This is a genomic window from Parvularcula bermudensis HTCC2503, from assembly GCF_000152825.2.
Taxonomy (GTDB): domain Bacteria; phylum Pseudomonadota; class Alphaproteobacteria; order Caulobacterales; family Parvularculaceae; genus Parvularcula; species Parvularcula bermudensis.
Map to the genome: position 1 here is coordinate 229009 of NC_014414.1, position 56000 is coordinate 285008.

General features: G+C 61.8%; 53 protein-coding genes and 1 tRNA gene. 22 read left to right on the forward strand and 32 right to left on the reverse strand.

The annotated features are described in order from the left end of the window. Positions 1–125: 125 nt before the first annotated feature. Entirely contained in the window at positions 126–1700 is a 1575-nt protein-coding gene (putP, locus tag PB2503_RS01080) for a sodium/proline symporter PutP (RefSeq protein WP_013299363.1), read from the forward strand. Continuing rightward, a complete protein-coding gene (gene tadA / locus PB2503_RS01085) occupies positions 1687–2205 on the forward strand; it encodes a tRNA adenosine(34) deaminase TadA (protein WP_013299364.1) in 519 nt (172 codons plus the stop codon). The genes putP and tadA overlap by 14 nt, the downstream gene beginning before the upstream one ends. A 49-nt stretch (positions 2206–2254) precedes the next feature. Here the strand turns inward: tadA and PB2503_RS01090 are convergent, their stop codons facing one another. The 3 genes from PB2503_RS01090 to PB2503_RS01100 all read right to left on the reverse strand — a co-directional run bounded on the left by PB2503_RS01090 (position 2255) and on the right by PB2503_RS01100 (position 4939). Then, the gene (locus tag PB2503_RS01090) at positions 2255–2725 is read right to left on the reverse strand and encodes a hypothetical protein (protein WP_041534846.1); all 471 of its coding nucleotides are present in this window, start codon (positions 2723–2725) and stop codon (positions 2255–2257) included. A 176-nt stretch (positions 2726–2901) separates the two neighbouring features. Beyond that, positions 2902–3627: an acetoacetyl-CoA reductase gene (phbB, locus tag PB2503_RS01095; protein WP_013299366.1), complete on the reverse strand. Its 726-nt coding sequence runs from the start codon at positions 3625–3627 to the stop codon at positions 2902–2904. 127 nt (positions 3628–3754) lie between these two features. After that, on the reverse strand, positions 3755–4939 hold the full coding sequence (locus PB2503_RS01100) for an acetyl-CoA C-acetyltransferase (protein ID WP_041535091.1): 1185 nt from the start codon (positions 4937–4939) through the stop codon (positions 3755–3757). 141 nt (positions 4940–5080) lie between these two features. On the opposite strand from PB2503_RS01100, the gene phaR reads away from it, so the two are divergent. The 3 genes from phaR to mscL all read left to right on the forward strand — a co-directional run bounded on the left by phaR (position 5081) and on the right by mscL (position 7824). Next, a complete protein-coding gene (phaR, locus tag PB2503_RS01105; protein ID WP_013299368.1) occupies positions 5081–5728 on the forward strand; it encodes a polyhydroxyalkanoate synthesis repressor PhaR in 648 nt (215 codons plus the stop codon). Between the two features lie 582 nt (positions 5729–6310). Beyond that, positions 6311–7192, forward strand: a complete 882-nt coding sequence (locus tag PB2503_RS13660) for a calcium-binding protein (RefSeq protein WP_013299369.1) — start codon at positions 6311–6313, stop codon at positions 7190–7192. A 164-nt stretch (positions 7193–7356) separates the two neighbouring features. Continuing rightward, entirely contained in the window at positions 7357–7824 is a 468-nt protein-coding gene (gene mscL, locus PB2503_RS01115; protein WP_013299370.1) for a large conductance mechanosensitive channel protein MscL, read from the forward strand. 120 nt (positions 7825–7944) lie between these two features. Here mscL and thrS read toward each other — a convergent pair whose 3' ends face one another. From thrS to PB2503_RS01140, 5 genes are all read right to left on the reverse strand, one after another. Continuing rightward, a complete protein-coding gene (thrS, locus tag PB2503_RS01120; RefSeq protein WP_013299371.1) occupies positions 7945–9918 on the reverse strand; it encodes a threonine--tRNA ligase in 1974 nt (657 codons plus the stop codon). A 90-nt stretch (positions 9919–10008) separates the two neighbouring features. Further along, positions 10009–10734, reverse strand: coding sequence for a hypothetical protein (locus PB2503_RS01125; protein WP_013299372.1), 726 nt, complete (start codon positions 10732–10734; stop codon positions 10009–10011). Between the two features lie 90 nt (positions 10735–10824). Beyond that, positions 10825–12018 carry a flagellin N-terminal helical domain-containing protein gene (locus tag PB2503_RS01130; protein ID WP_013299373.1) on the reverse strand — a complete coding sequence of 398 codons (1194 nt, stop codon included), beginning with the start codon at positions 12016–12018 and terminating at the stop codon, positions 10825–10827. 108 nt (positions 12019–12126) lie between these two features. Next, complete coding sequence (gene yidD, locus PB2503_RS01135; protein WP_013299374.1) at positions 12127–12384, reverse strand: membrane protein insertion efficiency factor YidD; 258 nt, start codon at positions 12382–12384, stop codon at positions 12127–12129. Next, a complete protein-coding gene (locus tag PB2503_RS01140; protein WP_013299375.1) occupies positions 12384–12812 on the reverse strand; it encodes an iron-sulfur cluster assembly scaffold protein in 429 nt (142 codons plus the stop codon). Before PB2503_RS01140 ends, yidD begins: the two co-directional genes overlap by 1 nt. Before the next feature lie 74 nt (positions 12813–12886). Here PB2503_RS01140 and PB2503_RS01145 point away from each other — a divergent pair, with 74 nt between their 5' ends. Continuing rightward, positions 12887–13912: a sodium:calcium antiporter gene (locus PB2503_RS01145; RefSeq protein ID WP_013299376.1), complete on the forward strand. Its 1026-nt coding sequence runs from the start codon at positions 12887–12889 to the stop codon at positions 13910–13912. Between the two features lie 6 nt (positions 13913–13918). Here the strand turns inward: PB2503_RS01145 and PB2503_RS01150 are convergent, their stop codons facing one another. Both PB2503_RS01150 and cysS read right to left on the reverse strand, forming a co-directional pair. Continuing rightward, a complete protein-coding gene (locus PB2503_RS01150; RefSeq protein WP_148235146.1) occupies positions 13919–15520 on the reverse strand; it encodes a GMC oxidoreductase in 1602 nt (533 codons plus the stop codon). 283 nt (positions 15521–15803) lie between these two features. Beyond that, positions 15804–17177, reverse strand: coding sequence for a cysteine--tRNA ligase (gene cysS / locus PB2503_RS01155; RefSeq protein ID WP_013299378.1), 1374 nt, complete (start codon positions 17175–17177; stop codon positions 15804–15806). Positions 17178–17356: 179 nt separating this feature from the next. Here cysS and folE point away from each other — a divergent pair, with 179 nt between their 5' ends. From folE to PB2503_RS14470, 4 genes are all read left to right on the forward strand, one after another. After that, on the forward strand, positions 17357–17968 hold the full coding sequence (folE, locus tag PB2503_RS01160) for a GTP cyclohydrolase I FolE (protein WP_013299379.1): 612 nt from the start codon (positions 17357–17359) through the stop codon (positions 17966–17968). A gap of 415 nt (positions 17969–18383) precedes the next feature. Continuing rightward, the gene (locus tag PB2503_RS01165) at positions 18384–19556 is read left to right on the forward strand and encodes a glycosyltransferase family 2 protein (RefSeq protein WP_013299380.1); all 1173 of its coding nucleotides are present in this window, start codon (positions 18384–18386) and stop codon (positions 19554–19556) included. A gap of 97 nt (positions 19557–19653) precedes the next feature. Then, positions 19654–20067: a phosphoribosyl-AMP cyclohydrolase gene (gene hisI / locus PB2503_RS01170; protein WP_013299381.1), complete on the forward strand. Its 414-nt coding sequence runs from the start codon at positions 19654–19656 to the stop codon at positions 20065–20067. Beyond that, entirely contained in the window at positions 20064–21431 is a 1368-nt protein-coding gene (locus tag PB2503_RS14470) for a lipopolysaccharide biosynthesis protein (protein ID WP_013299382.1), read from the forward strand. Before hisI ends, PB2503_RS14470 begins: the two co-directional genes overlap by 4 nt. On the opposite strand, the gene PB2503_RS14210 is transcribed toward PB2503_RS14470, so the two are convergent. Next, positions 21316–22587 carry an O-antigen ligase family protein gene (locus PB2503_RS14210; protein ID WP_083810922.1) on the reverse strand — a complete coding sequence of 424 codons (1272 nt, stop codon included), beginning with the start codon at positions 22585–22587 and terminating at the stop codon, positions 21316–21318. The genes PB2503_RS14470 and PB2503_RS14210 overlap by 116 nt on opposite strands. 77 nt (positions 22588–22664) lie before the next feature. Between PB2503_RS14210 and PB2503_RS01190 the strand changes: the two genes are divergently transcribed. The 5 genes from PB2503_RS01190 (at position 22665) to PB2503_RS01210 (ending at position 27878) form a co-directional block, all read left to right on the forward strand. After that, the gene (locus PB2503_RS01190) at positions 22665–23756 is read left to right on the forward strand and encodes a glycosyltransferase family 2 protein (RefSeq protein ID WP_013299385.1); all 1092 of its coding nucleotides are present in this window, start codon (positions 22665–22667) and stop codon (positions 23754–23756) included. Beyond that, positions 23753–24895, forward strand: coding sequence for a glycosyltransferase succinoglycan biosynthesis protein ExoL (locus tag PB2503_RS01195; protein ID WP_013299386.1), 1143 nt, complete (start codon positions 23753–23755; stop codon positions 24893–24895). The genes PB2503_RS01190 and PB2503_RS01195 overlap by 4 nt, the downstream gene beginning before the upstream one ends. Further along, positions 24892–25776 (forward strand): glycosyltransferase family A protein, encoded by an 885-nt coding sequence (locus PB2503_RS01200; protein WP_013299387.1) that lies wholly within the window; start codon positions 24892–24894, stop codon positions 25774–25776. The genes PB2503_RS01195 and PB2503_RS01200 overlap by 4 nt, the downstream gene beginning before the upstream one ends. 125 nt (positions 25777–25901) lie before the next feature. After that, positions 25902–26837, forward strand: coding sequence for a hypothetical protein (locus PB2503_RS01205; protein WP_148235148.1), 936 nt, complete (start codon positions 25902–25904; stop codon positions 26835–26837). Between the two features lie 9 nt (positions 26838–26846). After that, the gene (locus PB2503_RS01210; protein ID WP_013299389.1) at positions 26847–27878 is read left to right on the forward strand and encodes a peptidoglycan -binding protein; all 1032 of its coding nucleotides are present in this window, start codon (positions 26847–26849) and stop codon (positions 27876–27878) included. A 34-nt stretch (positions 27879–27912) separates the two neighbouring features. Here the strand turns inward: PB2503_RS01210 and PB2503_RS01215 are convergent, their stop codons facing one another. After that, a complete protein-coding gene (locus tag PB2503_RS01215; protein ID WP_013299390.1) occupies positions 27913–28413 on the reverse strand; it encodes a GNAT family N-acetyltransferase in 501 nt (166 codons plus the stop codon). A gap of 78 nt (positions 28414–28491) precedes the next feature. After that, positions 28492–30084: an SGNH/GDSL hydrolase family protein gene (locus PB2503_RS13665; RefSeq protein ID WP_013299391.1), complete on the reverse strand. Its 1593-nt coding sequence runs from the start codon at positions 30082–30084 to the stop codon at positions 28492–28494. 482 nt (positions 30085–30566) lie between these two features. On the opposite strand from PB2503_RS13665, the gene rpsA reads away from it, so the two are divergent. Next, positions 30567–32273, forward strand: a complete 1707-nt coding sequence (gene rpsA / locus PB2503_RS01225) for a 30S ribosomal protein S1 (protein ID WP_013299392.1) — start codon at positions 30567–30569, stop codon at positions 32271–32273. Positions 32274–32379: 106 nt separating this feature from the next. Here rpsA and katG read toward each other — a convergent pair whose 3' ends face one another. Beyond that, a complete protein-coding gene (gene katG / locus PB2503_RS01230) occupies positions 32380–34578 on the reverse strand; it encodes a catalase/peroxidase HPI (RefSeq protein WP_041534848.1) in 2199 nt (732 codons plus the stop codon). A gap of 148 nt (positions 34579–34726) precedes the next feature. Beyond that, the gene (gene der / locus PB2503_RS01235) at positions 34727–36106 is read right to left on the reverse strand and encodes a ribosome biogenesis GTPase Der (protein WP_013299394.1); all 1380 of its coding nucleotides are present in this window, start codon (positions 36104–36106) and stop codon (positions 34727–34729) included. Positions 36107–36201: 95 nt separating this feature from the next. Between der and PB2503_RS01240 the strand changes: the two genes are divergently transcribed. Further along, positions 36202–38040 (forward strand): ABC-F family ATP-binding cassette domain-containing protein, encoded by a 1839-nt coding sequence (locus PB2503_RS01240; RefSeq protein WP_013299395.1) that lies wholly within the window; start codon positions 36202–36204, stop codon positions 38038–38040. Positions 38041–38144: 104 nt separating this feature from the next. Here PB2503_RS01240 and PB2503_RS01245 read toward each other — a convergent pair whose 3' ends face one another. From PB2503_RS01245 to recJ, 4 genes are all read right to left on the reverse strand, one after another. After that, entirely contained in the window at positions 38145–38699 is a 555-nt protein-coding gene (locus tag PB2503_RS01245; protein ID WP_013299396.1) for a porin family protein, read from the reverse strand. A 55-nt stretch (positions 38700–38754) separates the two neighbouring features. Beyond that, positions 38755–39327, reverse strand: coding sequence for a porin family protein (locus tag PB2503_RS01250; protein ID WP_013299397.1), 573 nt, complete (start codon positions 39325–39327; stop codon positions 38755–38757). Positions 39328–39564: 237 nt separating this feature from the next. Continuing rightward, positions 39565–39639: transfer RNA gene (locus PB2503_RS01255), tRNA-Glu, on the reverse strand. A 103-nt stretch (positions 39640–39742) separates the two neighbouring features. Further along, positions 39743–41575: a single-stranded-DNA-specific exonuclease RecJ gene (recJ, locus tag PB2503_RS01260; RefSeq protein ID WP_013299398.1), complete on the reverse strand. Its 1833-nt coding sequence runs from the start codon at positions 41573–41575 to the stop codon at positions 39743–39745. 157 nt (positions 41576–41732) lie between these two features. Here recJ and PB2503_RS01265 point away from each other — a divergent pair, with 157 nt between their 5' ends. Then, complete coding sequence (locus PB2503_RS01265) at positions 41733–42044, forward strand: hypothetical protein (protein ID WP_013299399.1); 312 nt, start codon at positions 41733–41735, stop codon at positions 42042–42044. Positions 42045–42064: 20 nt separating this feature from the next. Here the strand turns inward: PB2503_RS01265 and PB2503_RS01270 are convergent, their stop codons facing one another. Together PB2503_RS01270 and PB2503_RS01275 are read right to left on the reverse strand one after the other, a co-directional pair. Then, a complete protein-coding gene (locus PB2503_RS01270) occupies positions 42065–43297 on the reverse strand; it encodes a RecQ family ATP-dependent DNA helicase (protein WP_013299400.1) in 1233 nt (410 codons plus the stop codon). A 71-nt stretch (positions 43298–43368) separates the two neighbouring features. Further along, positions 43369–44037 carry a DsbA family oxidoreductase gene (locus PB2503_RS01275; RefSeq protein WP_041535101.1) on the reverse strand — a complete coding sequence of 223 codons (669 nt, stop codon included), beginning with the start codon at positions 44035–44037 and terminating at the stop codon, positions 43369–43371. A gap of 167 nt (positions 44038–44204) precedes the next feature. On the opposite strand from PB2503_RS01275, the gene PB2503_RS01280 reads away from it, so the two are divergent. Continuing rightward, positions 44205–44621 (forward strand): Fur family transcriptional regulator, encoded by a 417-nt coding sequence (locus tag PB2503_RS01280; protein ID WP_013299402.1) that lies wholly within the window; start codon positions 44205–44207, stop codon positions 44619–44621. A 37-nt stretch (positions 44622–44658) separates the two neighbouring features. Here the strand turns inward: PB2503_RS01280 and PB2503_RS01285 are convergent, their stop codons facing one another. Then, complete coding sequence (locus PB2503_RS01285) at positions 44659–45417, reverse strand: transglutaminase-like domain-containing protein (RefSeq protein ID WP_158305810.1); 759 nt, start codon at positions 45415–45417, stop codon at positions 44659–44661. A 162-nt stretch (positions 45418–45579) separates the two neighbouring features. Continuing rightward, on the reverse strand, positions 45580–46293 hold the full coding sequence (locus PB2503_RS01290) for a type 1 glutamine amidotransferase (RefSeq protein ID WP_013299404.1): 714 nt from the start codon (positions 46291–46293) through the stop codon (positions 45580–45582). A gap of 63 nt (positions 46294–46356) precedes the next feature. Here PB2503_RS01290 and PB2503_RS01295 point away from each other — a divergent pair, with 63 nt between their 5' ends. Beyond that, on the forward strand, positions 46357–47109 hold the full coding sequence (locus tag PB2503_RS01295) for an enoyl-CoA hydratase-related protein (protein WP_013299405.1): 753 nt from the start codon (positions 46357–46359) through the stop codon (positions 47107–47109). Between the two features lie 119 nt (positions 47110–47228). On the opposite strand, the gene PB2503_RS01300 is transcribed toward PB2503_RS01295, so the two are convergent. The 6 genes from PB2503_RS01300 to PB2503_RS01325 all read right to left on the reverse strand — a co-directional run bounded on the left by PB2503_RS01300 (position 47229) and on the right by PB2503_RS01325 (position 52188). Continuing rightward, a complete protein-coding gene (locus PB2503_RS01300; RefSeq protein WP_013299406.1) occupies positions 47229–47939 on the reverse strand; it encodes an SIMPL domain-containing protein in 711 nt (236 codons plus the stop codon). A gap of 76 nt (positions 47940–48015) precedes the next feature. After that, positions 48016–48831, reverse strand: a complete 816-nt coding sequence (gene cysE, locus PB2503_RS01305) for a serine O-acetyltransferase (RefSeq protein ID WP_013299407.1) — start codon at positions 48829–48831, stop codon at positions 48016–48018. Between the two features lie 9 nt (positions 48832–48840). Further along, complete coding sequence (locus tag PB2503_RS01310; RefSeq protein WP_013299408.1) at positions 48841–49449, reverse strand: NUDIX domain-containing protein; 609 nt, start codon at positions 49447–49449, stop codon at positions 48841–48843. Between the two features lie 17 nt (positions 49450–49466). After that, on the reverse strand, positions 49467–49925 hold the full coding sequence (queF, locus tag PB2503_RS01315; protein WP_013299409.1) for a preQ(1) synthase: 459 nt from the start codon (positions 49923–49925) through the stop codon (positions 49467–49469). 46 nt (positions 49926–49971) lie between these two features. Continuing rightward, a complete protein-coding gene (locus PB2503_RS01320; RefSeq protein WP_013299410.1) occupies positions 49972–50790 on the reverse strand; it encodes a TIGR00282 family metallophosphoesterase in 819 nt (272 codons plus the stop codon). Between the two features lie 96 nt (positions 50791–50886). After that, on the reverse strand, positions 50887–52188 hold the full coding sequence (locus tag PB2503_RS01325; RefSeq protein WP_013299411.1) for a class I SAM-dependent methyltransferase: 1302 nt from the start codon (positions 52186–52188) through the stop codon (positions 50887–50889). A 192-nt stretch (positions 52189–52380) separates the two neighbouring features. On the opposite strand from PB2503_RS01325, the gene galU reads away from it, so the two are divergent. Beyond that, entirely contained in the window at positions 52381–53253 is an 873-nt protein-coding gene (galU, locus tag PB2503_RS01330) for a UTP--glucose-1-phosphate uridylyltransferase GalU (RefSeq protein ID WP_041534850.1), read from the forward strand. A 133-nt stretch (positions 53254–53386) separates the two neighbouring features. Here galU and PB2503_RS01335 read toward each other — a convergent pair whose 3' ends face one another. Then, on the reverse strand, positions 53387–53683 hold the full coding sequence (locus tag PB2503_RS01335; protein WP_013299413.1) for a hypothetical protein: 297 nt from the start codon (positions 53681–53683) through the stop codon (positions 53387–53389). Positions 53684–53773: 90 nt separating this feature from the next. Between PB2503_RS01335 and PB2503_RS01340 the strand changes: the two genes are divergently transcribed. After that, complete coding sequence (locus PB2503_RS01340; RefSeq protein ID WP_013299414.1) at positions 53774–54346, forward strand: hypothetical protein; 573 nt, start codon at positions 53774–53776, stop codon at positions 54344–54346. Between the two features lie 76 nt (positions 54347–54422). Here PB2503_RS01340 and nuoI read toward each other — a convergent pair whose 3' ends face one another. Both nuoI and nuoH read right to left on the reverse strand, forming a co-directional pair. Then, positions 54423–54911 carry an NADH-quinone oxidoreductase subunit NuoI gene (gene nuoI / locus PB2503_RS01345; RefSeq protein WP_013299415.1) on the reverse strand — a complete coding sequence of 163 codons (489 nt, stop codon included), beginning with the start codon at positions 54909–54911 and terminating at the stop codon, positions 54423–54425. Continuing rightward, the gene (gene nuoH, locus PB2503_RS01350) at positions 54908–55972 is read right to left on the reverse strand and encodes an NADH-quinone oxidoreductase subunit NuoH (RefSeq protein WP_013299416.1); all 1065 of its coding nucleotides are present in this window, start codon (positions 55970–55972) and stop codon (positions 54908–54910) included. Before nuoH ends, nuoI begins: the two co-directional genes overlap by 4 nt. Positions 55973–56000: the final 28 nt, after the last annotated feature.

Here is a 56000-nt window from a genome sequence, read left to right on the forward strand (position 1 = left end):
ACTGCCAATGCGCGGGGGGATCGGCCGCGACGGCCCCCAACCTCGCTGTGGGGAATACCGGCCGTCGCCTTGAACCTAAGCGCGGTGATCGCTAGCCCTCAATGGGCTGTAGATTGGGAGATGGCATGGAAATCGGCACATTTGTCTCGCTCGGTGCGTATTTTCTTCTCATGCTGGGAATCGGCTTTTACGCCTATCGCACCTCCACCGGGGATACGAGCGAGTACATGCTAGGCGGGCGAAAACTCGGGCCCGCCGTCACGTCGCTTTCCGCCGGCGCGTCGGATATGTCCGGATGGATGCTTCTGGGCTTGCCCGGGGCCGCCTTCGTTTCGGGCCTCCCCGCGACGTGGATCGCCATCGGTCTGACCCTGGGCGCCTTCGCCAATTATCTTGTCGTCGCCCCCCGCCTCCGCCTCTACACAGAGCGGGCTGACGACGCCCTGACCATTCCCGATTATTTTGAAAAACGGTTCCACGACAACACGCATATTCTGCGGGTGTTTTCCTCGGTGGTGATCGTCCTGTTCTTTACCCTCTACACGTCCGCAACCCTGGTGGGCGGCGGCAAATTGTTCGAGAGCGCCTTTGGACAGGATTACATTACCGGCCTTTGGATCACCGCCGGTGTGGTCATGGCGTACACCTTTGTCGGGGGCTTCCTCGCGGTCTCCCTCACCGATTTCGTCCAGGGCTGCATCATGTTTATCGCCCTCTTAATCGTCCCCATCGCGGCCTTCACCCAGCTCGGCGACAATGTGGATCTGGCGGCAATCCTCGCCGATATCGGTCCCGCCCTGTCCGGTGAGATTGCCGGGGGCCTCGACAGCCCGACCCTCAACCTTTTTGCCGGCGCCAGTTTCCTGGGAACGATTTCTCTCCTCGCATGGGGGCTTGGATATTTCGGGCAACCGCACATCATTGTGCGGTTCATGGCGATCCGCTCCGTCGCGGATGTGCCCATGGCCCGACATATCGGGATGAGCTGGATGATCGTTGCCTTGATCGGATCGGTCAGCACCGGCCTGATCGGCCTTGCCTATATTGCGCAGAACGGCGTGCCGATGGAGTTCGTTGACGAGAATGGACAATTCGACCCGGAAACGGTGTTCATCGTCCTGAGCCAGATCCTTTTTCATCCGCTCATTGGCGGCTTCCTCTTGGCGGCTATTCTCGCCGCGATCATGTCGACGATTTCATCCCAATTGCTGGTGGCGTCGAGTTCCCTCACCGAAGATTTCTACAAGCTCTTCCTGCGTCGCGGGGCCAGCGACAAAGAGCTGGTGATGGTTGGGCGCATTTCCGTGATCTTGGTGGCGCTGGTGGCGATCCTCCTCGCCTATGACGACAATTCAAGCGTGCTCGATCTGGTCGCCAATGCCTGGGCGGGATTTGGGGCCGCCTTCGGCCCGGTCATCATTATCTCGCTCCATTGGCGCAAGATGACCATGCCCGCCGCCTTTCTCGGCATGGTGGTCGGCGCGGTCACGGTCATCATCTGGACCTATCTGCCGCTCTTGCCCGATGCGGACGGGGTCGCCCGCCAGATCCCTCTCAACAGTGAGCTTTATTCCATCGTGCCGGGCTTCCTGTTCTGTTGGCTGACGGTTTGGGGGGTGAGCCTGTTCACCCACCCCAAAGAGGCGGTCATCGCGACCCATGATGCGGTACACGCGGAAATCACCGGTGGATCGGCCTGATCTTTCCGCCAGCGACGCTGATCTCGAACGCTGGATGGATCATGCCCTCGGCCTTGCGTCGATGGCCGCCCGGAACGGTGAAGTGCCCGTCGGCGCCGTCCTCCTCTCCGCGACCGGGCAATTGATCGCCGAGGCGGTGAATACCCCAATCGCGCAATGCGACCCGACGGCCCACGCCGAACTGGCGGTCCTTCGCAAGGGCGCCCTGGCCACGGGAAATTACCGTCTGACCGGCACCACCCTTCTTGTAACCCTCGAACCCTGCGCCATGTGCGCCGGGGCCATCTGCCATGCGCGGATTGGCCATCTCGTTTACGGCGCCGACGATCCGAAGGGGGGCGCGGTACGGCACGGGGCAACCCTGTTCGACCAGGTCACGACGCATCACCGTCCCCGCGTCACCGCGGGTATTCGTGCCGATGAGAGTGCGGCCTTGCTGCGATCGTTTTTCGCAGAACGTCGCGCGATGACCCGGCCACGGCGTCATGGGGAAAGCGGCCCCTGAGCCTCCGGCAGGAAAGACGCGCCTTCGCGCGCCGGACAGGCGGCGGCAATTATTCGGGGAGGAAGGCGAGGCCCTTTTTCGGCACCCGTATGGGAACGAAAGGCGCGCCGCCAAGCAGCGTCCCGCTGCCCGCCGGGGTCAACCGAACCACCGGGACGTCCTGCGCGCTGAGGAAGATCACATCGCCGCCGACCCCGCGCTGGGCCACCAGATCATGGCGGGTTCCGCAGCGGCTCTGGACGGGACGGCAGACAAATTCGATCTGCCCCGCACGTCCATCGTGAACGAAATGGAAGCGGATCTGCGTTCCACTCGCGCGATAAAGGCGCCCCTCCCCTGACGAAAACCCCTTGGCCATGAGCCCAGAGTTCGTGGTCAGGCGATCGAAGGCATCATGGGTCGCCTCCTGCTGCGCCCCGCCCGACAGCGCGAAGGCCACCAGCAAAGCCCCAATGCCTTTGGCCGCAACGATGAAGAGTGCCCCAAGGGGGGGAGGGGGACACCTGCGAGATAAGTACATGTCGATCCTCAAGACGGCCCCTCAGTCGACCGCCCTATCCCCTCAATCTGGCAAATTAAGGGCGAGGCCAAGGATACCGCCGCGCGCAGGGCCGGGGCATCCCCCTTTTCGCCGACACACGAGCCGACAAGGCAGGATAGCGGAGGTCCCCTGCCCCCGATAACGCAAAGCCGCTGTTAGGCGGCGATATACTGACCGCCATTCGCCGTCAGCACCGCCCCCGTGATGAACCCCGCCAGATCGTCCGCGAGAAACGCCACGGCGTGAGCGATCTCCTCAGCCTGGCCCAAACGACCGACCGGTATTTGGGCGATCACCGCCTCGCGGGCTTCCGGCTTCATGGCCGCCACCATATCCGTCTCGATATAGCCCGGCGCAATCGCATTGACGGTGATTCCCTTCCGCGCCGTTTCCTGGGCCAGGGCGCGCGTGAAGCCAATCACCCCCGCCTTCGCCGCCGAATAATTGGTCTGGCCGAACTGCCCCTTTTGCCCATTGATCGACGAGATATTGATGATGCGACCGAACCCGCGATCACGCATCCCCGCCAGGATCGGTTGGGTCATATTGAAGACGCTGTCGAGATTGGTGGAGATCACTTCCCGCCACTGTTCGCGGGACATTTTGTGCAGTGCGGAATCACGGGTGATCCCGGCATTGTTGACAAGGACATCGACGGCGCCGTGCTTCTTTTGCACCTCGTCGATGGTTGCGGCACAGGCATCGGGATCCGACACGTCGCATTTGAATACATCGACGCCGAGCTTGTCGGCGCACGCCGCCGCAGCCTCGTCATTGCCCCCATAGAGGGCCACGACATTCAAGCCGTCCGTCTTCAACCGCGCGGTGATCGCGTAGCCGATGCCCCGGGTGCCGCCGGTGACGATTGCAGTCTTGGTCATTATTGTCTCCTCCGATGCTCCCTCAAAGCCCCACCACCGGGCGGGACTTTGTCGATCATGGGCTAGCGACCCACATGGTGCGTTCACACGCACTCCACACTATTCAGGCCGCATGGTCTTAAGGCCGTTACGCGACCTCGACGCAAAGGGCGACGCCCATACCGCCGCCAATACACAATGTGGCGAGTCCCTTGCCGCCGCCTCGCCGCTTCAACTCATGCAGCAGCGTGGTCAAGATCCGTGCGCCCGATGCGCCGATCGGGTGGCCAAGAGCAATCGCACCACCATTAACGTTAACTTTTTCGGCGTCCCAGCCAAGCTCTTTTCCCACCGACAGCGACTGCGCGGCGAATGCCTCATTGGCTTCGATGAGATCGAGATCGTCAATCGACCATCCGGCCTTGTCGAGCGCCCGCCGGGAGGCCGGCGCCGGGCCGATTCCCATGAATGCGGGGTCGACACCGCAATGGGCGAGCGACGCCACCCGCGCGAGCGGGGTTGCGCCTGATTCCTTAAGCGCGGCTTCTGACATCAGCACCAGGGCCGCCGCACCGTCATTCAGGCCCGATGCATTACCCGCGGTGACCGTTCCCCCGTCGCGCTTGAAGGCAGGCTTGAGGCCCCCGAGTTTTTCGGCCGTGGTGCCGGGCCGGATGAACTCATCTTGCTCCAGGGTCGTGTCGCCTTTCCGGCCGGGCACAGTGACGGCCACGATTTCATCATCGAAGCGGCCCGCCTGTTGCGCCGCCGCTGCCTTTTGCTGGCTGGACGCGGCAAAAGCGTCTTGGTCCTCCCGGCTGATCTGATAGCGCTCCGCCAGGTTCTCCGCTGTTTGTCCCATATGATAATCGTTGAACGCGTCCCAGAGCCCATCGACGATCATCGTGTCGACGAGGCTGATCGGCCCCATCTTTTGCCCTGTCCGAAGGGTCTGGGCATGGGGGGCTTGGCTCATACTTTCCTGGCCGCCGGCGACGACCACATCGCCATCTCCCGCCGAGATAATCTGCGCGGCGAGCATCGCCGCTCTTAAGCCCGAGCCGCAGACCTGATTGATGGTCATCGCAGGACATTCTTTAGGGATGCCCGCATGAATGCTGGCTTGCCGCGCCGGGTTCTGCCCCTGTGCCGCCGTCAGGACATTGCCCATGATGACTTCATTGACCCGATCCGGCGCCACACTTGCCCGGGAGAGCGCCTCGGTGATGACGATCTTCCCCAAATCCGCCGCCGCAAGGGGCGCGAGGGTCCCCCCGAACGTGCCAATGGGGGTCCTGGTTGCACTCACAATGTAAACCGCGTTGGAGGTCATGGTGATATCCTTTTCATTTCGCAGTTGCGAACAGCCCATGGGTGGCTTTTGCACCGCCACATAGCTAGATACACAAGTGAAAAATTATTGTCCGTTGCCATTATTGGCTCGGGGTAGGGAACGAAACAGGAATTGGTAGTCATGGCAGAAAAACAGTCGGCAGAGACCGCGCAAAACTCACCCCGTCGTCAGCGCCAGGCCCCCGACGAGCCGACGATTATTAAAAAGTACGCCAATCGTCGCCTCTATAATACAGCAACGAGTTCCTACGTCACGTTGGAAACGCTGGCCGCCATGGTTCGAGGTGGGGAGAATTTCATCGTCATCGACGCGAAAAGCGGCCAGGACCTTACCCGTTCAGTCCTGACACAGATTATCTTCGAGCAGGAAAACAAGGGCGAGAACCTGCTTCCCGTCTCGTTCCTACGCGAAATTATCGGTCTTTACGGGGACAATCTGCAAAGCTTCGTACCCTCCTATCTCGAAATGTCGATGGAAGCGTTCAAGAAGAATCAAGAAGCGATGCGACGGTCCGTTTCCGAAGCATTGACCGCGCCGCAATCGGGGCTCAAAATCTTCGAAGATGCCGCGCGCAACAATATGGCCTTCTTTGAGCAGGGTATGAAAATGTTCGGGCTCGGTCGCGCCCGCGGCATGACCGGCGACCCACAGCCCGAGCTCGATGCTCTCCGCGCGGAGGTCGAAACCCTTCGCAGCGAATTGGCCAAAGCCAAGGGCGAAGACAAGGCCAGAAGCGAAGACAAGGCCAAAGGCGACAAACCGAGTTAAACAATCCGTCCCCCCGAGCCGATGGCCCGGGCTCGTCGGATGACAGGGATGTCTGATACGGTGATGGCACCTCTTTGACGAAAGAGGGAGAGAGGCAGCCCCTTGTGCCCCCCCGGCGGGCCTCTTCGCCTTTTGTCTTCGTCATTCGTCAGGACAAAGGCGATGTCGTGCCCTCAATGGTGTCGTGCCTTCAATGTCGTCGTCTATGGTGCTTTCCGGCAGCGCCCTCCGGCCCCACGGACAGAGCCCCTGCGGCCCCCTTCGTTTTGTGTTGCCCATGCCTCAGGCCGCGGCGACCCTTCTACTAATCAAGAACAGAGAAGACTAGTCGCATGACGCAAAATGTGCGCCCTTGAATGTGGAAGAAAAAAGACGTCATCACCGAGGCAGTCTGTGTTTTTGACAAAACGATGACGGCTTCAATGCATCGACGAGACAATTGAGTCACCAATCGTCTATGGGCGATCATACTTCTTTCTCTCGTTCAAGTGCATTTTGTCTTTCGAAGGGCAGCAACTGCTCTAGAAATTCAGTGGCACCTGCGGCATGAGACCCCTGCCATTCAAGAGGGAGGCACTCATCATGGCTTTTATTCTCGGCACTTCTGGTAACGACAACGCGGTGTCCACCGCCCCGCTCGACATCTTTCTCGGCCTCGGCGGCGACGATGTCTATCAAGCGGGCAGCGGGATCGACATCGCCCTGGCAGGCGCGGGCAGCGATCAGCTGATCGGCGGCGCCGGCCTCAGCATCTTTGGCGGCGGCGCGGGCGCCGACCTCTTCACCCTGGCCGCCGGTGCGGGCGGGACCATGAATATCCTCGATTTCGAGCAAGGCATCGATCTGATCGATCTGTCCGAGTACGGCATCAAGGAATTGGCCGAAATCGATGTGTCCTATTCCGATAATGGCGCCAGCGTCTTTGTCGGCGACGCCGTGATCAATCTCCGGAACTTCTTCGGTGATCTGACGGAAGAGGACTTCAAATTCGACGTCGACACGATCGATTTCGAAGACATCACCCCTGCAGACCGTTACGCGCCCATCCCCACAGGGTATAACGGCTTCACCTGGTTCAACCTGGCTGTGATCGACGTCGCCGCTCAAGACGCGCAGTTCCCGCTCAACGGCTACGAAGCCAATAGCGGCACCAATGCGATGTTCAACGAATTCGGCGGCAGCGCGTCGATCTCGCGCAGCGCGAATTTCGACTTCGATTCCTTCTACGCGTCCGCCGCGTGGAACGAAGGCCTGCAGCTTGAAGTGTCGGGCTATGACGACGGCGTCTTCATCGGGTCGCAAACCTTCACGCTGTCCTACGATGTCAGCAATTTCTACGAATTGGACGACACGATCTTTGACTCGGTCGACCAAGTTGAGTTCTCGACCTTCGGCGGCGTCGACGATCCGAACGACGATGGGACCGGCACCCAATTCTCCATGGACGACCTCGTGATCGGCTAAGCCGGTCCACCACATCCATCAGTCAGAGGGGGACTCGCTGGGCGGGCCCCCTTTTTTATATAGCCACTTTGGAAACCACCGATGACGGGAATAGACATTCCCCAAAAATCTCGACAGACCCTATCTGCATTTCGCAAGACAGTGAACATACAAGGGAACGTCGCGTGGGTATTATCAACGAATTCAAACAATTCGCCGTGAAAGGCAATGTTGTCGATCTCGCCGTCGGGATCATTATCGGCGGCGCCTTCAGCACAATCGTCAAATCCTTGGTCAATGACGTCATTATGCCGCCTATTGGCTGGCTGACCGGCGGCGTCGATTTCTCCTCCCTTTACATCAATCTCCAGGACATCACGGGGGCGGAAGCGGCGTATGCAAGCCTCGATGCCGCCCGCGAAGCAGGCGCCCCGGTCATCGCCTATGGTCTCTTCATCAACAACATCATTTCCTTTGTGATCGTTGCCTGGGCGGTCTTTCTGTTGGTGAAAGGCATGAACAGCCTGCAGAAAAAGGCTGAGGACGAAAAGGCGGCTGCCCCCGTCGAGCCTCCCAAGGATGTTGTGCTCCTGACGGAGATTCGCGATCTCCTGAAGGCGCAAGGGGAGGCACCGATTCCCTCCCCCTCCTGATGACTTGCCCCAGGCCCTTCGCGCTTTTTCGCACGAAGGGGGGCTCGGCCTGCGCCGGGCACAGAAAAAGCTTCATCATACCAATGGGCGGTGCACCTCGCCGAGGCGAATGAGCCGTCTCTAGCTGTCCGCTCGATCCCTGAGATCGGGCGGCAGGGCCTCCGCCGCAAAAACCGCCACGGCCTCATCGAGGGAGAGGGTCTGGCTTTGTTTCGAACCAAGGCGCCGCACAGAGAGCGTGCGCTCCTCAGCTTCGCGGGCCCCGATCACGGCGATGATCGGCACCTTACCATCCGAATGCTCTCTGACCTTATAATTGATCTTTTCGTTTCGAAGGTCGGTTTCTACCCGTAGGTTTGCGGCCCTGAACGCGTCGGCCGCCTCCTCCGCGAACGCATTCACATCGGTGGTGATCGTCGCCACGACGATTTGGGTCGGCGCCAGCCAGAGCGGCATCCGCCCGGCATGGTTTTCGATCAAGATGCCAAGGAACCGTTCCATCGATCCGAGGATCGCCCGGTGTAACATGATCGGTCTTTTCTTGGCGCCATCCTCGTCAATATAGACCGCATCGAGACGTTCAGGCAGCAACGCATCGAGCTGGAGGGTGCCGCATTGCCATGAGCGCCCGATCGCATCGCGAAGATGATATTCGAGTTTAGGGGCATAGAACGCCCCCTCCCCCGGGAGAACCTCAAACTCGAGGCCAGCGGCAATCAGCGCCTCTTCGAGGGCGCTCTCCATCTTATCCCAGAATTCGTCAGTGCCGATCCGTTGCTCAGGCCGGGTGGCCATGGCGACCCGAACATCCTCAAAGCCGAGATCGCGATAAACGCTGGAGGCCAATTCGCAAAAGCGTATGGTCTCCTCCACGATCTGCTCTTCGGTACAAAAAATATGGGCGTCGTCCTGGGTAAACTGCCGGACGCGCATGATCCCATGCAGGGCGCCATGGGGTTCGTTACGGTGACAGCAGCCAAACTCCGCCATCCTGATGGGCAAATCACGGTAGGAAGTGATCCCTTGACGGAAGATCTGAACATGGGCTGGGCAGTTCATCGGTTTGACGGCCATTAGCTTGGCCTCCGGGTCGATGACCGGGCCCTCCCCCTCCACATCGGGGACTTCGTCCGGCACAACGAACATATTCTGGGAATATTTCCCCCAGTGTCCGGAGGACTGCCACAGCTTGGCATCGATCAATTGTGGGGTCTTCACCTCTTTATAGCCCGCAGCGTCCAGTCTCCGACGAATATAGGCTTCGAGGGCCAACCACATCGTATAGCCCTTGGGGTGCCAGAACACCGAGCCATGGGCCTCCTCCTGGAGATGGAACAGGTCCATCTGCTTGCCCAGACGGCGATGATCGCGTTTTTCGGCTTCTTCAAGACGGGTGAGATAGGCCTTCAGCGCCTTTTCATTCGCCCAGGCGGTCCCGTAGATACGGTGCAGGACCTCATTACGATGATCCCCCCGCCAATAGGCACCAGCTAGCTTCAACAGCTTGAACGCCTTACCAATATGCTTCGTTGACGGAAGGTGAGGGCCACGGCAGAGGTCATACCAATCCCCGTGGTGATAGATCTTAACCTCTTCGTCCGTGGGCAAATCTCTAACAATCTCCGCCTTGTAATGCTCGCCCTGAGCTTCAAAAAGGCGGGCCGCTTCTTCCCGCGACACGACCTCCTTACGGGTTTCGAGATCGGCATCGACCAATGCCGCCATCTTGCGCTCGATGGCGTCGAAATCCTCCGTCGAGAACGGAGTCTTACGGGCGAAGTCGTAGAAGAAGCCATCCTCGATAACCGGGCCGATCGTGACTTGGGTATCGGGAAACAGGGCCTGGACCGCCTGGGCCAACAAATGGGCCGCATCGTGACGGATGAGATCAAGCCCCTCTTCGCTGTCACGGGTCACGATCTCGACGGCGGCATCGCTCTTAATGGGATCCCAGAGATCGACGACAGTGCCATTGACCTTCACCGCCAGCGCTTTTTTCGCAAGGGATTTAGAGATATCGCCCGCAAGCTCTGCCCCGGTGAGGGGGGCGTCATAGGTGCGGACCGCCCCGTCGGGCAGAGTGATGGTCGGCATAGGGACCTCAGATAAGAAAACGCGGGGACCCTCTTCATGGCCCCGGTCGCCAATGACCGCAACGCGTCGCGCAAGACAGAGCGGGGGGACTTACCGATCCCGCGAGGGAAGGAGAAGGGGAAATGTCGTAATCGATAGGGCTCTTGTCCGTCCCACGGTCACCATCTCGGCAAGGGCCTCGGTCTCGGCGACGATCGCCGCGATCTGACGATGATGCATCGGAACGGCGCCATCATCCTCCTGCGCCCCGGCGGTCCGGACCCACCCCGTGCCGCACGCCCCCACGGGGGCGAGGGCATCGCTGCCCTCAGTCTGCCGCCCCGCATCCCCGGCGAGGGTGCAGAGGGTGGTGCGGTCATAGGTCGAGGTCGCGAAGGTCTCGATCTGATGACGCTGACAGGCCGCATCGCAATGGTCCCGCACCGCGTCGGATCGGGTGACGGGGGTCAGCGCGGCCGCAGCGTCCCCTCGAGCGTCGAGCGGTCCATCGGTCAGCCCCGCCCCCCCATCGATCGCGGCGTCATGGCCAAGAAATTGGGGGCTGAGTTCGGCAAGCTGATACCAGGCCCCACAGCGCTCCCCTTCGCAATCGGCGAAGCGGTGAAAGATCGCCCACCCGTCATCATTGCGCGCGCCAAGGACCCGCACCTGGCCGTCGGCGCTCCGGCTTTGATGAATGATCGTCCACCCCGTCGCTTCGAGATTCGCGGCGACGGCCGAGGGCATCACCGGCCCCACAGTGCGAACCGGGAGCATTTCGGGACCGCCGGTCATCGATGACACGATGGCAACAACGCTCGAAAGGACAGACAGCATGACCATTCTCCTCAAGGCGAGAATGGCATGGGGGCAAAGGGCGCGCAACGCCGCCAACCAACTCGCCGAGACTCGCAGAGAAGATAAACCTCAGTCGAACAGCGACAGAAGGCGCGAGGGGGCCGAATTGGCGATCTCCAACGCTTCGAGCGCGAGGGCCTGACGCGCCTGGAGTAATTGCAACTTCGCCGCCGCCTCGGCGAGGTCGGCATCGGTGAGGGCTGCGGCCCCCGCCTCATATTGGCCTGCAATATCCTCAAGCAATGTTTGTTGGGCGCCGATCCGGGACTGCGCACTCCCCAAGGAAGCAACCGCCCGATCGGCGAGGTCGATCAAGCCTTCGATATCGGCAAGGGCCGAAAGGGCCGCATCGCTGCTGCCGACATTGAGTTGAGCAAGATCTTCGAGCCCGCCCCCGGCGGCCCCTGCATTTGCGGTCGCCGAGAGGGTCAGCGACCCGCCGCTCGCATTCGTCACCGTCACCACATTCGAGGCCACCGCCACGGTGATCCCGGTCCCCACAAGGCCACTGAGGCGGTTCCCGAGGGTCGCGGCGACACTGTCGGCCGTATCCCCCGCAACGGCGCGATAGCGCGCGGTCTCGCCACCGAGGGTGAGCGTATAGATATCCCCCGCCTCGACGGCGCCGCTGGCGAAAGTCACCGAGCCCGAGGACGAATCGGCGACGCTGGTCGTGGCGCTATCGCTGAAAAGACCACTACCGGCATGGACCGCCCCCGCCTCTCCGGAAGTCTTTCCCGTCCCCGTCGTGCCGGCACTTTGCGTGAGATCGGCGCGGGCGAAGGTCAGTGTCTGGACCGCCGGCGAGCCATTATCGGTAGCGGTCAGGCCGGCAAACACTCTATAGGGGTCGCTGCCCGAGAGAAGATTGACTGAGTTGAACCGCGCGCTGGTCACCACCGAAGAGATCTGATCGACGATATTGTCGATGTCGGTCTGGATCGCGGTCCGATTGGCGCCGCTGGCCTCGGCGGAGGCGATCAGCGTTTCGATCTCTCCCAAAAGGGATTGGACCTGTTCAGCGGCGGAGGCCCCCACCGCCAGGGTTGACGCGGACAGACTGAGACTGTCGGCAATCGTCTGCGCCGTCGTCGCATCGCCCCGTAAGCGCATGGCTGTGGTATAGCGATAGGGATTGTCGGCAGGCTCGGCGACCTCTTTCCCCGTCGCGATCATCCGCTCTGTGGCGGCCAGATCCCGATCGATAATTCGCAGGGCGCTGAGCGCTTTCTGCGACGGGAGGGAGAACCCTATCGCCGTCATGTCTGTCCCCGTCTGCGCCCGCGATCCCCACCGCGTCGCCGTTCCACCATCGATCCGCCATTTCGGACCCCACGGGGATCCCCATACTAAATAGACCTCAAGGAACGATTAATTGCCTCCCGCTTGTCGGTGGGGCTGTGGCGGGACGGGGTCATAGCCGTGACTGCCGCCGGGCCGACACCGCAACAGCCGACCCGCGGTCAGGCCTGTCGCCCGCATCAAAGGATAGGTCCGATAGGCCTCGATCGCGTAATCAGAACAGGTCGGCAGGTGACGACATCGCACCCCGGCGCCGTAAAAGAGCGGCGAGAGGGTCATCTGATAGACCCGCAAGAGAGCAATCGCCCCTCGGGCACCCCACGACATCAGGCCACCTTAGTGAGGTGATCGACACAGTCCACCGCCGCGTCGAAGACGAGAAGCGTTGAGGCGTGACGGGCGGGATACGCCCGAATGGGGGCCAATTGCGCTAGGGCCGCCCAGCGTCCATCGGGCGAGGGCCCATCGGCGGTCAGCATCGCCCGCATCTGGGCCGCGACCTGCCGCACCTCCGCCGCTGTTGCGCCTCTGACCGTGCCGGCAAAAAGCGAGGCGGCGGCTTGGCCGAGGGCACACGCCTTCACGTCGAGGGCGATGTCGGTCACCCGCCCCCCTTCCATCGCCAGCCCGACCTCGACCTCAGAACCGCAGACCCGGCTCGTCCGTCGGGCCCGGGCGGCCATGTCGCTCATGTCGGCGACCGGCGGAATTCCCGCGGCGGCCTCAAGCAGAGAGTCGGAATAAAGGTCATCCATAATGAGAGAAATAAGCAACGGCCTTGCCGACGGAAAGGGGCAAGCCAGCTTACTTGTCTGCTGGAGGCCCGCTTTTGCTCGTCATTGACTCCCCCATCGCCCTGCTTGCCACCGGGGCGATCACCGCCCTTCTGATCGTCTTCACCGGGATCCGCCTGTCAAAGGTCGCCGATATTCTGGCCGATCGCACGGGGCTGGGGGAGGCGCTGGCCGGGGCCTTGATGCTGGGGGCGGTGACATCGCTTTCAGGCCTTGTGACCTCCGTCACGGCGGCGAGCCGTGGCCTCCCTGAGCTGGCGATCAGCAATGCGGTGGGGGGGATCGCCGCGCAAACCGTCTTTTTGGTCATCGCCGACCTGTCCTATCGGCGGGCCAATCTGGAACATGCGGCCGCCTCGCTAGAGAACATGATGCAGGGAGCGCTGCTCATCGCCTGCCTCAGTCTGGCGCTTGCGGCGATGAGCGTGCCTGACATCGCCATCTTCTCCATTCACCCCGCGAGTATTGCGATTGTGGCGCTTTATTTGGGGGGGCTTCCCCTGGTCCGCGGCGCGCGGGAGGTTCCCGGCTGGCGCCCCCGCAGCACGATAGAAACGTCTATGGACGAACCGGACCCAGACAATGAGGAACGCCCTTTACGTCCGCTGATGATCGAATTCCTTGCCCTCGCCGCCCTGACCGCGGGATCGGGCTATTTTCTCGCCGCCGCCGCCGATGGAGCGGTCGCGCGATATGGCGTGTCCGAAGCGCTGTTGGGGGCCTTTGCCACAGCGATCGTCACCTCCCTGCCCGAGCTTGTCACCACCCTGGCGGCTGTCCGCCGCGGCGCCCTCGCCCTTGCCATTGGCGGGATCATCGGCGGCAACAGCTTTGACACCTTGTTCATCGTCGCCTCGGATATCGCCTATCGCGAGGGGCCGATCTATGCCGATATCGCCAATAGCCAGCAATTCCTCATGACGCTGACCATATTGATGACGGCAATCTTGGTGATGGGACTACTATCCCGCCAGCGCCAAGGCCCCGGCGGGATCGGCTTTGAAACCATATTGTTGATCGTCGCCTATCTTGGCGGCGCCGCGATCCTCGCTCTGCTCTGACCTTGATCAAAAGACCCGGCCCAGGTCCTCTTTCAGCACCGTCTCGATACAATGCTCAGCCAGCGCCGCAATGGTCATCGAGGGATTGCACGCCCCGGTGGAGCCAGCAATCAAGGCACCGTCGACCACGTAAAGGCCGGTCTGGCCCATCACCCGGCCCGCCAGATCGCAGACTTTGCCCATAATCGCGCCGCCGAGGGGGTGCCAGGTCGTCGTTTCCGCCGTCGTCGTGTCGAAAAGCAGATCGTCCGGCCCCACCACTTCTTGCATCTTCGCGGTAATGCGCTGGGTGAGTTCTCGGTCCACGGCTTGATCCCAGTTCAGCACCGCGTCGTCTTTTCGCTCGTCATAGGTGAAATAGCCGCCGGGGGAGACAGGACCGAACCCGACGAGAGTCGACACCCCAACATCCACCTTCGCAGGAACGGGGCCCTGCATCAGGGTGAGCGGCCCACCGGGATTATCCCAATCCTGAAGGGCGATAGCGGTCGGTCCGCCCTGTTGCGGTCCAGGGCTGACATCAGAGGGGCGCCAGACAAAGATCCGATCGCCATTATTCCCCCACTGGCCGCCGACATCGTCGGGAAGGTCTGCAATCTGATCTTTCGCCTTGGCTTTCATCAAGAGCCGCGTCGTACCCGCCGACCCCGCCCCGAGGAATAGCGCGTCAGTGACCAGTCGCTTTCGCTGCATCACCTCACCGCCGGTGTCGATGATATCGACATCCACCAGCCACCGCCCCCACCGGTCGCGATGGATGTCGGTGACATTGTGGAGCACCTTGAGGCTCACCCTGCCCGTCGCTTCGGCAGCGGCGATATAGGTCTTGTCGAGGCTGAACTTTCCACCGTTATTGACGCCGAACACCAAATCTCCCGTGGTGTAGACCGGCTTCATCTCCCCACGGAGTTCCGCTTGGGCAAAGGACCAGTCGATCGGCATACGGGTGCGATAAGGCGTCTCCCCCGCCGCGGCGATGCGGTCGTGCCATTGCAGGGCAGCCTTGTAGGTGGGATGGTAAAGGAGATCATCGGGAATGGGCGCGAGGCGCAACATGGCTTCCACCCGGCGATAATAATCTCGATCGAATTTTCCATAATCGAGACCCGGCAAATCGGCGACGAATTGTGCCTCGCTCGGCTGCATCGTCACCCCCTGGTAGGTCAGGGACCCCCCGCCCACGCCCGCGCCGCAAATGATGTCGAGGCCATTACCGACCACCCGCTCCTGCAATCCGGTGAACGGTTTGAAGAAGAGCTTCTCCAGGACCTTGTCGGGCAGGACGCCCCCCTGGCCAATCGGTTGAAAGGCCGGCGCATTGGACAACCATGTCGTGCGCGGATCTTTCGAGGCTCCCTCGAAATCCGGAAACGTGTCACCATTGGGGCCGGACGGCCAGCGAATGCCGCGCTCCAGGAGCGTCACATCAATCCCCGCCTGGGCCAGTCTGAGCGCGGTGACGGCCCCGCCGAACCCGGTCCCGATGATGACCGCCCGGTGGCGTTCCCGCTGCCTGAACGGTCGCGCGATCGCCGGGGCCGACAGAACCGACGTTGAGAGCGCCGAGGCCAGACCGACTTTCAACAGATCTCGCCGGCCAGTGCTCACGCCGCTCTTGGTCTGCTTCGCAGCCTTTTGAATATTTTGTTTGTTATTGGAATAATTCTGCCCCACCTGTCCCTCCCGAGCTTTTTATTCGCCAACTTGGCTTTATATTGGGAGCCTATTTGGAAAGTCGGTGATTGGCTAGAGCCGTTCGTTCAATCGGCGTCGCGAACGTCTCCAGGTCTTTATTTCGTTATATTTTCTTTGCACGGATCGCCTCTCGTTTCGCATGGTGATGCGTCGATCCTGCGAGCGTGCCGCCGCTCTCACTCGTCGAAAGGCCGTCTTACCGGCGACGCCAGGTTACCCCTTCGGGTCCATCCTCAAGCACGATGCCCTGGGCCCCTAGTTCATCACGAATACGGTCCGCTTCCGCCCAGTTCTTCGCCGTCTTCGCCGCTTGTCGCGCGGCGATCTGGGCGTCGATATCGGACTCCGTCGGGCCGTCCGCCGTCGCGCCCCGGAACCATTCGTCTGCAGTCTGACGGAAAAAGCCGAGGAATGCGCCCGCGGCTTTCAATCCGTGGGCGGCCTCGATGTCGCCCCGTCCGGCCGCCTCTCGCAGCTCATGCATCATCGCCAGGGCCTTGGGGGTATTGAGGTCATCCTCCAGGGCGGCCATCACCCAGTCGGGCATAGCCGCCTTTGCGGGACCGTCGGGAACCACGCGGTAGAACCTGTCGAGTTGCGCCTTGCTGCCGGCGAGCAATTCGTTGGACCAATCGAGAGGTTGACGATACTGGGCGGACATCAAAGCCAGACGGATCGCTTCCCCTGGCCACGCGGCCAGCAGATCCTGCGGCGTTTCGATATTCCCCCGGCTTTTGGACATTTTCTCGCCCCCGAAGCGGAGCATGCCATTGTGCAGCCAGTACCGCGCCAGGGGCGTCTCTCCCGTGTCGGTGCCGCAGCAGCTCTGCGCGATTTCGTTTTCGTGATGGGGAAATCTGAGATCCTGTCCGCCCAGGTGAATATCGATTGACGGTCCCAGCACCGAGGCGATCATGGCCGAGCATTCGATATGCCAGCCGGGCCGCCCCTCCCCGTCGATCGGCCAGCTTGCCGGCACCGGCCAGCCCGGGACCTCGGCGGGCGACGGCTTCCACAGGACGAAATCCGCCGCATCGCGCTTATAGGGGGCGATCTCCACCCGCGCGCCCGCCAGAATCGCCTCTCGGTCCAGCCGGGAAAGCTGCCCATAGGCCGGAAAGCTCTGCGTATCGAACAGAATGTGGCCCTCGGCGCCATACGCATGCCCCCTCTCTAGCAATGACCCGATGAGGGCTTGCATGGAATCGATATGCGCTGTGGCCCTCGGCGCGACATCCGGGCGCAGGCAGAAGAGACCATCGAGGCCCTCAAGATACGCGGCTGTGGCCCGCGCGGTCACCACATCGATCGGCACCCCCTCATCCTTCGCGGCGGCGATGATTTTATCGTCGATATCCGTGAAATTGCGCGCGAAAATAACCTTTTCGGCTCCGTACCGATCCTTGAGGAGACGGACAACGAGATCGGCCGTAAGGGCGGCCCGCGCATTGCCGATATGCGGCGGCGCATAGACCGTCGGCCCACAGCAATAAACGGTGATCCGCTCAGGATCGGCGGGGGTGAAGGGCTCGACGTGCCCGCGAAAGGTGTCGTAAAAAGACAGGGACATGACGCCGGTCTGCCGCGCTCTTCCTTTCCCCGCAACCGGCCTATGCTTGAAGGCCCTCTTTCCTGCTCTATGTTAGATTCGTCGGTTAAGTCAGCCTCCAGGGGGCATGCTCCGGCACATTGATGTTTCCCCAAATGGCGCGAACCTGGAATCGCTCCGACAATGAATAGGACAGACCGATGAGTGTCATTGCCTATGAGCGTTCCCCGCATGCCCGCGACCATGATCGCCCCAGTCGGGAGGCGGCGGAAGAAGCGGTCCGCACCTTGATCAAATGGGCCGGCGACGATCCGGGCCGTGAAGGCTTGATCGATACCCCCGCACGCGTTGCCCGTGCTTTCGAGGACTGGTTTTCAGGCTACGGGGAGGATGCCGAAGCCGTCCTGTCGCGGACCTTCGAGGAAGTCGAGGGCTATGACGATATTGTCCTGATGCGGGACATTCGGCTTGAAAGCTATTGCGAGCATCATATGGCACCGATCATCGGCAAGGCGCATATAGCTTATCTGCCGGACGGAAAGGTCGTCGGGATCTCAAAACTGGCGCGGCTCGTCGATATTTTCGGCAAGCGCCTTCAGGTCCAAGAGAAAATGACGGCGCAAATCGCCGATACCTTGGAACGGGTCCTGAAACCCAAAGGGGTCGCGATCATGGTGGAGGCTGAGCACCAATGCATGTCGACCCGTGGCGTTCACAAGCATGGTGTCGATACCATGACCACGCGGTTCACCGGCGTGTTCAAGGACGATCCGGCGCTTGAGAGCCGTTTTTTCAAGCTGATCGGTCGCTGAGGATCGATCCCCGGCGACGGCCGAGGGGGGGTGGACGGCGACGTGCGCCTCCTCTCTTCTCACCTCACTCATGACGAGCCATATATGGCCGCTATTTTCTCCGCGGTGGGTCCGCTGCCTAGGGGCGAGGCTCAATCGGCGCCGTGAAACCTCTCTAGATCTTTGTTTTGTCGTATTTTTTGCGCGAGCCAGTGGCCGCCACGCTTGAAAATGCACTGGGACGAAAAGAAAAGATTGATATTCGTTTGAAAAATGGGCGGCACCCACACCAAGTTATCAAACAAGTATTTACCCCTATTATTTCTCTTTTATCCGTTTCTCTCGAAGTTGCGGGACCCTTTCAAGATTACGTCAACCTAGACCGAGTAGGCTCGGCCCTCTGAAGATCCCTGGATCGCGATAAAAAGAGCCACTCATGTCCTTGTCGCTTGTTCAACCGGCCGCCCCGGAGATTGCCTCCCCCTCACCGCTACGCGCGCCGGTGGCCCTCGCGGCGAAGGCCCCCGAATTGGCGGTGATCGTCCCGGTGTATAATGAAGCGGCAAATGTCGTCCGGCTCGTCGATGTCCTCGACGAGGCGCTTCAGGGGATCGCCTATGAGGTGGTGTTCGTCGACGATCACAGCCCCGACGGCACCGCCCATCTGGTTCGATTATTGGGTCGGGAGCGCCCCTATGTCCGCTGCGTCGAGCGGTTAGGACGCAAGGGGTTGGCCGGGGCCTGCGTCGAGGGGGTGATGGCCACAACCGCGCCGGTCGCCGTAGTCATCGATGGCGACCTTCAACACGATGAGCGCCTGATCCCTGATATGTTGCAGACCTTGCGGCGGGACAGCCTCGATCTGGTCGTTGGCTCCCGGTACGCCGAAGGCGGGAGCCTTGGGGTCTGGGAAGAGCATCGGGCAAAGGCATCGCGCCTGGCCACCCGCCTCGCCCGCGCCGCCACGGGGGTCGACCTGACCGACCCGATGAGTGGGTTTTTCATGGTGCGCACGGACAAGTTTCGGGACATCGCCCCGTCCCTGTCGACCAAAGGCTTTAAAGTCTTGCTCGACTTTTTCGCGTCCTGTGAGACCCCGCCGAAATTTGCCGAACTCGGCTATACTTTCCGAACCCGAGAAGCCGGAGAGAGCAAATTGTCCGGCGGCGTTGTTCTCGACTATATCGAACTGATGCTGGACAAAACCCTCGGCCGGTACGGTATCCCCGCCTCTTTTGTGATGTTCTGCGCTGTGGGAAGTATCGGCATTCTCGCCCATCTCGCCGTATTGTCGGCCCTTTATATGCTAGCAGGGGTCAGCTTCCTGACCGCGCAGCTGATTGCCACCGTCGCCGCGATGACGAGCAATTTCGTCCTCAATAACGAATTGACCTACCGTGATCGGCGGCTGCGAGGGTGGCGGCTGGTGCCTGGATGGGCAAGTTTTTGCCTCGCCTCCAGTATCGGCGCCACCGCGAATGTGGGGGTGGCGTCGTGGATCCATAATGGCGGCGGCACGGCTTGGTGGCTTTCTGCGGTGGCGGGGATCGCCGTCGGGGTCGTCTTCAATTACGTTGCAACGGCTATGGCGACGTGGCGACGCCCCTGACCAAGGCACAAGGCCAAGGGCCGGAAGCGACAAGTATGTCAGGGCAAAGCGGGCACCCCCCTGGGGCGCCCGTTTCGTTCGTTCAATGAGGGATGCTATGACGGCCACCGCGATCGATGAGACCGACCGATTCTCTCCCCGTTTCGACGATCGCGGATTGATTCCCGCCATCGCCGTCGAAGCCACCACGGGTCAGGTCCTGATGCTCGCCTATATGACAGCCGAGGCGATCGAGCGCACGCTGACAACGGGGGAGGTGCATTACTGGTCCCGTTCCCGGGGCGAACTTTGGCACAAGGGGGCCACCTCAGGACACACCCAGAAATTGGTCGAAATGCGCGTGGATTGCGATCAGGATACGGTGCTGGTTCGGGTCGAACAGAGCGGCCCTGCCTGTCACACCGGTCGGCCTGATTGCTTTTACCGTAAGGTGGAGGGGCCGCCCACCGCCCCCTCACTCAGCTTCGACGCGAACGCCCCCTCCCCTTGCCGTCAGACTGACCGGTCATGAAGCCCGCCTTTTTTGGCGATGGTCGGTCGCTTCTCTCCGTGGCGAGTGTGCTGGCGGCTCGGGTCGCGGGGGCCGCGGCGGGCTTCTTCGCCCTCGCCCTCGTGGCCCGATTGCTGAGCCCCGCCGAGACCGGCACGTTCCTTTTGATGCAGAGTGCCGTGAGCCTCGCGGCGCTGTTTGCCCTCGGCAATCTCGACGGGGCGGCGATCAGGATCCTTCCGGGGGCCGAGGAGACTCGCCCCGGCACGACCCATTTATTTTTGAAAACGCTCAGCCAAACCGCCATGATTGGGGTGCCCCTCGCCTTTATCGCAGTGAGTTTAGGGCTGTGGCTGACGACCCCCCTGACCCTGATCGGGGCCCTATGGGCGGGATGTGGTCTGCTGGGATTCGTCGCCCTCCGCTCCTCCGCGCGGGTGGCCCGCGCCCTCGGCGAAGTTCGGATTTCCTCAGCCATGCAGCTGGCCGGCCGGCCGATCCTGTTCTTCCTCTGTTTGAGTGTCACGGCTGCGATAGTCTTGATGGACCTGTCAGCGGCGGTGGCGGCCTTTGCCCTCGCCGCCATGATTGCCGGGCTTGGCCATATGACGATCACGGCCAAGCGCCTCCACCGTCGTCTCCGCTCGCCCCCCTTCGCCGGAGAGATCCGCCCCTGGCGAATGACGGGCCTTGCGCTCTTGATTACCGTCTTGCTCACCGAAGAGTACCCCAATACCGTCCTTTTCATTGCCAATTTCGCCCTCGACGAGGCAGCCCTCGGTGAATTGGGGGTCGCGTTGCGCCTGGCACTACTCGTCAAGATGGTGCCCGCCTCGGTGCTGATGGCGTTCGGTCCCCAGGTGGTGGCGGCGCTGAAGCGGAACGGCCCCACCGCGGCCAGCCCGATCGCCCTCACCGTGACGCGGATCTCCGCCACGGTGACGGCGGCGGCGGCCCTTGGCATGGCTCTTTGTGCCGTGCCCCTGCTCGGCTTGTTCGGCGAGACCTATTCCGCCGATCCCCTACCGTTGTTCACCCTGTTGACCGTACCGATCGCGAATGCGGTTTTCGGCCCGAATTTGCTGATCCTCGCCACGGCGGGAAAGAACCGGCGTCTGGTGACCCTCACCCTGCTCAATCTGGCGATCATGACCATTGCCGTCTTGACCGTCGCGCCCCACGGCCTGCTCGCCATCTCGATTGTCATCGCCGTCGCCTTCGTCCTGTGGGAAGTTACGCTTTATCTTGCGGCGCGCGAGACGACGGGGATCAATGCGTGGCTGCCGCGCGCCCTCGCTCCTCTTCCGAGAGCAGAACAACCGCCCAAAACAGAAGCGGCGCCAGAAGCAGCGCATCGAACATCTCAGCTTCCGTCAGGGTCCTGATCGCGATTACCGCGCCCAGGATGACCGGAAAGACATCCGCTCGCCCTTGGGTCCGCCACCATGTCTGCCCAATGGTCCAAACCCCTCTGAGAAAGACGCCGAGAAAGACCAGGACCCCGACCGCCCCAAGATGGACGGCAATCTCAAAATAGGCATTGTGAAAGCTGAATTGATGGTCGGGCTTATAAAACTGCTTGGCAAGGATCAGGGCCTGATCGTTATCGGCGGCCCAGAAATTTCCCGCCCCCACACCGAGGAGAGGGTGGTCAGCGATGACCTGCCGCGCCGCCTCCCAAAGGACGGTCCGTCCCGTGAGGGTCGCATCCTTGCCGAACAGGCCGAGAAGGTCGGCCAGCGGATCGATCCGCAGCCCGATAATGGCGAAGGTAGCCCCAAGGGCCAGAAGGAGGAAAACGCCGCTGACGATTACGGGGCGCGCGCCCCTGATCGCCGTCGCTGGACGCCAGACAACGGCAAGGCCAACCCCGAGAGGCACCGCCAGGGCCAGAAGAATGATTGAGGACGCCGAAAGGGATTGCACGATGAGAAACAGCGCAATGCCGGAAAGTCCCAAGGCGATCGGCTTGAAGACCGGACGATAGCCGGCCCCGACCATCACGGCGACGGCGGCGAGAACGACGAGAAGCATACGTTTGCCAAGGACATTCTTGGCCGGAAACAACCCGACCACCGCCTCGGCCCCGTGGGCGCCCCCCACCCACATGGTCTCCATCGACATCAGCGACCCAAGGGCCAGGGCCCCCTGACTGAAGAGAACCGCGATGGCGAGTTGGCGGATATCGAGCCGGATTGCCGCCGCCAGGGCCACAGTGACCATGACGGTCATCAGGATGCCATGGCGCAGAGCGGCACTGGCGCTGTCCGCCCAGATGGCGGAGGCCGCGGCGAGGGCGGGCAATATATAGACCCATCGATGGCGCCATGCCGCCGCCAAGAGGGGGCGGCCGATAAAGGCAAGATAGGCGAGCAGGAGGAGCGTGAAGGGCGCTCTGACCGGCTGCATCATCGGCATATTGAGCGGCAGAATGATGAACGCCGCCATCATCATGGCCTCATCCAGCAGGGTTCCCCGGCCCGGCTGGACCGCGAACCGAGATGGTCGATCAATATCGATAGGGTCTGAAACTGCGGACATCGACACGATGGCTGAGATCCCTCCGAGTAGTGGTGCCGTTGACGCTTTTCCTACACCTTACGTGTTAATGATGCGCGATGGCGAACCTGAAGACGGCGACAGAAAGGGCGGATCAGGCAGCGGTCCCCGACCCAGCGCCCCTCCCCCCCGAGGCGGGCGCGGCCACCGCCGCGGATGTGGTCCTCGCACGGGTGCTCGTCGTCGTGCCAACCCTGAACGAAGCGGCCAGGATCGAAGACTGCCTGCGATCGCTGATCCCCGATGCCGGGGCGGCTGAGGTCGTCGTCTATGACGGCGGCAGTACCGATGGCACCTGCGCCATTGTTGAGCGCCTGATCGCAGCCTTTCCCCATCTCAGCCTTCAGCACAATGACCGCGCGGTCCAGGCGGCGGCCGTCAATGCCGCCGCCCATGCCGCACCGGCTGACAGAGACATTCTGGTTCGCTGTGACGCCCATGCCCTCTACCCCCCCCATTATGTGCGTGACCTGGTCACGACCCTGATCGCCCGCGAGGTAGACAGTGTCGTCGTCCCGATGGACACCGTTCCGCGACCGGGCAGCGGACGCATTGAGCGGGCCATCGCCCTCAGCCTCGACAGCCCCTTGGGCGCCGGCGGGGCGCCGCATCGCGGAGGTCGTACATCCGGTTGGGTCGACCATGGTCATCATGCCGCCTTTCGGCGGGAGCGGTTCTTAGCGCTCGGCGGCTATGACCCCCGCTTTGCGGTCAATGAAGACGCCGAATTCGACACCCGCCTGGCCCGAGCGGGGGGGCGGATCTGGCTCGACGCGGATATCCGTGTGCGATATTTTCCCCGCCGGTCCTTGACCGCTCTCTGGCGGCAATATCATCGTTATGGGACCTATCGCGCGCGTCATGCACGGCTGCACCGAAGCCGCCTCAAGCTGCGCCAGCTCGGCCCGGCCCTGCATCCATTGGCACTCCTCGCCTCTTTATTGATGATGCCGATATCGCCCTGGCTCGCCGCGATCTACCCTGCGCTCTATCTGGGCCTTCTGGGCCTTGGGGCGCTAGGGTTAGGCATCAAGCACAAAGCGGCCGCCTGCCTGCTCTCGCCGCTAATCTTTGCCACGCTGCACATGGCCTGGGGAACAGGGTTCCTTGCGGGATGGCTCAGCCCCTGGGCAGACACCGAGACATCATGACTGTCGCCTTTTTCGGTCAGGAGGCCGGTGACCCCGCCGTACAAAGACGTATCGCAGCTCTGACGCGCTGTGGATGGTCCGTCGACGCCTATACCTTTCGCCGGGAGTCCGCAAAGGACCGGCCTTTTGAAAATGTCGATCTCGGACTCACCCATGATGGTCAATTCGTGCATCGCCTTGGGGCGATCATCCGCACTCCTCATCAATTGCGGCATGTCGATCGGCTCAAGGCCGCGGATATTTTCTGGGCCCGTAATCTTGACATGCTGGCCATCGCCGATCGCGTCCGACGGCGTGTTCGTCCGTCGGCGCCCCTGGTCTATGAGGCTCTCGATATTCACCGGCTCCTGACGACCTCCTCTCCCATCGGGCTTGCCTTGCGGGGGTGGGAGAGACAACTCTTGCGTCGAACGGCCCTCCTGATCGTGTCCTCCCCGGATTATGTCAGCGAGTATTTTGAGAAACGACAGGGCCGCGTGCCGCCCTGGGCCCTTATCGAAAACCGGCTTCCCCCGGCGGGCCTTCCCCCGCGCCCCCACCCCGACATATTGCGTCCCCAGGAGAAAAAAGAACGCCGCCCCCTCCGCCTGGTCTGGGCGGGAAAGCTTCGATGCGAGCGATCCTTTGCGCTCCTGCGCCACATCGCGACGACACCGCCGACGCCCCTGCATGTCGATATTTGGGGACGGACCAGCACCGACCGCCTGACCGATCTCGATCAGATCGCCGCTGCGACCCCGCACATGACCTTCCATGGTCCTTACGCCGGGGCCGAAGGGCTTTCGCGCGTATACGGCAATGCGGACCTTGTCTGGGTCAATGATTATCTTGAAAGTCGTCCGGGGGGCGCGGCCGCCACCAATTCGGCCTGGCAATTACCAAACCGGCTCTATGAGGGGGGCTATTTCGGGGCGGTGCCGGTGGCGGTGGCGAATACGGCCAGCGGCCGGTTTGTGAAGGCGCACGATATCGGCTTTGTGATCGAGGAACCGACGGAGGCAAGTTTACCGGCCCTGTTAGGGGCGCTCAGCCATGCCGATATCGACGCGAAGAGACGCCGCCTGCTCGCCGCGCCGCGATCCGTATTCGTCGACGATGACACCCCCTTGCGGGCCGCCATGGAAAAGATTGCCCCATGACCCTCCCCCTTCTCGTCGGGGTCTGCACTTTCCGCCGACCCTTTTTGATCGAAACCGTCAGAAGCCTTGCCGCCCAGAGCCGACGCCCGGACCGGGTCATCATTATCGACAATGACGATCAATCGACGGCCGAGAAGATCGTCGATGCTGCGCGGGATGAAACGGGCCTCGACCTCTTCTACCGCCATGTCCCTGGCCGCAATATTGCCCTTGCCCGTAACGCGATCCTCGATGCCGCTGGGGACGCCCGCCTCGCCATGCTCGACGATGACGAAATAGCCGACGCTGAGTGGCTGGCTCAGCTCGAAATCGCGATGAGCAAGGGGGCAGACGCCGTTTTCGGCCCGAGCATCGCCGTCTATCCCGAAAACGCGCCCGATTGGATGGGGCACCTTTCCCCCCATAGCCAATGGCCCCCACAAAAAGGCGGGAGGCTGACCAGCGGTCATACCGCCAATGTTCTGATGGATACGACGGCCCCGGTCCTCGCGAACCGGCGGTTCGACCCCGCCTATGGTCGCCGGGGGGGGAGCGACGCGGTCTTTTTCGAGGCCGCCCTGCGGGAGGGGGCGCGGTTTCATCTTGTGGCCGATGCCCGCGTTTACGAACCGGTGATCGCCCAGCGACTGTCCACCCGGTGGCTCTATCGCCGACGGATCAAGGCGGGCATCACCATCGGTCTGAGTACCCCGGGGCGCCGCTCTCGGCGCGCTGTGCTGGCCATGGGCAAGAGTGCTTATTGTTTTGGCCGGGCAGCCCTTGCCATCGGCGACCCCGTCGCGCGTCACCGCCACGGCCTCCGCGGCGCTTTGCATGTCGGGGTCTTGCGAGGGACGCTCGGCCTCTCAGGCGCAGATTATTACGGGAAAGCCCCCGTGTGAGCCCCCCATCCGCGTGAACCGTCCATGACCCCCGTCACAGAGGGTTCACATCTCCCACCTTCCCAAAGCGTGCAAGCTGGGGCAAGGTTTCCCAGATTTTCGTATGCGGGTCGGGTGGGGTGGTGATGGCCAGATCGCTTGAGAGAGAAGTGCGTTTTGGAGGGCCCGGCGGCGCCATCCTCAATATGGTGCTGTTCCTGGGCGTTGTCGTGGCCGTCGCCTATTGGCTTTCCCCCCTCTCTCCCCAACCGAATGAGCTGTTGGTCACGAGCTTTTCCGCCAATCCCTATCTTAACGGTCTGATCCTGCTCGTGCTTGCGGTGGGCATCGTCTATAATTTCCGGCAGGCGGTGATTATCGATCCCGCCATCCGGTGGGTCCGCTCCTTCAGAGCATCGGTCGACCCTTCCCGCACCCGCCTGCCGCGCCCCCCTGCCCTGATCGGCGCCATGGCGCGGATCCTTCTCGATGCGGACGAGCGCGGCGGGCGCCTCACCCAGGCTTCGTCGCGGGCGATCCTCGATTCGATCGGCACCCGGATCGACGAGGGCCGAGAGTTCGGTCGCTATGCCGGGAATCTTCTGGTGTTTCTCGGACTGCTCGGGACGTTCTGGGGGCTGTTACAGACGGTGACGGATGTATCCGCCGTCATTTCCTCCCTCGGGGCCTCCACCGGCGGGGATAGCGCGACGGCCGTGACGTCCTTGATCAACAATCTCAATGAGCCGCTCTCAGGCATGAACACGGCCTTCTCCTCCTCGCTGTTCGGGTTGGGCGGCAGTCTGATCCTTGGCTTTCTCGACATCCAGGCGGGTCAGGCACAAAACCGTTTCTATAGTGATCTCGAAGACTGGCTCTCCGGTATCACCGAGAGCACGACCGGCAGCGCGGGCGAGGGTCGGGCGCACTTTACCGCTAGTGCCGATCTCATCGAGCCGCTGACCCAGGCCCTCACCGCCCTGGCCGAAGCGCAGAATGACAGTGCCGCTGCGGTGCGCGAGGAAATCCGTGAGCTAGGGCGGACCTTGCTTCAAGGCGACGATCGCAGACCGAGGCGATAGGGGGCGGTCATGAGTCGACGCCGGTCCTATACGCAAGGGGCAAATATCTGGCCGGGCTTTGTCGACGGGCTATCGACATTGCTCCTTGTGCTGATGTTCGTCCTGTCGATCTTTGTCGTCGCTCAATTCTATCTTGGCGAACAACTGACCCGCAATCAGCAATTGATCTCAGAACAGGATGATGCCCTGACGCGATTGCGGGCCGAACTGGCGCGCCTATCCAATGATCTCAGCTTGGCCCGGGCCGAAGCGGCGAGCCTCTCGGAAGACAATGCGGCCCTTCAACTCGATCTTGAGGTCCTACAGGACACCATCGCTGAAAAAGATGCTCAGATCGCCTCCCTCGGCTCCTCAGTCGCCGCCTCCGCGGAGGAACTCGAAGTCGAACGGGCCTTGAGCGAGGAGCAAAAAGCGGAGATTGCGACACTAAACGCACAACTCGCCGCCCTGCGCCGCCAATTGGCCAGCCTGCAAGAGGCCCTTGAGGCCGCCGAGGCCAAGGATGTCGAGCAACAGGCGCAGATCGAAAACCTCTCCCAGCGTCTCAATGCGGCCCTCGCACGGCGCGTCAATGAACTGGCCAGGGTTCGCTCGGATTTCCTTGAGCAACTGGCCGCAGCGCTGGAGGGGCGCCCCGGATTTCGACGCGACGGCGACCGCTATATCGTTGAGGGCGACGTCTTGTTCGGATCATGCTCCACCGAGTTGACCCCCGCGGCCCGCGACGTTCTTAGAACCGTTGCCGCCGCCATTAACGATGTGCGCCGCGATCTCGATACGGATTATGAATGGGTTCTGCGGGTCGACGGACACGCGGACCAAGTCCCCCTTGGGGCCGCCTGTCGAGCGCTGTTCGACAGTAATTTGCAGCTCTCCACCAGACGCGCTTTGTCCGTAGTCGAATTTTTAAGCTCCCAAGGGGTTCCCGCCGATCGATTGGTCGCCGCCGGCTTCGGCGATGCCTACCCCCTGGTCGCGGGACGAGACCCTGCCTCTCTCGCGCAGAACCGGCGGATCGAGTTCAAACTGACCGAGCGCTAGGACGTCTTGGGCGGACACGCCTCCGCATCCGATGTCAGAGGGTCCGATACATGACGAGGGCGTCCACCGCGCCCTTAGTGGGGTGCATAAAAGCGCCGGGCAGCCGACCGACAATGGCAAACCCATGCTGCGACCAGAGATGCACCGCCTGCGTATTGCTCGACACCACGAAATTGAATTGCATCGCGGTAAACCCGGCGAGACGCGCCTGGCGGAGAGAGTGCGTGCAGAGAGCCGAGGCGATCCCCTTCCCCCTCGCCCCTTCAGCGACGATATATCCGCAATTGGCGACATGATCACCGCCGCCCTGGTGATTGGCCCGCAGATAATAGGTTCCAACCGTCTCCCTCTCCCCTGTGGCGAGGAACACTTGCCGCCCCTCCCCTTGCCAATAGGCGATCGCGGCCTCGGACGACATGTGACGCGGCAAGGGATAGGTCTCTCCCGCGCGAATCACAGGCATCAGTAAGCGCGCCAGGTCCGCGTCGTCCCCCCGTTTCGCTCGCCGAATGGTCAGTCCACTGTCATTCTTCATCAGCCACGAAAAAGGGGCGGTCGCAGCCGCCCCTGATCCCTTATTGTCCGCCGCCGGGGCGGAGAGAGCACACTGTCCCTAAACGAAGTTCCACGCCTCCGCCTCGGCAAGGAGCGGATTATCACTAAGGCCGTCGGGGAGGTCGAAACCGTCGACCACCACCACATTTTCGATATCTTCGATGGAGATTTTGAGGTCCTGAAGGGTCAAGGTCCCCTCATTATAGGCATCCGCTTTCTCGGAGCTGAGGCGCAAGACCAGCGTATCATTGCCTTCACCGCCAAAGGCCAGAAGGCGCTCGAAAATACTACGTCTCGCGAACAAATCCTGATCGGTATAGATGAAGATGTCATCGCCCTCATCACCGAACATGGTGTCAAAGCCCGACCCTTTGATCAGGATATCGTTACCGAGGCCACCGCGGACGACGTCCCAGCCGTCATTGTCGACCAGCACATCATTCCCATCATCCCCGTACAGAGAATCTGTACCCGAGCCGCCGGAAATGAGATCGTTGCCGCCCCCGCCGAGGATTTCATCGTTTCCAGTGCCGCCAAGCACCATATCGTCACCAAGGCCGAGATCAACGAAATCCCGTCCTTCCCGGGCGACGACGAAATCGTCACCGTCCGTGCCGACCAGGTCGTCACGTCCCAGCGTTCCAACGATATTCTCGGCAGTCAGGGTCTCCAGCATAGTCTGCACAAGAATTTTCTGTGCCGCCTCGCTGGGATGGATCGGATCGACAAAGGCGATTTGATCCAGCGGCACGCCCCGCACCGGCTTGTTGATCGCATCCCCAAACAAGGTCACCGGGATAATGCCTGTGTAGAAACCAAAGGTGGTATAGTCAGCGGTCAGCTCCTGCTGGAACAGGGCCACGTCGAAGACTTCGATATTGATGCCAAGGCTGGTTTCGAGGGCGTCTTCGGACTGGAACAATAGCTCATTATAAAAGTCGACCCCAGCGGAGTTCGCCGCCTTACCATTCGCACTGGCCAAGCTGCCGAGCAGCGTCTCACTGACCTTCGGGATGGTGTAAAGGAAGACCGTTCCAACGCCGAGATCGGCGAGGATCGACACCTGATCGACGATCGAATCGAACACCTCAACGGCGAAGTCCTGTCCCACCTGTTCCGCTTCGGCGCGGGTGATATTGCCCATCCCCGGAATGATGTTCCGGGTCAGCTCGTTCCCCAGATCGTTGATACCGGTCAACATGGACACCGCCACATTGGAGAGGTCCTGCCCCGGCTCCAGCGTATCGAGGAACCAGGCCACCTGACCGGGCAGGTCGACCCGGTCATCAGCATAGGGATTGGTGGGATCGATCTCGACGCTCGCAGCCTCTTGGGCCAGCTGCTGCCACGACCGATCAATCGAGGCCCGGGACGCGGTCACGCCGAAATTTTCCGCCGAGCCGCCGGCCACGCCATTGGTGAGCTCATCGAGGGATTTGGTGTCGATCCCCAACTCGTCGGTCAGGCCCAATTCGTAGGCGAAATAGTCGGCATAATTATAGCCGTCGCTGAACCGTCCCTCTGAATAAACAAGCTCTGACTGGATCTGCAACGGCACGTCCGTCGCTTCGCGGTAGTTCGACTGGATGCCGTTATCCGTCAGGCTGTCCCCGAAAAAGACAATCTTTCCAAAACTCGGAAGTGGCGACATGACTCGTGTTCCCTATTTTATTTGCCGTGTTTCTCATTGAAGAGAGACCAAGCAAAAAAGTGGCCTTTTTCCCCGTCGCGTTGACATAATTTTAAGAGTGCGGCGGGCGGTTCTTTTCGGGCATACCAAGGGGCCGTAAGCCAATTCTTGTCAATATGTTAACGCCGATTGCCTGCGTTATACATGCTTAAGGATGTATTATCGACACAGATGCGGCGTCTGAGGGCAGCGGAAAGGCGCATTCCGCCCCGTCCTGGCGGCTTGCCGCGGCGCCGTGGCTGTGTATAACGCGGCCATTCGCGGTGGTGCACCGGACGGTGCGGCAGACATGAAGGAGAGGCGCGTCGATCGAAACGGGTTTTTCTGACCATCTGTCGTTCCCGTTCTCTGCGCCATTTTCTGAAACCGCCCGATGCTTTCCCCGCGAATAGGCCAGGGCCAACCGTCGAGGTGTTCATGTCCTCGACCTTTGAGAAGCCATTTTGTCTGAAATTGACACATTCAACCCCTCCCGTGACGAGTTTGCCGAGATGTTCGAGGCATCGGTCGTCGATCGGGAAACCTTCGAACAAACGGTGGTCAAAGGGACCATCACAGCCATCGAAAAAGACGTTGCGATTGTCGATGTCGGTCTGAAGACCGAGGGGCGTGTGCCCTTGCGTGAATTCGGTGACCCATCGAAAGACCCGGTGGCCGTCGGCGATCAGGTCGATGTGTTTATCGACCGGATCGAAAATGCCCATGGCGAAGCGGTGATCAGCCGTGACCGCGCCCGCCGTGAAGAGGCGTGGGAACGCCTTGAACACAATTTCGAGGATGACGACCGGGTCGAAGGCGTCATTTTCAACCGCGTCAAAGGCGGATTCACCGTCGACCTTGGCGGGGCCGTGGCGTTCCTGCCCGGCAGTCAGGTCGACATCCGCCCGGTACGGGATGCCGGCCCGCTGATGAATATCCCCCAGCCCTTCAAGATTTTGAAGATGGACAAACGCCGGGGCAATATCGTGGTCTCGCGTCGCTCCGTCCTCGAAGAGGATCGGGCCGAACATCGCCAGGAGGTCGTGCGCGACCTCAATGAGGGCGACGAGCGGGATGGCGTGGTGAAGAACATCACCGATTACGGCGCATTCGTCGAATTGGCGCCGGGCGTCGATGGCTTGCTTCACGTGACCGACATGAGCTGGAGCCGGGTCAACCACCCCTCCGAAGTTCTCAATGTCAACGACACGGTCTCGGTGAAGATCATCAAGATCAATCCGGAAACCTCGCGTATCTCCCTCGGCATGAAGCAGCTTCAGCCTGATCCCTGGGACGGTGTCGCGGCGAAATATCCGATTGGCGGCAAATTCCACGGCAAGGTCACGAACATCACCGATTACGGGGCGTTCGTTGAGCTGGAAGACGGCATCGAAGGGCTCGTCCACGTGTCCGAGATGTCTTGGGTCAAGAAGAACGTCCCCCCCAGTTCCATCGTCTCTTCCGGTCAGGAAGTCGATGTCATGGTGCTTGAGGTCGACGAGCAGAAGCGCCGGGTGTCCCTCGGCCTGAAGCAGACCTTGTCCAATCCGTGGGAGAGCTTTGCCGAGAAGCATCCGATCGGCTCCATCGTCGAAGGCGAAGTCAAGAACATCACCGAATTCGGTCTGTTCATTGGGATCGACGACGATATGGACGGGATGGTCCACCTCTCCGATCTCGACTGGGATCGCCAGGGCGATGATGCCATCCGCGACTATCAAAAGGGCGATATGGTCAAGGCCAAGGTCCTGGATGTCGATCCGGACAAGGAGCGTATTTCCCTTGGGATCAAGCAGGTGGCCAACGATCCGATGGACGCCATTGCCGAGCTCAATCGCGGTGATGACGTGACCTGCACGGTGACGGCCGTCGAAAATGGCGGCATCGAGGTTCGGGTGGGCAGCGATGGGGGGCCGAAGGCCTTTATCCGCAAGTCAGACCTCAGCCGTGATCGGAACGAGCAGCGTCCTGAGCGGTTCGCCGTCGGCGACAAGATCGATGCGCGCGTGATCGCGCTCGATCCGCAATCCCGCCGTCTGTCCCTGTCGATCAAGGCGCGGGAGATTGCCGAGGAGAAAGAGGCGGTCGAACAATTCGGCTCCGCCGATTCAGGCGCCTCTCTCGGCGACATTCTCGGGGCCGCCCTCAAGGATACCGAAGACGCGGGTTAATGCAGCGCCCCTCATCTCGGTAATCAATTTGCCCCCGGAGGATCACCTCCGGGGGTTTTTTGTGGCCGCGGAAAGCCGAGAGGGGGTCAGCCCCCTCCCCGGGCGGTTAGCTGCGCTGGTCCGGCACATCGAAGCGGTCGAGCATCATCACCTTGGTCCATGCCTTCACAAAGTCGGCGATAAAGGTCTTCTCGCCATCGGCCTGGGCATAGATCTCGGCCACGGCGCGAAGTTGGGCGTTTGAGCCGAAGACCAGATCAACCCGGCTTCCCCGCCAGCGCTCCTGACCGCTCGCCCGGTCGGTCCCGATAAATTCCTTCTGCTCATCGGAGACCGCCTTCCACGCCGTCTCCATATCGAGAAGATTGACGAAGAAATCAGTGCTGAGGACGCCGGGCCGGTCCGTGAAGACCCCGTCGGCTTTCCCCCCCTGGTTCGCACCGAGCACCCGGAGGCCACCGATCAGCACGGTCATCTCGGGGATTGAGAGGCTCAGCAGGCGCGCCCTGTCCAGCAGCATTTCCTCGGCGGGAACCGTCGCCTCGGCATGGACATAGTTCCGGAAGCCATCGGCCGCCGGTTCCAATACGTCGAAGGACGCCGCATCGGTTTGGGCGTCCGTGGCATCCGTCCGCCCCGGGACAAAGGGCACATCGATCCTGTGACCCGCATCCAGCGCCGCCTTTTCAACGGCGGCCACGCCGCCAAGGACGATGAGGTCGGCGAGGGACACCTTTTTGCCACCCTGTTGCTGGCTATTGAAATCACTCTTGACCCCCTCAAGGGTCGTCAGCACGCGCGCTAACCGCTCGGGATCATTCACCGCCCAGTCTTTTTGTGGGGTCAACCGGATACGGGCGCCGTTCGCGCCCCCCCTTTTATCGGAGTCGCGATAGCTGGAAGCGGCCGACCACGCGACGAAAACCAGGTCGGACACGGAAATACCGGCACCCAGAATCGCCTGTTTCAACGCCGAAATATCCGCCGCCTCGATGAGGGGATGATCGACGGCCGGCACCGGATCCTGCCAGATTAGATCTTCCTCAGGCACTTCTGGGCCTAGATACCGCGATTTCGGCCCCATATCGCGGTGGGTCAGCTTGAACCACGCCTTGGCAAAGGCCAGGGCAAAAGCCTCCGGGTCCTGATGAAACTTCCGAGAAATGCGCTCATAGGCCGGATCGACCTTCATCGATAGATCCGTGGTCAGCATCATCGTGGGCACGCGCTTGCCCGCCTCATGCGCGTCAGGGGCCAGATCCTTTTCCTGAACCCCCTTGGGCGCATATTGCCAATGGCCCGCCGGGCTCTTGGTCAGCTCCCAATCATAGCCGAAGAGCATATCGAAATACCCTTGGTCCCAGGTGGTGGGATCGGGAGTCCAGGCGCCTTCGAGACCGCTGGTCATGGTGTGGCCGCCATGGCCGGTGCCCGTGGCATTGGTCCAGCCAAAGCCTTGGGCGGCGATGTCGGCCCCCTCGGGCTCGGCCCCGATCTGCGCATTGGCGGCGCCGTGGCATTTGCCGAAGGTATGGCCGCCCGCCACCAGCGCGACGGTTTCTTCGTCATTCATCGCCATGCGGGCAAAGGTCACCCGGATATCGTGGGCCGCCTTCGCCGGGTCGGGTTCGCCGCTCGGCCCTTCGGGATTGACATAGATCAGCCCCATATTGCTGGCCGCCAGGGGCTCCTCAAGATACCGGTCACCGGAGTAGCGATCGTCCTCACCGAGCCATTCCGCTTCGGTGCCCCAATAAACATCGTTCTCCGGTTCGAAAATATCCTCGCGACCGCCGGCGAAGCCGTAGGTTTTAAACCCCATGGACTCAAGCGCCACATTCCCCGTCAGCACCAAGAGGTCCGCCCAGGACAGGGCGTTGCCGTATTTCTGCTTGATCGGCCAAAGCAGCCGACGCGCCTTGTCCAGATTGGCATTATCCGGCCAGGAATTGAGTGGGGCAAAGCGCTGGGCCCCGGCCGAGGCCCCCCCGCGCCCGTCGGACATGCGATAGGTGCCGGCGGCGTGCCACGCCATGCGAATGAAAAACGGACCGTAATGACCGTAATCCGCCGGCCACCAGTCCTTCGAGTCCGTCATCAACGCATGAAGATCGGCCTTCACGGCTTTCAGATCCAGGCTTTCAAACGCCTTGGCGTAGTTGAAGCCAGGCTCCATCGGGCTCGGGCTCTTGCCGTTCTGGGTCAGAATGGACAGGTCGAGGGCCTTGGGCCACCAATCCTTATTTTTCCGGCCACGCATACTGACTTGCCCGTGAAGAACTGGGCAGCGAGCTTCTCCATCCATCGGTCTTCTCCCTAGACGTTTGTCATCAAGCTATTGCTTGCCGGAGAGAGAGTAGAGCGAATTTCGTCGATTTCACCCATCGGCCGCCCCGATACCCCCCGCCCCTCCCCCCTACGGGTCGCGCAAGGACGGGAGGAGAGCGGGATCGTCAGCGTTTCTTGTCGACGTAAGGGTTGTCGCCTTTTCGCAGGAAGAGCCGCACCGGCACAGCGTCAATACCGAACGCTTCCCTGATGCCGCCGACGAGATATCTCTTATAGCTTTCGGGAAGGTAATCCGCCCGCTGACAATGGGCCATAAAGGTTGGGGGGCGCGTGTTCACCTGGGCGATGAAACGGATCTTGATCCGTCTCCCCCCCACCGCCGGGGGCGGGTGTTTGGCGACGGCGGCGGCGAGCCAGGTATTGAGATCAGAGGTCCGCACCTGGGCATTCCAGTCGCGATAGACCTTCACGACATGGGGCATGAACCGATCGATGCCGCGCCCCGTCTTGGCACTCAACAGGACGACCGGCGCGCCGGGGGCCTGGGGCAACAGACGCCCCGCCATCTCCCGCAGCGCCCTTGCCGCCTCATCCTTGTCGTCGATGAGGTCCCATTTATTCGCGACGATGACGAGGGCGCGTCCTTCCTTCAGGGCGAGGTCGGCGATCTGTAGGTCCTGCTTTTCGAAGGGCTGGGTTGCATCGATCAGGAGGGCCACGACCTCGGCGAAGCGGATCGCCCTCAACGTATCGCCGACGGATAATTTTTCTAACTTGTCCTGTACCTTGGCCCGGCGCCTCAGGCCCGCCGTATCGAACAGTTTGACAGGCCAGTCCCGGTCATCGGCGACATAGCGCCATTCGGCCGAAATCGTATCGCGGGTAATGCCTGCCTCAGGCCCGGTCAGCACACGATCCTCGCCGAGCAGCTGGTTGACGAGGGTCGACTTCCCCGCATTGGGCCGGCCGACAATTGCCAATCGCAACGGCTTGCGCGGATCGTCCCAGGCCAGCGTTTCCGCTTCTTCCTTAATCTGATGATCGATCCCACTCTCGGCGAGTTTCGAGATCACCGCCTGATAGAGGTCCGCCATGCCTTCGCCATGCTCAGCCGAAATGGGCACGGGGTCGCCGAGACCGAGGCGATAGGCCTCATAGGCCCCTTCCTCGCCGCGTCCTTCGGTCTTGTTCGCCACGACGATGACCGGACGGCCCGCCGACCTGAGCATCTGCGCGAGTTCTTCGTCTTGCGCCGTCACCCCCGCCCGCGCATCGATCAAGAAGAGGCTGAGATCGGCAAGGCCGATGGCCTTTTCGGTGCCTGCCCGCATTCGCGCCTGGAGGCTTCCCTGCTGCGCCTCCTCAAGGCCCGCCGTGTCGATCAATGTCAGGTCGAGATCGCCGAAAGTCGCCTCGATCTCTCGACGGTCGCGGGTCACCCCCGGCTCATCATGCACGAGGGCCAGTTTGCGCCCGGCAAGACGATTAAAGAGCGTCGATTTCCCGACATTGGGTCGACCGATGATGGCAAGTCTGATGCGCATCCCTGTGCGCTTAGGCGTCCTGCCGGGGGCGTGCAAATCCCTTGAGGGCGGGGGGCCTTTTCGGCCGGCGGTCCAGCGCCTAAGGCCGTGAGCCTATGGCCGCTCCCCTCCTCACCCTTTCCGATGTCCACCTGTCCCTCGGCGGCAAGGATCTCTTCACCGGCGCCGACCTGCAAGTCGGGGAGCGCGATCGCATCGCCGTGGTGGGCCGCAACGGCACGGGGAAGTCGACCTTTTTGAAGATAGCCGCCGGGCTGATGGAGGCCGATCGCGGCGACCGGACGGTGCGTGGCGGGGTGAGCTTGCGCTATTTAGAGCAGGATCCCGACCTCTCCGGCTTCGCCAGCATCGATGATGCGGTCCGGGACGGTCTTGGCCCCGCCGACGAGGCTGGGGCCATTCCCGGCCTGCTCGCGGTGCTCGACTTAGACCCTACACGCTCGCCCAAGGGGCTCTCGGGCGGTGAAGCCCGGCGGGTGGCGATCGCCCGTGCCCTGGCCCCGGGACCCGATCTTTTACTTCTCGACGAGCCGACCAACCACCTCGACCTGCCCACCATCACCTGGCTTGAGGAGAGCCTGATCCGAAGCCGGGCAGCTTTGGTTGTGATCAGCCACGACCGCCGATTTCTCTCCACACTGACGACCCGGACCGTGTGGATCGATCGGGGCGTGACCCGCAACCTCGATGAAGGGTTCTCCAGCTTCGAGGCCTGGAGGGATCAGGTCTATGCCGAAGAGGAACGCGACGCGCACAAACTGTCCCGCCAGATCGTGCGCGAAGAACACTGGCTGCGTTACGGGGTCACGGCTCGTCGGAAACGCAATGTCCGACGCCTTGGCGATCTCCACGCCTTGAGGGAAAAGCGACGCACCCTGTCCCGTCCCCAAGGCAGTGTGACCATGACGGCCGCCCAAGCCGAGGACAGCGGAAAGAAAGTCGTCGAAACGACAGCGCTCTGTTTCCGCTATGATGGTCGATCGCTGGTCGAGGGCCTGGATCTCAAGCTTCACCGCGGGGATCGCCTCGGCATTGTGGGGCCGAACGGGGCGGGCAAAACCACCTTGCTCAAATTGTTGACGGGCGCCCTCGCCCCCGACGAGGGCAGTGTCACCCATGGCACAAAGCTCGATATTATCGGCCTCGATCAGCAGCGCGCCGGGTTGAAGGACGGGACCGTCGTGCTTGATGCCCTGACCGGCGGCCGAGGAGACAGCATTTCCGTCGGCGGCGAACAACGGCACGCTGTGGGCTATCTCAAGGATTTCCTGTTCACCCCCGATCAGGCCCGCCAGCCCGTCGGCGCCCTGTCCGGCGGGGAGCGTGGGCGATTGGCCCTCGCCATCGCCCTGGCCCAGCCCTCGAATTTATTGATCCTCGACGAGCCGACAAACGACCTCGACCTCGAAACCCTCGATGTCCTCGAAGACACGCTGGCGAGTTATACCGGCACCTTGCTGCTGGTCAGCCACGACCGGGATTTCCTCGACCGGATCGTCACGGCGATCCTCGCCCCCTCCCCTGCCGCCGATGGGCAATGGATCCTCTATGCCGGCGGCTATGACGATATGATCCGTGCACAGCGGCGTGTCGGGGCTGCGGAGGCGGTGGACACCTCTTCAACACCCTCCCGCGCCTCAAGCAACGCCGCAGCACAGGGCGCCGCCGATCGCCGAACGCAGCGGCAATCAAAATTGTCGTACAAGGACCAACTGGCCCTCGATCAATTGCCAGGGAAGATGGCGGCGCTGGAGGGGGAGATTGCCGCCCTTCAGAAGACCCTCGATGACCCGTCTCTTTTTACGAAAGACCGTTCGGCCTTCGACAAAGCCTCAACGGCCCTGGCCGCGGCGGAAGCGGCCCTGAGTGAGGCGGAGGATCAATGGTTGACCCTGGAGGAGCGGCGAGAGGCCCTTGCGGCGGAGGCCGAGTGATCCCTTTCGCCGTGAGCGGCCCTGCCGTGACAGGGGCCCGCCAAAGAAAAGGTGGCCCTGGCGAAGCCGAGCCACCTTCTCATCCCCCCAGGCGGGATAAAGCCTTAAAAGTCGTACCCAACCGCCACGGTCAAACTGTCGCCATCAAGATCGTCGATGTCATATTTTGTATAATCTGCGCGAAGATAGAAATTCGACTGAAGACGATATTCACCACCAAAACCAAGGGCGACCCCACCGCCGCTTTCGGTATCGTCAATTGAACCGGCTTCGAAACCGACCTCAGCCTGAATCAAGCCAAATCGTCCGAAGACCGTAAATTCAGGAGATAGAGGATATTCCCCGCGAAGATAACCGGCGAAGGCGTAGTTGAGATTGACGTCAACGCCCGCGACCTCATCGTCTCCTAAACCGAAGGAAAGCTCGCCCTCCACCGAGAGGTAAGGGCTGATGGCCGCGCCGAGCCGGCCCGTCAGCACTTCAAGATCGATACTGTCTTCCGAAATGAAGGGCAGGTCGTCTTCGATATCGATACTGAGGAAATTAAGGCCCAGCTCTCCATACCGGGTGAGTTGGGTTGAGCCCGCATATTGCGCACTCGCCACCATCGGCAGGGCGGCAACACCGCAAGCGAGCGCAGAGAGGACAAAGGATTTCATGGAGCACTCTCATGTTAGTGCCGGACCCATTCCGACACATATCCAGGCGATCTGATCAGAGCTTGGCCCCGAGGGTCAGCGTGTATTGATCAGTATCTGAATCTTCGATGTCATAGCGAACATAGTCGGCCCGCAGATAGAACGGATCGAGGACCGCGACACTGGCCCCGATACCATAAGCGAAGCCTTCTTCGTTCTCGGTCTCTTCAAACCCAACAGCTTCGGCCTTGAGGGCGACGGTCGCGCCGCCGAGGCGGGCATGGACGCTCAGCCGCTCGCTGATGGGGTAGGAAATCCGCAGGAAGCCGGCGAGGGAGTATTCCTGGCTGACCACGACCTCCCTGCCCGCAATGACGTCTTCCTCATCATCGAGGCCGAGGACGGATTCCCCTTCGAGCGCCAGAAACTGACCGAAATTCAACCCGAGACGCGCCACAACGCCGCCGAATTCGGCATCATTGGTCCGACCATTTATCTCAGCCCAGCTATAACCGGCCTCAAGATAGGCGTCATAATTGTCGGTAACGGATTGCGCAGCCGCCGATGATCCAGCAATGGCCGATGAACCAAAGGTCACAAGAGCCAGTCCTGCAAGGATAGATGGTGAACGCATGACTTTTGAACGCATGACTTTTTTTCCTCCCTGCCGCCTCCGTGTTTCCAAAAAAGGACGCAAGGCAGCAACTTGTCGGCAACGACTCAATTCCCGTGCCAGTATTAACGATTTAGAAAGGAAAACCCTGACGAGGAAAGGCTTTTCTCTATTTTTTCCGTCGAAGTTTTTGAGAAATCCCAGATCTTGCCCACCGAACACCTGGCTTGTGCCAAAGTGGAACAGACAACGGACATACCAGGGAGAAAAAAGTGGCAGTCCCTAGGGGAATCGAACCCCTCTTTCCAGGTTGAAAACCTGGCGTCCTAACCGATAGACGAAGGGACCGCGGACGGCGCCGGGCCGGAACCGGACGTATAAGCATCGCGCTGGGGCGTTGCAATAGTTTTCCGCCCCCCAAACCGCGTTCGGCGCGTCGCCCTCTAAAGGCTCAAGCGTCCTTCACCACCGCGCCATCCTCCAGGTGAATCTGCGCGGCATTGCCGCCCCGATACTCATCCGGCTTGATGCGGCCCGCCAGGTGCAGTCGCTGCCCGGCCCGGCCCGCCTCGAGGAGATCGCCGAGAGGCTGCCCGACACAACCAAAGGCAATACCGCGCGCCCGGCCTCCAGTGTCGTCGGCCAGGGTGACGGCCATGTGCTTGTCCTTGAGAACACGCAGCTCCCGCACAGATATATCGGCCAGGGCAAAACGCGGCTCGGGATTGCCATTGCCAAAGGGAGCCGCCTGAAGCAGGCCGTCATGGAGGCTGCGCGTGATCCCCGTGGGGGCGACTATCCCGTCGAGGCTGAGGACACGATCGGCCTGCGCCGCGGCAATGGCCTCGCCCAGACGCGCGTCCAGAAACGCCCGCAGCTCGCCAAGCCCGTCCCGCCGCACCGTCAACCCCGCCGCCATGGGGTGGCCGCCGCCACCGAGTAAGAGGCCCGCCTCCACCGCAGCACCGATGGCCGCCCCCAGATCGACCCCCGGCAAGGACCGTCCCGATCCCTTTCCCTCCTCCCCCGCAAGGGAGATCACGAGGGCGGGACGGCCAAAGCGTTCCTTGAGCCGTCCGGCCACGATACCAATGACCCCCGGATGCCACCCCTCACCGGCGACAACCAAGGGCAAGGGGGCGTCGCGGTCGCCCTGGTCCTCCGCGGCTTTGCACGCCTCCTCCAGGACCGCGGCTTCGACCCCCTGACGAATACCGTTGAGATCGGACAGCTCCGCCGCGAGGGCCGCCGCCTTGACCGGATCGTCGGTGGTAAGGAGGTCGAAGGCCGTCATGGCATGGCCGATGCGCCCGGCCGCATTGATACGGGGGCCGATCGCATAACCGAAATGGGCGGCCGCCGCCGGCCCTTTGGCCCCGGCCTCGGCGGCCAAGGCCCTGATCCCCTGATTGCCCGACCCGGCTCCTTCGATATGCCCAAGAAGGGCAAGCCCCTGGCGGGTCAGGGTCCGCCCAAGGCCCTTCAGCGGCATGACATCGCACACCAAGCTCAGCGCCACGAGATCGAGCAGTCGAAGGAGGTCGGGGGGGGGCCGATCGGCGAAGAATCCGCGCTCGCGTAAGGTCCGATTGAGCGCCACGAGCGTCAAAAAGGTGACGCCCCCGGCCGACAGCATCGTCAATCCCGACAGACAATCGGGCCGGTTGGGATTGACCACCGCCACCGCCGTCGGGGCAGGCAAGGACATCAAGTGATGATCCACGACGATGACCTCGAGCCCCTCTTCTGCCGCGGCTGCCAAGACGCCATGGGCCGTAGCGCCGCAATCGAGGGTGACGATGAGCGAGGCCCCCTTCTCTTTCATCGCGAGGAAGGCGGGCAGGTTGGGCCCATATCCCTCCGATTGACGATTGGGCAGGTGAATGAGCGGGGCGGCCCCCACCGCGCGGAGATAGCGCGCCATGATGGCCGAGGACGTCGTCCCATCGACATCGAAGTCCCCGAAAAGGCCAATGGTTTCACCGGCGATGATCGCATCGGCAAGGCGCGCCGCAGCGGTATCCATCCCCTTGAGGCAGGAGGGGTCGGGCAGATCATCGCGGAGCCGGGGGGACAGCCAAGCGGCGGCCAGATCCGGCGTTACCTGGCGGGCCGCCACCACTTCGCTCAGCAAGGGATCTATGTCCAGCCGCTGGGCAATCGTCTCGGCGGCGCGCGCGTCGAAGGCACGGCGGCGCCAACGCCGCCCCGTCACCGATCGGGTGACCCCGAGAAAGGCGGTCTCGACGAGGTGATCGTCGGAGCTCAAGGGAGTTGTCGACATGCCTCCTTTATGTGCGCCCTGCGACGCTCCACCGGAAGGGGCCGCCGCCCCCCGCTTTTCCCCAAATGCCCGCTTTTCCCCACACCCCCGTGTTTCCCCACGCCCCCGCTTTTCCCCACGCCATGGACAATCCGCCCCGCAGTCGCGACAACGCGGCATGATCTCCCTCCGAACCCTTATCAAGCTCGTCATTGCCTGTCTGATCGTCGGCGCGATGCTGTCCTTTATCGGCGCCGATCCGTTGGACTTCTGGCGCGGCCTGTGGAGCGCCCTGCGCGATGCTGTACAAAGAGTGTTCGACGAAGGGCTGTCAGGGGCCTTACGGATACTGAACCTGATCGCCCTTGGCGCCGTCATCGTGCTCCCCCTCTGGGGCCTGAGAGAAGTCTTGCGGCGGCGGCGTCCCCCGGCCGCGCCTGGGCCGCATGACCGGTCCCCCGACCAGCCCCGGGATCCATCTCCAAGATAAGGGCGAGGGATCGCGCGCCGTTATCGGCCCTCGCGACATCCTGTACAGCGTCCGCAGGGGGCCGGGGACCGTTCGCCGAAATGGGCAAGCAGGGCCATGCGATGGCACCCCACCGTCTCGGCGAAGTCGACCATGGTGCCAAGTCGACGGGTTTCCGCCTGTTTGACGAGGGAGTCCGCTTCGCTGTTCTCAATCAACCGGCGACGGGCAATGACGTCACCCCGGCCGTAGAGAAGATGCGCCTTTGCGGGGGCGCCATCGCGACCGGCCCGCCCGATTTCCTGGTAATAGGCTTCGAGGCTCGAGGGGAGATCGCGGTGAATCACAAAGCGGATATCGGGCTTGTCGATTCCCATCCCGAAAGCGACCGTCGCCGCAATCACGAGGCCCCGCCGCTCAGTGAAGGCATTGAGGATCTCCAGCCGCTCGGTCTCGGGCAGTCCGGCATGATAGGCAAAGGCGCGACGCCCGCTCGCCTCGATTTGCCGGGCCACGGCCTCCGTCCCGCGGCGGGTTCGACAATAGACGATGCCGCTCTCCCCCCGATGCCAGGCCAGAAGGCTGTGGAGCTTCCCATCCCGGGGCGTTTTGTCGTGGACACCGAGAAAAAGGTTCGGCCGGTCGAGGCTAAGGCGAACCCGTGCAACCTCCCCGCCGAACAGCGCCGCCTTGATATCCGCCTCGGTGTCCCGGTCCGCCGTCGCCGTGAAGGCCGCAATGGGGATCTTGGGAAACACCGTTCGTAACTGGCCCAATTGGCGGTAATCGGCGCGAAATTGATGGCCCCATTGGCTGATGCAATGGGCTTCGTCGACGGCAATCAAGGTGACAGGCAACGACCGCAGCGCCGAAAGCATGCGGCCGGTCATCAAGCGCTCAGGGCTCATATAAAGGAGGTCGAGCTGTCCTTCCCGCGCAGCGGTCCAGTCGGCGATGTTCTGGGCGCGATCCCGCCCCGAATGGATCATACCCGCCCTGATGCCCCGCGCATGCAGCGACTGGACCTGGTTTTCCATCAGCGCGATGAGCGGCGAGACGACAATCGCCACCCCTGATAATAAATAAGCTGGGAGTTGATAACAAAGGGATTTCCCCGCCCCCGTTGGCATCAAGGCGAGCACGTCCTCGCCCCGCATCAAATGCCCGATGACCCGGCGCTGACCGGGGCGAAAGGCGGCGACTCCGAAGGCGGCCAGCCCCTCCTCGAGGGAATCGGCGTGTGGGGGCGCGTACTGAACGGCAGGCTGCGCCATCGAACATCCACATGTTAGCTTAGGATCGGTGTTATCAGCTGATTCGTCCGTGGGGGCCCGATCAAGGCCTTCTATCCCTCCCCACCGGTGGTCTCCTCGGCGAGCTGGCGCAGCGCCGCCAGCAGCTCCGCCTTGGGCAGAGCGCCCGGGAAGCCGGCCTTCTCATTGACGATAAAGGTCGGCACCCCCGTGACGCCGCCAGCCCGCAATTCGCTCATCTCCTGCGCGATGTCCGCCCGATCTTCATCGGAGGCCAGACGCGCCTCGATATCGGCGCCGCCAAGTCCCGCTGTCTCCGCCGCCGCGGCGAGGACGTCATGTCGTGAGATATCGGCCCCCTCCGTCCAATAGGCCTCGAACAGCGCCGCCACCATCTCCCGCCCCCCCCCTTCAAGGCCCGCCCAGCGGACGACCCTGTGGGCATCGAGCGTGTTGGGCAGACGGTCAGGCCGATCGAGGGCAAAGGACAGGCCCACATCCGCCATGGCCTCGTGCAGGGCAGACACAACCCTTGCGCGAATCTCGGAATCAGGAAACTTCTCTTGCCATACGCTTTCGCGGTCTCGTCCCGCAACCGGCGTGGTGGGATCAAGCTGGTAGGGGCGAAAACGCACACCGAGATCGAATTCGAAGGACAAGGCCATGGCAGCCCAGTCAAGACCGCGAAAACCAATGAAACACCAAGGGCAGACAAGGTCCAACACGACGTCGATCGTCAATTGGGGACGGGGAGTGGACACAAGGGGCCTCAGAGGTTGTCGCCCCGACGTCACAGCGAAAATGGCCAACTCATACAAGCCGATTAGTTTGACGAGAGGCCTGTTCATCACACGCGATATTTGTAAACTTTAAGACAGAAAAAATTGTACCGGCCGAAAAACGGCTGGGCACGGGAGGCAGGCAGAGAATGCAGGGCGCGATGGCCGAAGACGCGATGACCCGGAACGAGCGATTGGTGTTGGAGGTTCTGGGCCGCGAGGAAGAACCAATGAAGGCCTATGAGCTTCTGGCGGCGCTCAAGGACAAGGGGGTGAAGGCGCCGATGACCGTCTATCGTGCCCTTGATCGACTGGAATTACGCGGATTGGTGCATAAGCTCGACGCCATGAATGCGTTTGTCGCCTGTAATCACGATCAACCGCATCGGGTCCAAATGTTCACCATGTGCTCTGAATGCTCCAAGGTGACGGAAATCAAGGAACAGCGAGTGACCTCTGTTAATTGGCAGGGTATCGCGAAGATCGGCACCGAGAACGGCTTTGAGGCCTCGTCCGCCCGGGTCGAACTGCGCGGCATTTGCGCGGAGTGCCGTAGCCTGAGCTGAGCGTGCCGCGATGACGGGGGCTGCCCCGATCTTCCCGTCAGACACGGCTGCGTGACCGGTCTCCCGGATAAAGGACGATGGCGTCGTCAAGTGCCGAGGCAAATTCCCAAGGGAGATCACCTAATCCGCTTCTGGTCTCCCCCGCCACTTCCATCAGAACATAGCGCCGACCGTTGATCTTGACGGTGTGATCCCCCCGTTGGACCGGCACCCTGACCGCCAGAAGCACATGGCGTTTTGAGGGAAGCCTGACGAAGTGCGGGTCAAGCCGGGGGTCGAGACTGAGAAGCATCGCCGCCGCAAGGGTCGCCTTGCTGTCGCAATCGCCATAGCCCCGGCGGATGACCTCATCGGGCGGCAGGAATCCCTCGCGGGGAATGCGGTAGCGGATCTGACGCTGGAGATGGGCCTGAACCTCGGCGGCCAGGGCCCGCCCATGATCGGCGCCGATATGGTCCCGGCTATACGCATAAAGCTTCGCACTATGCTGATCCGCCAGACCGTAATAATCAGGTCGCCAGGCACCATCGGGGTCCTGGTCTAATTCCTCTTCGAGCCCGAAGGTCGACCACACCGTTTCGGCCACCTCCTCGAACTGCGCCTTGCTGCTCACCCCTTTCACGCGAAACGCCATAGGCCCCTCGAAAACGACACGAACGGACGGCCCATATTCTTGCCTGACCGCGGCGCGCACCGCCCTTGCCGTGGCGGGATCGCGGAAGCTGGGTCCCCCTTGGGAGTGGCTTGTGGCGCAGGCACTCAACGCCATCACGCCCCCGACCACTAAATAAAACAAGGCTCCTCGCCGTAATCGCACTGCCATGCGCCCAGCCCCTCTTATCAACATTATAGTCAATTAAGCGGCAAATACGGAAAGCCAGAGGACAAAATAAGGTCATTTTGCGGCAGTGCACCTAAGAGGGGAACGCGCACCCTATGCCCCTCCTACGGGGAGGGGTCACGCGATCTCCCCTTTCAAAAACGCAGCGAGAAAGGCCCCTATCCGGTCACGATCGGATGGGTTGTCGAGACTGCGCCGCCCGAAAGCCGCAACATCCCCGGGAATGTCCTCGGCCCGGCAGGCCAACAGGGCACGGGCAAAATCGTGGGAGAACTCCGGGTGGAACTGTAAGGATAAGGAGCGCCCCTGCGCATAGCGAATAATCCCATTAGGACAGAAGGGAGAGCCGCCAAGACGGACGGCCCCCGAGGGAAGGCGGACGACCTGGTCCTTATGAGACACGGCACAGGCCAGGCGGTGCCCCTCGACCCCCGGCATGTCGTCCATCACCTCATATGTATGGACCCCCACCCCCCAGCCGCGGTCGGAAAGCTCGACCCGCCCGCCAAAGGCATGGGCCATGATCTGATGACCGAAACAGATCCCGATCATCGGGCGACCGCTCTTGGCCCATTGTCTGATATCGTCGGTTAGCGGACCGATCCACTCATGATCCTCATAGACCCCCGCCGGGGAGCCGGTGACGATCAACGCCGCGTCCTCTTCCGAAGGCGCAAGGGGGATCCGCTCCCCCTCAAGCGTTTTGATCGTGCTCGGGGTGGTGACGAGACCGGCACGGCCCAGCATCTCCACCATCATCGTCGGATATCCCGGGAATCGGTCTTGGAGAGGGGCCGGCGGAACCCCGGTCTCCGCAATCAGCAATTTCACAGTCTTGCCTTCCCTTACCGCGACGCCCAAGCCACACCTAAAAGCTCGAAGAAGGATCTGTCGATGACCGAAGAGATCATCATGACGCAAGAAGAGGGCGTTCTGCGCCTGCGGATTGCGCGGGAGACCAAAAAGAACGCTCTCACCCAGGAGATGTATCTCACCCTCGCCGAAGCGATGGAAGGCGTCCCCGACATGCCGGAGATCGGGGCGGTTCTGTTCGAGGGCAGTGATGAGATCTTCACCGCGGGCAATGATCTCTCCGCCTTTGTCACCGCGCCGCCGGCCGATGGCAGCAAACCGCCGGTCTGGCGGTTGCTCGAGGCAACGGCCCGCTGCCCCGTCCCAGTAATCGCCGCCGTCGCCGGCCCCGCAATCGGGATCGGCACGACGCTTTTGCTGCACTGCGATCTGATCGTTGCCGCGCCGGAGGCCTATTTCCACACCCCCTTCGTCGACCTCGCCGCCGTGCCCGAAGGGGGCGCAAGCTACCTCATGCCAAAGCGCCTCGGTCGGCAATTGGCGAGTGAGTTCTTGCTCTTATCCCGACCTGTTCCGGCGCAGCGCGCCTATGAGATGGGCTTCGTCAACGCCGTTGTGACCGAGGGGCCGGTGCGAGACTATGGCTTCGACCTCGCCAAGGATCTCGCCGCAAAACCGCGGGAGGCCATGCGCCAATCAAAGGCGCTGATGTGCCATGAGACCGACGACATGCTCGCCCATATGGAGACCGAGTTCCGGGAATTCGCCAAGCGCCTCAGCTCGGACGAGATGAAATCCGTCATCATGGCGATGATGCAGCGCAAAAAGGGGTAAGGCCACACAAGGCCCCACCCCTCCCATCCCCTTTGGGGGCTCACATACCATCCCCTTGGGAAGGGCCCTCCTCCTTGGGGAAGGGCCCCCCTTGGGGCAGGACCGTTGGAGACCTACCTTCAGCGAAGACGATAGGTGATGGTCGCGCTGGCGCTCAATTGGCTTTCGCCCGCTTCGATAGGGGTCGATGTACTTTGCATCGCCCGCATTTCCATCATCATGGCAGGCTGCGGCCGGGGAGACCCCGACAGCGAGACCGACATCACCTCGCCAAGACGTACCCCGGCAGCCTCGGCCATCCGTTTGGCGGTCGCGCGGGCATCCTCGATGGCGAGGGTTTCCGCCTCGTCCTCAAGCGCGGTGCTGTCCTCAAAACCAAAGGCAAGGTCTTCGAGACGATTTGCACCGGCGCGGATCGCCGCATCGATGGCCTCACCGGTCTTTTCGACTTCGGTAAGACGCACCATCAACCCATTGCTAGCCTCGTACCCCACGATGGCGGGGTAATCGCGCCCCTGACTGCGCCGCTCGGACTCGTTTTCGTAGAGTGGCAGCAGAGAGAACCCTGACGTCTGCATATCTCGCCGATCGACGCCCACCGATCTCAACGCATCCCGCACCGCGGTCATGGCCTCGGCATTGGTGTCCATCGCCGCCGCCGCCGTTTCCGCTCGACTTTCAACGGCGAAGCGAAGGGAGGCCTGATCAGGGGCGGCAGTCACCTCGCCTATGCCGCGAGCCATGATCGTCCGTGGCTGATCGGTGTCCGGCGCCTCGCCGCAAGCAGCGAGGGTCAGGGGGGCGAAAGCGAGAAGCCAAAATGCGCGCATCGAATATCCTCCTAGAGATAGTCGGCCCTCTAGGCGGCAATTGGGGCGAACCAAAGACCTCAATGCGGTCGATCGATCAAATATGCTGATCCATCTCGCCGCCCGCTGCCTTGGCACAGGCCCCAACGGGGACGGCGGGAACCCCGGCCACCGTGCAAAAGGGTTTCACCGAATGCAGCACGACGGAACCGGCGGCGATCTTCGCGCCCTCTCCCACCTCGATATTGCCGAGTATTTTTGCCCCGGCGGAGATCAGCACACCGCGGCCAATCTTCGGATGCCGGTCACCGGTCTCCTTGCCGGTCCCGCCAAGGGTGACATTGTGCAGGACACTGACCTCGTCGGCGATGACGGCGGTCTCACCGATCACGATGCCGCTGGCATGGTCGAAGAACAGGCTCTCCCCCAATCTTGCAGCCGGGTGGATGTCGATATTGTAGAGCTCACTGATCCGCGACTGGAGATAATGGGCCAACGCTTCCCGCCCCTGTCCCCACAGCCAGTTGGCAATCCGGTAGCTCTGCAGGGCGTGAAACCCTTTCAGATACAAAAACGGATGGGAATATTGCCGGCAAGCAGGGTCGCGGTCGAAATAGGCCAAAAGATCCGACAGCGCCGCGGCGACAATTTGCGGCTTATCCTGATAGGCATCCATGGCCACTTCGCGCCAGAGCATCGCCTTCATCTCTCCGTCCGAGAGTTTCTCAGCCAACCGATAGCTCAACGCCGCCTCAATCGTGTCGTGGTGAAGAAGAGAGGCATTGAGGAAAGAGGCGATCGCCGGTTCCTGGGCCGCCGCCGTGGCGGCCTCCAGCCGCATGCGTGACCAGACCGTATTCCGGTCGATCGTGTAAAGGGTCGCGGGCACGGGGGGATGAGGATGGGGCGCCATATTGCTCTCCTAGGACGACAGCTCGTCCAACGCCGCCAAGATGAGGTCTTGGGGGGGCGTCGGCAAGCGATTGAGACGGGCTTTCGTCACGGCGGTGAGGATCATGAGATGGGTCAGACTGTCTCTGATCTCGCCCGCAAGGCACATTTGGATCACCTCGGCGAGAGGAACCCGCTTTGTTTCAAGGACTTCGTCAGGGTCGGGCGCGGTCTTTCCCTGCCCCAACTCCCAGGCCAAGAAGAAGAAAGCGCGCTCGTCGCTCACTGAATTGGACAAATCCACTTGACCGAGTTCCGTCCAGTGCCGGGCAACCAGGCCCGCTTCCTCTTCGAGTTCCCGCAGCGCGGCGGCGTGGGGCGCCTCCCCCGCCGGGGCCCCGCCTTCGGGGAGTTCCCAGGAATATGTGTTGAACGGAAACCGATGCTGCCCGACGAGAATGGTGGTCCCATCGGCGAACAGCGGCAGGACCCCCGTGGCGAGGTTTTTGAACCGGACCACCCCATAAACGCTGTCGGCGCCGTCCGGCCGGACAACGTCGTGGTGTTCGATCCGAATCCAAGGTGTCTCATAGGCCGTATGCCGAGCGGTGATCCGCCAGGGACCGTTGACCTCCTCCATCCTATGCTCCTCCTTGCTCATCCCCGTCCGCGATAGGGCGGCACGCCGGTTTCGGGGACATAGAGTGCCGACGGCGGGGGGCCGGTCTGATAGACCACATCGATCGGGATCCCGCCCCTTGGATACCAATAGCCCGAAATCCGCAGCCAGCGGGGTGCTATCGCCGCCACAATGCGCTTCGCAATATCGACGGTGCAATCTTCGTGAAAAGCGCCATGATTGCGGTAGCTGGTCATCAGGAGCTTCAGAGACTTCGATTCGACCAGATGCGCCTCCGGCGCATAGTCGATCACGAGATGGGCAAAGTCCGGCTGGCCCGTCACGGGACAGAGGGACGTGAATTCCGGCACAACGAACCGTGTGAGATAGAGCGCGTCCGGGTGAGGATTGGGCACCGGATCAAGGCGGGCCGCATCGGGATGGGACGGCGCAGCGCTCGGCTGGCCGAGGAATTGGGGAGAAGGAACGTCAGTCATGGCGGGGCTGTGACGGGTTCGAGCCGGGCTGACAAGCACCGCGCTCTTATCGGCGGGGGGGCAGTGTTTCCGCAAGGCGACCGCCAAGACGCAACGGATAGACCGCCTGCGCGAGCCCCGTTTTGGGGTCGCTATCAATCACCGTCCCGCAAATCGTCGCCGGCCCCGAGGCGGGCACCATTCTGCCGGAACGCATCTTGCTGACCATGCTCTCCACGGGCCCGGCTTTCTCCATCCCGATCACACTGTCATAATCGCCGCACATGCCGGCATCGCTGTGAAAGGCCGTCCCGCCGGGGAGCACCTGGAAATCGGCGGTGGGCACATGGGTATGGCTACCGACGACCGCGGTGACCCTGCCATCCAAATAATGGCCGAGGGCGTATTTCTCGCTTGAGGCCTCGGCATGCACATCGATCACGATCGCATCGGCATCCTGGCCGAGCACTAATCCATCGAGTTCGCGCTCGATGGCGCTGACCGGATCGTCGATCGGATTCATAAAGCGCTGGCCCAGCACCTGCACCACCAGCACCTGTAACTCGCCGCCTCCGGCAAGGAGCGCCGCCCCCCGGCCCGGACAGGAAGAGGGATAATTGGCGGGGCGGATCATCGCCGGCTCGGTCTCAAATACCCCAAGGTCGTCCCGTTGATCGAAGGCATGATTGCCCGTCGTCAGGCAATCGGCGCCGGCATCCATGAAATCATTGACCAGGGCGGTCGTGATCCCAAATCCACCGGCGGCATTTTCGACATTGATGATGAGGAAATCGATCCCAAGGGAGGATTTGAGATGACCGATATTGTCGAGAACGGCATTGCGGCCGGCCCGCCCCATGACGTCCCCCAAAAATCCTAACCGCATGTCCGCCTCATTCGCACTCACTCAAAAGGCAAACACCTCCGCCCTCTAATCGTGCCACAGCGACTTGCGACACTGTGATCTCAGTTAGAGACCGGCTTAGGCTGAGTGAGAGACGAGACGCAAGGCGGGGCCGCGCATCGCCGCAAGCGCAGCCCGCAGCGTGTCGACGCTGCCCGGCCCATCGGTGACGGCGAGGGCACGGCCGAGCTCTGTGGCGTAATTACTGCGATCGACGACCAAAAAGTCAGGCTCGAGGAAGACCAGCCGCATGCCCCCCATGATCTGATCGTACCATTGCTCAAGGGTCTCACGGCGACGCCAGGACGGGGCAATCAGCACGTCCGCCGGGGCGGATTTCGCCTGTTCGAGGGTGATGATCTCGGGAAATCCTTCCTGCGGATCGGATCCGATATGCGCCGAAATCACATCATAGCCGATATCCGCCGCAGAGAGGACTGCAAAGCTTGGGGCGCAGGTCCCCAGCACATAGGCATGCTCGTCGGCACGGATCAGGGAGTCCTTGAAGCTGGCGATCTCCCGGTGACGCTGGGCGAGCCGACTTGAATAGGCGTGAAAGGCCTGTCCGGTCCCAAGGGACAAGGCCGCCTCCTCGTCCCAAAGCCGCGCCAAGCTGTCGAGCCAGGGGCCATAATCATGCCCGCGATAATGGTCATGGGCCAACGTCACCCGCAGGGACCCCGCCGCCCGCTCGGACATCGATCCACGTATGATGCGAAACCCGGTTTCACTCGCCAAGCGTTGCAATGTGGCGAGACCATAGATCGCGTTGGCGCCGATATGGAAGGCACTGCTCAGCGTACGGGTCAAAGCGAGAGCCGAATAACTGGTCTCGACGACGAACACGCCGTCTTCGACGAGATAGGTCTTCACCGTTTCGAAGAGGGCCCGTGGATCGTTGATGGTTTCAAGATAGCCCACGGAGGAAATGATATCGAATCCACGATCCCCAGCCGCGGCGCGAAGATTTTCTTGGGTTTCGGCTTCTAAGAAATGCCCCTTGATCCCGATGCCCCAATCGGCCTGTCCGGTACGCTCCAGCGCCGCCTCGGTCCCGACGGGTAAAAACCAGCGGGGATAGGCCGCCAGAACGTGCCCCGCGCCGCAGCCGATATCGAGAGCCATCCCCTCACGGCTCGACATCATCTCCAGCGCGCCGGACACCACGTCCTTCAGCCGACATTGCTCCGTCCAGGAAAGCTCTGTGCTCCGACCATATCCCCCATCCTGACCATAGGTTGCCCGCTGCAAGAGGCCACAGCCATTGTCACCGCCCATCGTGCCGCAAAATACCCACGCATTCTCATGGTCGAGGGTAAAGGCAGGGGTGAGCTCGTGACCGCCACACAGACGGCAGGAAGATTGAAACTCCGAACGCATAAGACGACGCCGATCTCCGTATGGTCGTCCCTCTTCTATGACGCATCTCAGTTAAGTCCGGATGAAACGCGCGTTTAGGCTCTGTTCGCTGAGGTTAAGAGGTCATGTGTGTCCGACGGCCTGCGGCTTGCTAGAAGGCCCCAAGGTTGGATACGACCCAACAAGCTCAGCGTTCATGGAGGTGGAGAGAGCATGGCTGGAAAAATTCGCAAAGCAGTGGTTCCCGTGGCGGGCCATGGTACGCGCATGCTGCCGGCGACGAAGGCCGTCGCAAAAGAATTGCTGACCGTCGTTGACCGTCCTCTGATCCATTATATCGCGGACGAAGCAAAAGAGGCGGGGATCGAGCATCTCGTCTTCGTCACAGGGCGCGGGAAAGGCGCCATCGAGGATTATTTCGATCACGCGGTGGAGCTAGAGCAGGCGCTCGAAGCGAAGAAAAAAACAGCGATCCTGGAGGACACCATGTCCTCTCTGCTGGCACCGGGCGCCTCCTCATTCACCCGTCAGCAAGCACCAAAGGGTCTCGGTCACGCCATCTGGTGCGCACGGGATATTGTCGGCGATGAGCCCTTCGCCATTTTGCTGCCCGACGTCATCGTCCAGGGGCCGCGCGGATGCCTGGCGCAGATGGTCGACCAATATGAGGACGGGCGGAACCTTGTCGCCGTCGAAGCGGTGCCCGAAGATCTCGTCCACAAATACGGCATCGTTGCGCCAAAGGGTGAGATCGATGGGGCGCTGTTTGAGATGGAGGGCATGGTCGAGAAGCCGGAGGCCAGCGCCGCCCCATCGAATATGTCGATCATGGGCCGCTATATCCTTCAGCCGGAAGTTTTCTCGATCCTCGAAAAGACGGGCAAAGGCGCCGGCGGCGAGATCCAGCTCACCGATGCCATGGCAACGCTGATGGATCAGCAGCCCTTCTTCGCCTTCCAATATGAAGGGGAGAGCCACGATTGCGGATCGAAACTCGGCTTTCTTAAGGCGAATATCGCCTACGCTCTCGAAAATGATGAGTTAGGGGCCGACCTCAAGAGCTGGGTCAGCGATCGCATCGCCTGAGCAGCATCTGTCGGGATAAGGCGGCGCTATCTTGAGGGATGGCGCCCCTGTCTTCTGTCAACGAGACAAGTCATAGCGAGACAAGCAATCAAGCCCCGCTACGCGGGGGGATGTGTGAGTGTGCTTTACGGGGTCAGCCCAGCAATGCCACGGCAAGCAGAACCATGGTGAGCCAAAACGACCCGCAGGTCAGGACAACGAACAACGCCGTTTTCCGGGGCGACCATTTCTCTTCGGAAACACTCGCGAATTCCTTGCCGAGCAGATGTTGCATCCGAAGGGCGGGAGAGATCGGCGCCTCGCCAGTGAACTCATCAATAGAGAGTTTTAAGTCTTGCCGAACATAGTCCGGCGCCGGCGCCACGATTTCTTCCTCGGAAGCATCGACCGGGACACCGGAAGTCGTGATCTGACGGGCTGAGACGGCCATACTGAACTCCTGTCTGGGAACAAACCGTACAAAGATTCCCATTAAGAGCACGTAAAAAGAACGCTGCTTATACTTAACTCCGTGCTGATCATGAGAACTCCTTTTCTATTGCGCCGCAGCATTTCGCTTGCCCTAGTCTTTTTAGGGAGCATAGCAGCTCTTGTCACATTTTGGTACAGTGATACGCCAGGCGCGTCTCTGCCCGAAACACCGCCCAAGGGTCGCGCACCGGACTATTATATCGCCCTGTCCCAGAAAGCGGGAGAAGCGGGGGAGTGGGCGCTGGCCTCAGAGGCCGCTCGGCAAGCAGCCTTGCGCGCCCCTCATGAAGGCCGGAGCTGGCAGCGCCTGACCTACAGCCTCACGGCGGAGGCATTGTGGCCAACGCAGGAGAGCCTCAAGGCGCTAATGGAAGCCTACCGGGTCGCCCCCTACCCTGCGCCGACCGACATGATTTGGCGGGTCGATTATGCGATGCGCTACTGGCCCGCCATGCCGAACCAGATCCAGGATCTCACCCTGACGCAGATAGCTGCCCTGGGCGGCATCCCCGAAACCTTCGAAACTCGCCGGCGCTGGTGCAAGACAGCCCCGGACGGGGCGCTGGCCGATGCGGCTTGCGCGACGACTCCCGGTGTCTGGCGAAACGGCGTGCCGCAATAAGAGAAGAGTCTAAAAAGGACGAGCAGCCCGGTGCGCGTTGGGCAAAACCGCGTCCACTGTCCACGCCAAGGCCCTGTTAGCGATAGGGGGCGTCAAGCTCGATATTCTTGGCGATCAGGCGCTCCCATCGATCCCCATTGGCAAGTAGCCGGTCCTTGTCATAGAGCAGCTCCTCGCGGGTCTCCGTCGCGATCTGGAGGGTTGGCCCCTCAACGATCGCGTCCACAGGGCAGCTTTCCTGACAAAGGCCGCAATAGATGCACTTCACCATGTCGATATCGTAGCGGGTGGTCCGACGGGAGCCGTCGGCCCGCTCCTCCGCCTCGATGGTGATCGCCTGGGCAGGGCACACCGCTTCGCAGAGTTTGCACGCAATGCAGCGCTCTTCGCCATTGGGATAGCGCCGCAGCGCATGTTCACCGCGGAACCGGGGGGAGGACGGTCCCCGCTCGAACGGATAGTTCACCGTCGCCTTTGGCCGGAAGAAATACTTCATGCCGAGCCAGAAGGCAGAGGTGAAGTCAGAGAGAGTCGCCCCCTTCAGGGCCTGTGCCACACGGCTCATGACGGCCTCCAGCCTTGGAAGAGATCAGCGACGCCGGGGACATAGAGCAGAACGAACGCCACCAACATCAGATATCCAATAGAGGTGGGAAGGAAAATCTTCCATCCAATGCGCATCAACTGATCATACCGATAGCGCGGCACAATGGCCTTCACCATGGCAAACAGAAAGAAGAAGAAAACGACCTTCACCGCAAACCAGAGGGGGCCGAGAAAGCCCAGGAAATCCCCCGGAAACGGTGAGTGCCACCCGCCGAAAAACAGGATCGTCAAGAGCGAGCACATCAGGACGATGTTGAGATACTCGCCGATCATGAACAGAAGATAGGGCGTCGAGGAATATTCCACCTGATACCCCGCCACCAGCTCCGACTCCGCTTCGGGAAGGTCGAAGGGCGGCCGGTTGGTCTCCGCCAGGGCCGAAATGAAGAACATCACGAAAAGCGGGAAGAGCGGAATGAAATGCCAGTTGAGAATTCCAAGGCCCCGGGCCTGGGAATTGACGATGTCGGTGAGGTTCATCGACCCCACCAGTAGCAACACCGAAATGATGATGAAGCCTAAGGACACCTCATAGGAGACCATCTGCGCGGCGGATCGCAAAGAGCCGAGGAAGGGGTATTTCGAGTTCGACGCCCACCCCCCCATGATGATCCCATAGACCCCAAGGGAACTCACCGCGAAGAGATAGAGAATCCCGACATTGATGTCCGCCACCACCAGGCCCTGCCCCACGGGAACCACCGCCCAACCGAGAAAGGCGAGGAGGAAGGTCACGAAGGGAGCGATAAGGAAGATCGTCTTGTCGGCCCCGGCCGGCACGACGATTTCCTTCAGCACGAATTTCAGGAAGTCGGCAAAAGACTGAAGCAAGCCGAAGGCGCCAACCACGTTGGGTCCCTTCCGCATTTGCACCGCTGCCCAGACCTTTCGGTCGAACAGAAGAAGAAAGGCCAGGCTGACCAGCAGGACCACCATCAGGGCCAAGGTCTGCAAGGTGGTGGCGAACGCCGTCAGGAGCGGCGCTGCATCCCAGTCGCGGGTAACGAGCCATTCAAACATGTCCCGCCTCTAGCGCCGCCCGGCCCCC

What these genes read in the sequence shown, in the direction of transcription:
- PB2503_RS01280 (WP_013299402.1), top strand. Translation starts at nt 44,205, where the DNA reads ATGCAGGGCGCGATGGCCGAAGACGCGATGACCCGGAACGAGCGATTG.
- PB2503_RS13665 (WP_013299391.1), bottom strand. Translation starts at nt 30,084, where the DNA reads ATGTCGCCACTTCCGAGTTTTGGAAAGATTGTCTTTTTCGGGGACAGC.
- recJ (WP_013299398.1), bottom strand. Translation starts at nt 41,575, where the DNA reads ATGTCGACAACTCCCTTGAGCTCCGACGATCACCTCGTCGAGACCGCC.
- phbB (WP_013299366.1), bottom strand. Translation starts at nt 3,627, where the DNA reads ATGACCAAGACTGCAATCGTCACCGGCGGCACCCGGGGCATCGGCTAC.
- nuoH (WP_013299416.1), bottom strand. Translation starts at nt 55,972, where the DNA reads ATGTTTGAATGGCTCGTTACCCGCGACTGGGATGCAGCGCCGCTCCTG.
- PB2503_RS14470 (WP_013299382.1), top strand. Translation starts at nt 20,064, where the DNA reads ATGAAGCCCGCCTTTTTTGGCGATGGTCGGTCGCTTCTCTCCGTGGCG.
- katG (WP_041534848.1), bottom strand. Translation starts at nt 34,578, where the DNA reads ATGGATGGAGAAGCTCGCTGCCCAGTTCTTCACGGGCAAGTCAGTATG.
- PB2503_RS01310 (WP_013299408.1), bottom strand. Translation starts at nt 49,449, where the DNA reads ATGGAGGAGGTCAACGGTCCCTGGCGGATCACCGCTCGGCATACGGCC.
- PB2503_RS01265 (WP_013299399.1), top strand. Translation starts at nt 41,733, where the DNA reads ATGATCTCCCTCCGAACCCTTATCAAGCTCGTCATTGCCTGTCTGATC.
- PB2503_RS01205 (WP_148235148.1), top strand. Translation starts at nt 25,902, where the DNA reads ATGGCCAGATCGCTTGAGAGAGAAGTGCGTTTTGGAGGGCCCGGCGGC.
- der (WP_013299394.1), bottom strand. Translation starts at nt 36,106, where the DNA reads ATGCGCATCAGACTTGCCATCATCGGTCGACCCAATGTCGGGAAATCG.
- yidD (WP_013299374.1), bottom strand. Translation starts at nt 12,384, where the DNA reads ATGTCGTGGGGTGCCCGAGGGGCGATTGCTCTCTTGCGGGTCTATCAG.
- PB2503_RS13660 (WP_013299369.1), top strand. Translation starts at nt 6,311, where the DNA reads ATGGCTTTTATTCTCGGCACTTCTGGTAACGACAACGCGGTGTCCACC.
- PB2503_RS01245 (WP_013299396.1), bottom strand. Translation starts at nt 38,699, where the DNA reads ATGAAATCCTTTGTCCTCTCTGCGCTCGCTTGCGGTGTTGCCGCCCTG.
- PB2503_RS01195 (WP_013299386.1), top strand. Translation starts at nt 23,753, where the DNA reads ATGACTGTCGCCTTTTTCGGTCAGGAGGCCGGTGACCCCGCCGTACAA.
- PB2503_RS01215 (WP_013299390.1), bottom strand. Translation starts at nt 28,413, where the DNA reads ATGAAGAATGACAGTGGACTGACCATTCGGCGAGCGAAACGGGGGGAC.
- PB2503_RS01140 (WP_013299375.1), bottom strand. Translation starts at nt 12,812, where the DNA reads ATGGATGACCTTTATTCCGACTCTCTGCTTGAGGCCGCCGCGGGAATT.
- PB2503_RS01190 (WP_013299385.1), top strand. Translation starts at nt 22,665, where the DNA reads ATGGCGAACCTGAAGACGGCGACAGAAAGGGCGGATCAGGCAGCGGTC.
- putP (WP_013299363.1), top strand. Translation starts at nt 126, where the DNA reads ATGGAAATCGGCACATTTGTCTCGCTCGGTGCGTATTTTCTTCTCATG.
- nuoI (WP_013299415.1), bottom strand. Translation starts at nt 54,911, where the DNA reads ATGAGCCGTGTGGCACAGGCCCTGAAGGGGGCGACTCTCTCTGACTTC.
- queF (WP_013299409.1), bottom strand. Translation starts at nt 49,925, where the DNA reads ATGACTGACGTTCCTTCTCCCCAATTCCTCGGCCAGCCGAGCGCTGCG.
- cysS (WP_013299378.1), bottom strand. Translation starts at nt 17,177, where the DNA reads ATGTCCCTGTCTTTTTACGACACCTTTCGCGGGCACGTCGAGCCCTTC.
- PB2503_RS01320 (WP_013299410.1), bottom strand. Translation starts at nt 50,790, where the DNA reads ATGCGGTTAGGATTTTTGGGGGACGTCATGGGGCGGGCCGGCCGCAAT.
- PB2503_RS01200 (WP_013299387.1), top strand. Translation starts at nt 24,892, where the DNA reads ATGACCCTCCCCCTTCTCGTCGGGGTCTGCACTTTCCGCCGACCCTTT.
- PB2503_RS01240 (WP_013299395.1), top strand. Translation starts at nt 36,202, where the DNA reads ATGGCCGCTCCCCTCCTCACCCTTTCCGATGTCCACCTGTCCCTCGGC.
- PB2503_RS14210 (WP_083810922.1), bottom strand. Translation starts at nt 22,587, where the DNA reads ATGTCCGCAGTTTCAGACCCTATCGATATTGATCGACCATCTCGGTTC.
- PB2503_RS01340 (WP_013299414.1), top strand. Translation starts at nt 53,774, where the DNA reads ATGAGAACTCCTTTTCTATTGCGCCGCAGCATTTCGCTTGCCCTAGTC.
- PB2503_RS01130 (WP_013299373.1), bottom strand. Translation starts at nt 12,018, where the DNA reads ATGACGGCGATAGGGTTCTCCCTCCCGTCGCAGAAAGCGCTCAGCGCC.
- PB2503_RS01090 (WP_041534846.1), bottom strand. Translation starts at nt 2,725, where the DNA reads ATGTACTTATCTCGCAGGTGTCCCCCTCCCCCCCTTGGGGCACTCTTC.
- PB2503_RS01210 (WP_013299389.1), top strand. Translation starts at nt 26,847, where the DNA reads ATGAGTCGACGCCGGTCCTATACGCAAGGGGCAAATATCTGGCCGGGC.
- PB2503_RS01295 (WP_013299405.1), top strand. Translation starts at nt 46,357, where the DNA reads ATGACCGAAGAGATCATCATGACGCAAGAAGAGGGCGTTCTGCGCCTG.
- PB2503_RS01335 (WP_013299413.1), bottom strand. Translation starts at nt 53,683, where the DNA reads ATGGCCGTCTCAGCCCGTCAGATCACGACTTCCGGTGTCCCGGTCGAT.
- PB2503_RS01300 (WP_013299406.1), bottom strand. Translation starts at nt 47,939, where the DNA reads ATGCGCGCATTTTGGCTTCTCGCTTTCGCCCCCCTGACCCTCGCTGCT.
- PB2503_RS01250 (WP_013299397.1), bottom strand. Translation starts at nt 39,327, where the DNA reads ATGCGTTCAAAAGTCATGCGTTCACCATCTATCCTTGCAGGACTGGCT.
- galU (WP_041534850.1), top strand. Translation starts at nt 52,381, where the DNA reads ATGGCTGGAAAAATTCGCAAAGCAGTGGTTCCCGTGGCGGGCCATGGT.
- PB2503_RS01325 (WP_013299411.1), bottom strand. Translation starts at nt 52,188, where the DNA reads ATGCGTTCGGAGTTTCAATCTTCCTGCCGTCTGTGTGGCGGTCACGAG.
- phaR (WP_013299368.1), top strand. Translation starts at nt 5,081, where the DNA reads ATGGCAGAAAAACAGTCGGCAGAGACCGCGCAAAACTCACCCCGTCGT.
- PB2503_RS01270 (WP_013299400.1), bottom strand. Translation starts at nt 43,297, where the DNA reads ATGGCGCAGCCTGCCGTTCAGTACGCGCCCCCACACGCCGATTCCCTC.
- folE (WP_013299379.1), top strand. Translation starts at nt 17,357, where the DNA reads ATGAGTGTCATTGCCTATGAGCGTTCCCCGCATGCCCGCGACCATGAT.
- hisI (WP_013299381.1), top strand. Translation starts at nt 19,654, where the DNA reads ATGACGGCCACCGCGATCGATGAGACCGACCGATTCTCTCCCCGTTTC.
- cysE (WP_013299407.1), bottom strand. Translation starts at nt 48,831, where the DNA reads ATGGCGCCCCATCCTCATCCCCCCGTGCCCGCGACCCTTTACACGATC.
- PB2503_RS01100 (WP_041535091.1), bottom strand. Translation starts at nt 4,939, where the DNA reads ATGACCTCCAACGCGGTTTACATTGTGAGTGCAACCAGGACCCCCATT.
- PB2503_RS01125 (WP_013299372.1), bottom strand. Translation starts at nt 10,734, where the DNA reads ATGCTGTCTGTCCTTTCGAGCGTTGTTGCCATCGTGTCATCGATGACC.
- PB2503_RS01165 (WP_013299380.1), top strand. Translation starts at nt 18,384, where the DNA reads ATGTCCTTGTCGCTTGTTCAACCGGCCGCCCCGGAGATTGCCTCCCCC.
- thrS (WP_013299371.1), bottom strand. Translation starts at nt 9,918, where the DNA reads ATGCCGACCATCACTCTGCCCGACGGGGCGGTCCGCACCTATGACGCC.